The sequence below is a fragment of the Streptomyces sp. NPDC030296 genome, assembly GCF_055572815.1.
On record NZ_JBVICQ010000012.1, the window covers coordinates 228,566 to 286,236 of the forward strand.

The 57,671-nt window shown below is 71.8% G+C and carries 48 protein-coding genes and 1 pseudogene (2 of these 49 running past the window's edge); 11 read left to right on the top strand and 38 right to left on the bottom strand.

Translation table 11 applies throughout. From position 1 onward, the window contains the following. The 8 genes from cimA to ACZ4Z3_RS31465 all read right to left on the bottom strand — a co-directional run. Nucleotides 1-65: the 5' end (the start) of a citramalate synthase gene (gene cimA, locus ACZ4Z3_RS31430; protein WP_055515425.1), read on the bottom strand. It extends 1,540 nt beyond the left edge of the window; 65 of the gene's 1,605 nt are visible here — the first part of the coding sequence; its start codon is at nt 63-65; its stop codon lies off the left edge, out of view. 326 nt (nt 66-391) lie between these two features. Then, a complete protein-coding gene (locus ACZ4Z3_RS31435; RefSeq protein ID WP_468504250.1) occupies nt 392-928 on the bottom strand; it encodes a TetR/AcrR family transcriptional regulator in 537 nt (178 codons plus the stop codon). Nucleotides 929-978: 50 nt separating this feature from the next. Continuing rightward, on the bottom strand, nt 979-1,497 hold the full coding sequence (locus tag ACZ4Z3_RS31440) for a hypothetical protein (RefSeq protein WP_468504189.1): 519 nt from the start codon (nt 1,495-1,497) through the stop codon (nt 979-981). Nucleotides 1,498-1,507: 10 nt separating this feature from the next. After that, entirely contained in the window at nt 1,508-2,554 is a 1,047-nt protein-coding gene (locus ACZ4Z3_RS31445; protein ID WP_468504190.1) for an agmatine deiminase family protein, read from the bottom strand. A 9-nt stretch (nt 2,555-2,563) separates the two neighbouring features. Further along, nucleotides 2,564-4,282, bottom strand: coding sequence for an urease subunit alpha (locus tag ACZ4Z3_RS31450; protein ID WP_468504191.1), 1,719 nt, complete (start codon nt 4,280-4,282; stop codon nt 2,564-2,566). After that, nucleotides 4,279-4,959 (bottom strand): urease subunit gamma, encoded by a 681-nt coding sequence (ureA, locus tag ACZ4Z3_RS31455; protein ID WP_468504192.1) that lies wholly within the window; start codon nt 4,957-4,959, stop codon nt 4,279-4,281. The genes ACZ4Z3_RS31450 and ureA overlap by 4 nt, the downstream gene beginning before the upstream one ends. Nucleotides 4,960-5,179: 220 nt before the next feature. Next, nucleotides 5,180-6,268, bottom strand: coding sequence for a branched-chain amino acid aminotransferase (locus tag ACZ4Z3_RS31460; RefSeq protein WP_468504193.1), 1,089 nt, complete (start codon nt 6,266-6,268; stop codon nt 5,180-5,182). Nucleotides 6,269-6,583: 315 nt separating this feature from the next. Then, nucleotides 6,584-7,627 carry a 3-isopropylmalate dehydrogenase gene (locus ACZ4Z3_RS31465; protein WP_468504194.1) on the bottom strand — a complete coding sequence of 348 codons (1,044 nt, stop codon included), beginning with the start codon at nt 7,625-7,627 and terminating at the stop codon, nt 6,584-6,586. Nucleotides 7,628-7,771: 144 nt separating this feature from the next. Between ACZ4Z3_RS31465 and ACZ4Z3_RS31470 the strand changes: the two genes are divergently transcribed. After that, a complete protein-coding gene (locus ACZ4Z3_RS31470) occupies nt 7,772-9,373 on the top strand; it encodes a purple acid phosphatase family protein (RefSeq protein WP_468504195.1) in 1,602 nt (533 codons plus the stop codon). Between the two features lie 61 nt (nt 9,374-9,434). Here ACZ4Z3_RS31470 and ACZ4Z3_RS31475 read toward each other — a convergent pair whose 3' ends face one another. The 4 genes from ACZ4Z3_RS31475 to ACZ4Z3_RS31490 form a co-directional block, all read right to left on the bottom strand. Next, complete coding sequence (locus ACZ4Z3_RS31475; RefSeq protein ID WP_005479955.1) at nt 9,435-9,566, bottom strand: hypothetical protein; 132 nt, start codon at nt 9,564-9,566, stop codon at nt 9,435-9,437. A gap of 326 nt (nt 9,567-9,892) precedes the next feature. Continuing rightward, nucleotides 9,893-10,435 carry a GNAT family N-acetyltransferase gene (locus tag ACZ4Z3_RS31480; RefSeq protein WP_468504196.1) on the bottom strand — a complete coding sequence of 181 codons (543 nt, stop codon included), beginning with the start codon at nt 10,433-10,435 and terminating at the stop codon, nt 9,893-9,895. Nucleotides 10,436-10,547: 112 nt separating this feature from the next. After that, on the bottom strand, nt 10,548-12,179 hold the full coding sequence (gene pruA / locus ACZ4Z3_RS31485) for an L-glutamate gamma-semialdehyde dehydrogenase (RefSeq protein WP_468504197.1): 1,632 nt from the start codon (nt 12,177-12,179) through the stop codon (nt 10,548-10,550). 39 nt (nt 12,180-12,218) lie between these two features. Continuing rightward, a complete protein-coding gene (locus ACZ4Z3_RS31490) occupies nt 12,219-13,145 on the bottom strand; it encodes a proline dehydrogenase family protein (RefSeq protein WP_468504198.1) in 927 nt (308 codons plus the stop codon). Nucleotides 13,146-13,273: 128 nt separating this feature from the next. On the opposite strand from ACZ4Z3_RS31490, the gene ACZ4Z3_RS31495 reads away from it, so the two are divergent. Further along, entirely contained in the window at nt 13,274-14,476 is a 1,203-nt protein-coding gene (locus ACZ4Z3_RS31495; protein ID WP_468504199.1) for a PucR family transcriptional regulator, read from the top strand. Nucleotides 14,477-14,487: 11 nt separating this feature from the next. Here the strand turns inward: ACZ4Z3_RS31495 and ACZ4Z3_RS31500 are convergent, their stop codons facing one another. Beyond that, complete coding sequence (locus ACZ4Z3_RS31500) at nt 14,488-15,783, bottom strand: winged helix-turn-helix domain-containing protein (protein WP_468504200.1); 1,296 nt, start codon at nt 15,781-15,783, stop codon at nt 14,488-14,490. 178 nt (nt 15,784-15,961) lie between these two features. Here ACZ4Z3_RS31500 and ACZ4Z3_RS31505 point away from each other — a divergent pair, with 178 nt between their 5' ends. The 5 genes from ACZ4Z3_RS31505 (at nt 15,962) to ACZ4Z3_RS31525 (ending at nt 21,442) form a co-directional block, all read left to right on the top strand. After that, nucleotides 15,962-16,111: a hypothetical protein gene (locus ACZ4Z3_RS31505; RefSeq protein WP_468504201.1), complete on the top strand. Its 150-nt coding sequence runs from the start codon at nt 15,962-15,964 to the stop codon at nt 16,109-16,111. 100 nt (nt 16,112-16,211) lie between these two features. Then, the gene (locus ACZ4Z3_RS31510; protein ID WP_468504202.1) at nt 16,212-17,702 is read left to right on the top strand and encodes an ABC transporter substrate-binding protein; all 1,491 of its coding nucleotides are present in this window, start codon (nt 16,212-16,214) and stop codon (nt 17,700-17,702) included. Next, nucleotides 17,699-19,561 (top strand): ABC transporter permease subunit, encoded by a 1,863-nt coding sequence (locus ACZ4Z3_RS31515; protein ID WP_468504203.1) that lies wholly within the window; start codon nt 17,699-17,701, stop codon nt 19,559-19,561. Before ACZ4Z3_RS31510 ends, ACZ4Z3_RS31515 begins: the two co-directional genes overlap by 4 nt. Nucleotides 19,562-19,727: 166 nt before the next feature. After that, the gene (locus ACZ4Z3_RS31520; protein ID WP_468504204.1) at nt 19,728-20,762 is read left to right on the top strand and encodes an ABC transporter ATP-binding protein; all 1,035 of its coding nucleotides are present in this window, start codon (nt 19,728-19,730) and stop codon (nt 20,760-20,762) included. Further along, nucleotides 20,759-21,442, top strand: coding sequence for an ATP-binding cassette domain-containing protein (locus tag ACZ4Z3_RS31525; protein WP_468504205.1), 684 nt, complete (start codon nt 20,759-20,761; stop codon nt 21,440-21,442). Before ACZ4Z3_RS31520 ends, ACZ4Z3_RS31525 begins: the two co-directional genes overlap by 4 nt. On the opposite strand, the pseudogene ACZ4Z3_RS31530 reads toward ACZ4Z3_RS31525, so the two are convergent. Then, a pseudogene (locus ACZ4Z3_RS31530) lies at nt 21,443-21,829 on the bottom strand (TetR/AcrR family transcriptional regulator); the annotation flags it as partial. It lies immediately after the preceding gene. Between ACZ4Z3_RS31530 and ACZ4Z3_RS31535 the strand changes: the two are divergent. Continuing rightward, nucleotides 21,714-21,977, top strand: a complete 264-nt coding sequence (locus tag ACZ4Z3_RS31535) for a hypothetical protein (protein WP_468504206.1) — start codon at nt 21,714-21,716, stop codon at nt 21,975-21,977. The pseudogene ACZ4Z3_RS31530 and the gene ACZ4Z3_RS31535 overlap by 116 nt on opposite strands. 76 nt (nt 21,978-22,053) lie before the next feature. Here ACZ4Z3_RS31535 and serA read toward each other — a convergent pair whose 3' ends face one another. The 6 genes from serA to ACZ4Z3_RS31565 form a co-directional block, all read right to left on the bottom strand. After that, complete coding sequence (gene serA, locus ACZ4Z3_RS31540; protein WP_468504207.1) at nt 22,054-23,643, bottom strand: phosphoglycerate dehydrogenase; 1,590 nt, start codon at nt 23,641-23,643, stop codon at nt 22,054-22,056. A gap of 228 nt (nt 23,644-23,871) precedes the next feature. Further along, entirely contained in the window at nt 23,872-24,873 is a 1,002-nt protein-coding gene (gene ilvC, locus ACZ4Z3_RS31545; RefSeq protein ID WP_055512707.1) for a ketol-acid reductoisomerase, read from the bottom strand. Nucleotides 24,874-25,042: 169 nt separating this feature from the next. Then, the gene (gene ilvN, locus ACZ4Z3_RS31550) at nt 25,043-25,570 is read right to left on the bottom strand and encodes an acetolactate synthase small subunit (RefSeq protein ID WP_055713333.1); all 528 of its coding nucleotides are present in this window, start codon (nt 25,568-25,570) and stop codon (nt 25,043-25,045) included. A 25-nt stretch (nt 25,571-25,595) separates the two neighbouring features. After that, nucleotides 25,596-27,443 carry an acetolactate synthase large subunit gene (locus tag ACZ4Z3_RS31555; RefSeq protein ID WP_468504208.1) on the bottom strand — a complete coding sequence of 616 codons (1,848 nt, stop codon included), beginning with the start codon at nt 27,441-27,443 and terminating at the stop codon, nt 25,596-25,598. 246 nt (nt 27,444-27,689) lie between these two features. After that, nucleotides 27,690-30,722, bottom strand: coding sequence for a putative bifunctional diguanylate cyclase/phosphodiesterase (locus tag ACZ4Z3_RS31560; RefSeq protein ID WP_468504209.1), 3,033 nt, complete (start codon nt 30,720-30,722; stop codon nt 27,690-27,692). A 392-nt stretch (nt 30,723-31,114) separates the two neighbouring features. Next, complete coding sequence (locus tag ACZ4Z3_RS31565; protein WP_468504210.1) at nt 31,115-32,116, bottom strand: 2-hydroxyacid dehydrogenase; 1,002 nt, start codon at nt 32,114-32,116, stop codon at nt 31,115-31,117. 75 nt (nt 32,117-32,191) lie between these two features. On the opposite strand from ACZ4Z3_RS31565, the gene ACZ4Z3_RS31570 reads away from it, so the two are divergent. Continuing rightward, nucleotides 32,192-33,190, top strand: coding sequence for an aldo/keto reductase (locus ACZ4Z3_RS31570; protein WP_468504211.1), 999 nt, complete (start codon nt 32,192-32,194; stop codon nt 33,188-33,190). 328 nt (nt 33,191-33,518) lie between these two features. Then, on the top strand, nt 33,519-34,685 hold the full coding sequence (locus tag ACZ4Z3_RS31575; RefSeq protein WP_468504212.1) for a PQQ-dependent sugar dehydrogenase: 1,167 nt from the start codon (nt 33,519-33,521) through the stop codon (nt 34,683-34,685). 53 nt (nt 34,686-34,738) lie between these two features. Here ACZ4Z3_RS31575 and ACZ4Z3_RS31580 read toward each other — a convergent pair whose 3' ends face one another. The 16 genes from ACZ4Z3_RS31580 to mnmA form a co-directional block, all read right to left on the bottom strand. Beyond that, entirely contained in the window at nt 34,739-37,837 is a 3,099-nt protein-coding gene (locus tag ACZ4Z3_RS31580; protein ID WP_468504251.1) for a helix-turn-helix transcriptional regulator, read from the bottom strand. Between the two features lie 77 nt (nt 37,838-37,914). After that, nucleotides 37,915-38,133 (bottom strand): hypothetical protein, encoded by a 219-nt coding sequence (locus tag ACZ4Z3_RS31585; protein WP_468504213.1) that lies wholly within the window; start codon nt 38,131-38,133, stop codon nt 37,915-37,917. Between the two features lie 218 nt (nt 38,134-38,351). Beyond that, on the bottom strand, nt 38,352-38,945 hold the full coding sequence (locus ACZ4Z3_RS31590) for a hypothetical protein (RefSeq protein ID WP_468504214.1): 594 nt from the start codon (nt 38,943-38,945) through the stop codon (nt 38,352-38,354). A gap of 35 nt (nt 38,946-38,980) precedes the next feature. Then, nucleotides 38,981-39,556, bottom strand: coding sequence for a GNAT family N-acetyltransferase (locus ACZ4Z3_RS31595; RefSeq protein ID WP_468504215.1), 576 nt, complete (start codon nt 39,554-39,556; stop codon nt 38,981-38,983). Next, on the bottom strand, nt 39,534-41,834 hold the full coding sequence (locus ACZ4Z3_RS31600) for an MMPL family transporter (RefSeq protein ID WP_468504216.1): 2,301 nt from the start codon (nt 41,832-41,834) through the stop codon (nt 39,534-39,536). The genes ACZ4Z3_RS31595 and ACZ4Z3_RS31600 overlap by 23 nt, the downstream gene beginning before the upstream one ends. A gap of 261 nt (nt 41,835-42,095) precedes the next feature. Then, nucleotides 42,096-43,610, bottom strand: a complete 1,515-nt coding sequence (gene gatB / locus ACZ4Z3_RS31605) for an Asp-tRNA(Asn)/Glu-tRNA(Gln) amidotransferase subunit GatB (RefSeq protein WP_466808753.1) — start codon at nt 43,608-43,610, stop codon at nt 42,096-42,098. A gap of 15 nt (nt 43,611-43,625) precedes the next feature. Beyond that, a complete protein-coding gene (locus tag ACZ4Z3_RS31610; protein WP_159773295.1) occupies nt 43,626-43,865 on the bottom strand; it encodes a hypothetical protein in 240 nt (79 codons plus the stop codon). Beyond that, a complete protein-coding gene (gatA, locus tag ACZ4Z3_RS31615; RefSeq protein ID WP_468504217.1) occupies nt 43,862-45,358 on the bottom strand; it encodes an Asp-tRNA(Asn)/Glu-tRNA(Gln) amidotransferase subunit GatA in 1,497 nt (498 codons plus the stop codon). The genes ACZ4Z3_RS31610 and gatA overlap by 4 nt, the downstream gene beginning before the upstream one ends. Nucleotides 45,359-45,365: 7 nt before the next feature. Continuing rightward, complete coding sequence (gatC, locus tag ACZ4Z3_RS31620) at nt 45,366-45,662, bottom strand: Asp-tRNA(Asn)/Glu-tRNA(Gln) amidotransferase subunit GatC (protein ID WP_018531282.1); 297 nt, start codon at nt 45,660-45,662, stop codon at nt 45,366-45,368. Between the two features lie 331 nt (nt 45,663-45,993). Next, nucleotides 45,994-48,345, bottom strand: a complete 2,352-nt coding sequence (locus ACZ4Z3_RS31625; RefSeq protein WP_468504218.1) for a putative bifunctional diguanylate cyclase/phosphodiesterase — start codon at nt 48,343-48,345, stop codon at nt 45,994-45,996. A 228-nt stretch (nt 48,346-48,573) separates the two neighbouring features. Continuing rightward, entirely contained in the window at nt 48,574-50,802 is a 2,229-nt protein-coding gene (gene ligA / locus ACZ4Z3_RS31630; protein ID WP_468504219.1) for an NAD-dependent DNA ligase LigA, read from the bottom strand. 15 nt (nt 50,803-50,817) lie between these two features. Then, complete coding sequence (locus tag ACZ4Z3_RS31635; protein WP_468504220.1) at nt 50,818-51,834, bottom strand: methionine synthase; 1,017 nt, start codon at nt 51,832-51,834, stop codon at nt 50,818-50,820. 284 nt (nt 51,835-52,118) lie between these two features. Beyond that, nucleotides 52,119-52,808, bottom strand: coding sequence for an SDR family oxidoreductase (locus ACZ4Z3_RS31640; RefSeq protein ID WP_468504221.1), 690 nt, complete (start codon nt 52,806-52,808; stop codon nt 52,119-52,121). Between the two features lie 47 nt (nt 52,809-52,855). Next, nucleotides 52,856-53,395 (bottom strand): LOG family protein, encoded by a 540-nt coding sequence (locus ACZ4Z3_RS31645; protein WP_468504222.1) that lies wholly within the window; start codon nt 53,393-53,395, stop codon nt 52,856-52,858. Between the two features lie 9 nt (nt 53,396-53,404). Beyond that, nucleotides 53,405-54,262, bottom strand: a complete 858-nt coding sequence (locus ACZ4Z3_RS31650; protein ID WP_468504223.1) for a class I SAM-dependent methyltransferase — start codon at nt 54,260-54,262, stop codon at nt 53,405-53,407. 141 nt (nt 54,263-54,403) lie between these two features. After that, nucleotides 54,404-55,534: a tRNA 2-thiouridine(34) synthase MnmA gene (gene mnmA / locus ACZ4Z3_RS31655; protein WP_468504224.1), complete on the bottom strand. Its 1,131-nt coding sequence runs from the start codon at nt 55,532-55,534 to the stop codon at nt 54,404-54,406. A 60-nt stretch (nt 55,535-55,594) separates the two neighbouring features. On the opposite strand from mnmA, the gene ACZ4Z3_RS31660 reads away from it, so the two are divergent. Continuing rightward, nucleotides 55,595-56,302 (top strand): N-acetylmuramoyl-L-alanine amidase, encoded by a 708-nt coding sequence (locus tag ACZ4Z3_RS31660; protein ID WP_468504225.1) that lies wholly within the window; start codon nt 55,595-55,597, stop codon nt 56,300-56,302. Between the two features lie 19 nt (nt 56,303-56,321). Here the strand turns inward: ACZ4Z3_RS31660 and ACZ4Z3_RS31665 are convergent, their stop codons facing one another. Beyond that, nucleotides 56,322-57,485: a cysteine desulfurase family protein gene (locus ACZ4Z3_RS31665; RefSeq protein ID WP_468504226.1), complete on the bottom strand. Its 1,164-nt coding sequence runs from the start codon at nt 57,483-57,485 to the stop codon at nt 56,322-56,324. A gap of 149 nt (nt 57,486-57,634) precedes the next feature. Continuing rightward, on the bottom strand, nt 57,635-57,671 hold the 3' end of the coding sequence (locus tag ACZ4Z3_RS31670) for a DUF4190 domain-containing protein (RefSeq protein ID WP_468504227.1). Its footprint extends 242 nt past the window's final position; only the last 37 of its 279 coding nucleotides appear in the window; its start codon lies beyond the right edge, outside the window — the gene reads right to left on this strand; the stop codon is at nt 57,635-57,637.

A 57,671-nucleotide genomic window follows, 5' to 3' on the forward strand; every position in this document is an offset into this window, starting at 1 on the left:
GCGCCGTCGCGCAGGGTGGTGTCGAAGACGTGGAACGAGTCGTCGAGTTCGCTGGTTTCCGTCATGGTGTTCGGCTCCTGATGTCGGATCTCGGTCTGTACCGGAATGACCGGCTCCACCGTCCTCCCATCATCCCGCGCGCTGCGTTCCCGGCTGGGGGTGGGCCAGAAAAGCGAAAAACCTCTCGCGGGTGCGAGAGGTCTGCGCGCGGGTCGAGGACGACGGTGTCCGCCCGTACGTGGTCGTACGTGGCGGTCACTGCGGACCGGCGCGCCTGCTGCCAATAATCATGGCGAACGAGAGCACGGGGGCAGTGTGGCACAGACCGTCCCGGTGCTCACCGTCCGTCTCAGGATGCGAACAGCGCGCTGTGTACGGGCGCCTGCCGGGGTCACCCGAGGGACTCGTCCAGGAACTCCCGTACGTGGGACAGGATCCGGTCGCGGTCGGCGCCGCGCAGCCCGATGGCCACGTTGATGGAGAAGCCGTCGAGCAGGGCGCGCAGCCGGGTGGCGAACCGGTCGGGATCGACGGTCCGGAACTCGCCGCGCGACATGCCCTCGGCGAGCAGCGCCACCAGGTCGCGGTGCCAGGCGCCCTCGATGGCCGCCTGGCGGTCGCGGGCCTCGTCGTCGGCGTTCTGCGAGCGGTTCCACACCTCCAGCCAGAGCGTCCAGTGGGGGTCACGGTGGCCGTCCGGGACGTACAGGTCGACGTACGCGTCCAGGCGTTCGCGGACCGGGGCGGTCCGGGTGAGGAGCCGGGCGCGCTCGGCGCCGAGCCGGCCCTCGCTCCACTCCAGGGTCCGCAGCAGCAGCTCGTCCTTGGAGTGGAAGTAGTAGAGGAGATGGCCGCTGCTCATGCCGACCTCACGGCCGAGCGCCGCCATGGTGAGCTTCTCCAGCCCCCGCTCGGCGATCATGGCCATGGCGGCGCCGAGGACCTCCTCGCGGGGCGGGGCGGTGTTGCGGCGGCGGGTCACGGGGCGGCCACGCGGACGGCGTCGGGCAGGAAGTGGGTCTCGTAGGGGCCGGTGCAGCCGGCGAACAGCGTCGCGACCACCGCGCCGCGTCCTCCGCACAGCTCGTTGGGCCCCGCGCGTCCCACCTCGCAGCATCCGGACTCCTGCACGGCCGGGTCGGGGGACATGTGCCGCCGGGTGTCCTCGGGGTGCACCACCAGGGTGGCGCGAGGCCCGGCGGACATCAGACAGCCCGGCCCGTCGGGGTCCAGGGTCACCGCGTTGCCGGGATGGGCGACGTCCATCCACTCGGGGTCGGGGTGCGGAACGTACGGTGCGCCGCACGGCAGCGGATCCACCGCGCATGTCCCGCGCGGCATCGTCGACGGGACGTCCCTCGAGCCGTCGGCCTTCTTCTGCCCGGTGTACAGCGGTCGTTCGGGCACTTCGGGCACGTGGCGCAGCGGCTCCGCGAGGGGCCGGTCGCAGGTGGCGCAGCGCAGGACACGCACGGGTGCGCTCGGTGGAGTGGTCATCCTTACGTTTCTACCGGACGTCGGCCCGGGGCTGCTGCTGGGTGACGCAGTGGATGCCGCCCCCACCGGCGAAGATCGTGCGGGCGTCGACCAGGGTGACCGTGCGGTCGGGGAACAACCGGCGGAAGATCGCGGCGGCTTCCTCGTCGCGGGGATCGTCGAAGGCGCACAGGACGACTCCGCCGTTGCACAGGTAGTGGTTGATGTAGGAGTGGTCGGCCCAGCGTCCGTCGGCCTCCAGCTCGGTCGGCGCGGGGACCTCGACGACCTCCAGGGGCCGTCCGTGCGCGTCGGTCCGGGCCCGCAGCAGTCCGATGATCTCTTCGGTGATCTCGTGGTCGGGGTGAGCGGGGTCGGGCTGGGAGTGGGCGACGACCACGCCGGGGCGGGCGAACGCGGCGACGATGTCGACGTGGCCCAGGGTGCCGAAGCCGCCGGGCGGGTAGTCGCCGGTGAGGCCGCGCGGCAGCCAGATCGCCTTGCGGGTGCCGAGCTGGGCGTGGATCTCCGCCTCGACCTCGTCGCGGGTCCAGCCGGGATTGCGTTCGGGCCCGAGCTGCACGGTCTCGGTGAGCAGGACGGTGCCCTCGCCGTCGACGTGGATCGCGCCGCCCTCGTTGACGAGCGCCGAGGCGTACGTCCGCGCCCCGGCGAGGTCCGCCACGGACGCGGCGATCCTCGCGTCGTGCTCCCAGCGGGCCCAGGGCTGCGCGCCCCAGCCGTTGAACCGCCAGTCCACGGCGGCCAGTCGGCCCCGGCCGTCGGTGAGGAAGGTGGGGCCGATGTCGCGCATCCAGGCGTCGTCCAGGTCGCGTTCGACGGTGTCGATGCCGGGGCCGAGGAGGGCGGCGGCCTCGCCGGCCTGTCCCGGTCCGCACACCACGGTCACCGGTTCGAAGCGGCGCACGGCTCGGGCGACGGACGCCCAGGCGGCGCGGGCGGCGGCGACGTCGGCGGGGCCGTCGAAGGTGGGGTTCGGACCGGGCCACGCCATCCAGGTGCGCTCGTGCGGGGCCCATTCGGCGGGCATGCGGAAGCCGTCGGCGGCAGCGGACATCGGGGCCTCTCAGAGGAAGTACAGCCGGTTGAGGGAGACGGAGTCGGCCGGTTCGGAGCGGAGCGGCTCCCCGTCGAGGGTGACCAGGCCGGTGCGCGGGTCCACGTCGACCGAGCCGGTACGGGAGTTGCGGATCAGGTCGGCGGGGCCGATGCCCCGGGTGCCGCGCACGGCGACCCTGCGGCGGCGGGTCGGCAGCAGGTCGGCGCCCGCGTCGAGCGCGGCGCGCGCCACGAACGCGACGGAGAGGTCGGCGGCCGTCGCCCCGTGCGCCCCGAACTGCGGGCCCAGCACGAGGGGTTCGCAGGCGTCGGTGGCCGCGTTGGGGTCGCCGACGACGCCGTAGGCCGGGAAGCCGGACTTCAGCACCAGCTGGGGTTTGGCGCCGAAGTACTCGGGGCGCCAGAGCACGATGTCGGCGAGCTTGCCGACCTCCAGGGAGCCGATCTCGTGGGCGAGGCCGTGCGCGATGGCCGGGTTGACGGTGAGCTTGGCGATGTAGCGCAGGACGCGCTCGTTGTCGTGGTCGTCGGGGGCGCCAGACTCGGCCTTCATCTTCCCGGCCATGGCGAAGGTCCGGCGCACGGTCTCCCCCGCGCGTCCCATGCCCTGCGCGTCGGACGAGGTGATGCCGATGGCGCCCAGGTCGTGCAGCACGTCCTCGGCGCCCATCGTCCCGGCGCGGATGCGCTCGCGGGCCAGGGCGGCGTCGCCGGGCAGGTCCGTCTTGAGGCCGTGGGCGGAGACGATCATCCCGAAGTGCTCGGCGACGGCGTCCCGGCCGAAGGGCAGGGTCGGGTTGGTGGAGGAGCCGATGACGTTCGGCACCCCGGCCATCTTCAGCACGTTGGGCACATGGCCGCCGCCGCAGCCCTCGATGTGGAAGGCGTGGATCGTACGGCCCTCCAGCACGCGCAGGGTGTCCTCGACCGACAGGCACTCGTTCAACCCGTCGCTGTGCAGGGCCACCTGGACGTCGTGCTCCTCGGCGACGCGCAACGCCGTGTCCAGTGCCCGGGTGTGGGCGCCCATGTCCTCGTGCACCTTGAAGCCGGAGGCGCCGCCCTCGGCGAGGGCCTCGACCAGCGGGGCCTCGTGCGACGACGAACCCCGGCCGAGGAGGCCGATGTTGACCGGCCAGGCGTCGAACGCGGCGAACGCGTGCCGCAGCGCCCAGGGCGAGTTGACCCCGACGCCCCACACCGGCCCGAACTCCTGCCCGATGATCGTGGTCACCCCGGAGGCCAGCGACGCCTCCATGATCCGCGGCGACAGCAGATGGACATGTGTGTCCACGGCCCCCGCGGTGGCGATGAGGCCCTCGCCGGACACGATGGACGTGCCCGTGCCGACCACGACGTCGACCCCGTCGAGGGTGTCCGGGTTCCCGGCGCGCCCGACCGCGTGGATGCGCCCTTCCCGGATGCCGATCGACACCTTCCGGACGCCCAGCACCGCGTCGATCACCACGACGTTGCTGATGACCACGTCGCAGGTCTCGCGGACGGCCGCCGCCTTGAGGTGCAGCCCGTCCCGCGCGGTCTTTCCGAAGCCGGCGAGGAACTCGTCGCCGTACCGCTGGGCGTCGGACTCGACCCGGATCACGAGGCCCGAGTCGCCGAGCCGGAGCCGGTCCCCCGCGCGGGGGCCGTGGGTGGCGGCGTACGCGTACGGGTCGATCGAGGTGGCCGCCGGGCGGTTCGCCGGGCCGCTGGTGGAGGGGTTCATCGCGCGGCTCCCAGATATCCGCAGGCGGCGGCCCTGCGCAGGGCCTCTTCCTTGGCTCCGGGGGCGTCGAGGGGCCCGTCGACGAGCCCCGCGAAGCCGATCGCGATCCGCTCGCCGCCGATGGGCAGCAGCCCCACCTCGACGCTCTCCCCCGGTCCGAACCGCACCGAGGACCCGGCGGGCACGGCCAGCCGCATCCCGTACGCCTCGGCCCGCGCGAAGTCCAGACGCGGGTTGGCCTCGAAGAAGTGGAAGTGGGAGGTGACGGAGACGGGCACGGTGGCCGTGTTGGTCACCGTCAGCCGCACGACCGCCTCGGCGTCCCGGTGCGCGGGCCCCGGCAGCAGCGCGCCCGGCGCCCGCTCGCCGAGACCGCCGCCGATCGGGTCCTCGACCACCGCGAGCCGGGAGCCGTCGTCGAAGACGGCCTCGACCTGCACCTCGGTCACGACGTCCGCGACACCGGGCAGGACGTCGTCCGGCCCGAGCACCGACCGCGCCCGTGCGATCGCCTCGTCGAGTCTCGCCCCGTCCCGCGCGGCCTCGCAGACGGTGTCCGCGACGAGGGCGGTCGCCTCGGGCACGTTCAGCCGCAGGCCGCGCGCCCGGCGGGCCCGCGCCAGCTCCGCGGCGCCGAACAGCAGCAGGCGGTCGCGCTCGGTGGGGGTGAGTCGCATGGGCGGCACCTCCTGGGCCCGGGAGAATTAGAGCGTCACTCTAAACCCAGAACACAGGAGGGGGGAAGGTCGGAGCTCGGAGTTTCGGCGGCTGTTTGAGTGTCATTCAAAAGCACGGACAGGAATGAGCGCGGACAGGAATGAGCACGGGCCGGAACGCGGAAGGGGCCGCCACGGACGAGTGGTCCGCGGCGGCCCCTGGGCCGGGCCCGTGTGGCTGTCAGGCCAGGACGTGCATCCAGCCGTGCTTGTCCTCGACCGTGCCGCGCTGGATGTCCAGCAGGGCCTCACGGAGCTTGAGGGTGACGGGGCCGGGCTCGCCGCCGGACTGCTGCCAGGCGGCGCCGGTGCGCTTGACCGTGCCGACGGGCGTGATGACCGCGGCGGTGCCGCAGGCGAAGACCTCGGTGAGGGCGCCGCTCTCGGCGTCGGCCTGCCACTGGTCGATGGAGACGCGGCCCTCCGCGGCGGTGAAGCCGAGGTCGGCGGCGACGGTCAGCAGGGAGTCGCGGGTGACGCCCTCCAGGATCGAGCCGGTGAGGGACGGGGTGACGATACGGTCGCCGTAGACGAAGTACAGGTTCATGCCGCCGAGTTCCTCGACCCACTTGCGCTCGACCGCGTCGAGGTAGCAGACCTGCGCGCAGCCCTCGGCGGCGGCCTCGGCCTGGGCCAGCAGGGACGCGGCGTAGTTGCCGCCGGTCTTGGCGTCGCCCATGCCGCCGGGGACGGCGCGGACGTGGTCCTCGGAGACCCAGATGGAGACGGGCTTGACGCCACCGGGGAAGTACGCGCCGGCCGGGGAGGCGATGACCAGGAACAGGTACTCGTTGGCCGGCTTCACGCCCAGCCCGACCTCGGTGGCGATCATGAAGGGGCGCAGGTAGAGGGACTCCTCACCGCCGTGCGCGGGCACCCACGCCTGGTCCTGCTGGACCAGCACGTCGCACGCCTCGATGAAGGTCTCCACCGGCAGCTCCGGCATCGCGAGGCGCCGGGCGGACTTCTGGAAGCGCAGGGCGTTCATCTCCGGGCGGAACGTGGCCACGGAGCCGTCGGGCCGGCGGTACGCCTTGAGGCCCTCGAAGATCTCCTGCGCGTAGTGCAGGGTCATGTTCGCGGGGTCGAGGGAGAGCGGGCCGTACGGCACGAGCTGCCCGTCGTGCCAGCCACGGCCCTCGGTCCACTTGATCGTCACCATGTGGTCGGTGAAGTGGCGGCCGAAGCCGGGGTTGGCCAGGATCGCCTCGCGCTCGGCATCGGAGAGCGGATGGGCGGACGGCTTCAGCTCGATCGTGGGCGTCGTCATGAGTGATGTCCTTCACCGGTTGTGTGTGACGGGCCGCGCTCACGTCCGCACTGCCAGTGGCCAGTGTTAGGACGTCCGAGCATTCCCTCAATCCGCGGCACCTCGTTCGATTATCGCCTGGCGGGGAGCGTCGACGAAACGGATGACCGTGGACGAAAACGGTGCGATGCGACCCAGGGGATGATGGTGACACCCGGCGGGAGCATGCGGAAGCCGCCGGGTGCGATGCGACCCGGCGGCTTTCGAAGGGCTCCCCCTCGGTGGACCGGGGCCGCGGGGCTCCGGGTCCGGGGGAGGTTTCGAGTGCTCGGCGGGTCAGCCGGCTACTCGTACGGCGAGGGCGTCGCCGATCTCGTTCGTTGAACGGGCGGGCTTGCCGACGCGCTCCGCGAGGTCGGCGGAGACGGCCTCCTCGATCCGCGCGGCCTCGGCCTCGTAGCCGAGGTGGCGCAGGAGCAGGGCGACGGACAGGACCGTGGCGGACGGGTCGGCCTTGCCCTGGCCGGCGATGTCCGGGGCCGAACCGTGGACCGGCTCGAACATGGACGGGAACTCGCCGGACGGGTTGATGTTCCCGGAGGCGGCGACGCCGATGCCGCCGGAGACGGCCGCGGCGAGGTCGGTGATGATGTCGCCGAAGAGGTTGTCGGTGACGATCACATCGAAGCGGCCGGGGTCGGTGACCAGGTAGATGGTCGCGGCGTCGACGTGGATGTAGTCGGTGGTGACCTCGGGGAACTCCTCGGCCACCTTGTTGAAGATGTTGGTCCACAGGTGGCCCGCGAAGGTCAGCACGTTGTTCTTGTGGACCAGCGTGAGCTTCTTGCGGGGGCGGGCCTGGGCGCGGGCGAAGGCGTCGCGGACGACGCGCTCGACACCGAAGGCCGTGTTCACGGAGACCTCGGTCGCGACCTCCTGCGGGGTGCCCTTGCGGATGGTGCCGCCGTTGCCGGTGTAGGGGCCCTCGGTGCCTTCGCGGACCACGACGAAGTCGATCTCCGGCTGGCCGGCGAGCGGGGTGGCGACACCCGGCAGCAGCTTCGACGGACGCAGGTTGACGTGGTGGTCGAAGGCGAAGCGGAGCTTGAGCAGGAAGCCGCGCTCCAGGACGCCGGAGGGGACGCTCGGATCGCCGATCGCGCCCAGCAGGATCGCGTCGTGCTGCTTCAGCGCGTCGAGGTCGGCGTCGGTGAGGGTCTCACCGGTGGCGTGGTAGCGCTTGGCGCCGAAGTCGTACTCCTTGGTCTCCAGCTTCACATCCTGCGGAAGGACGGCGGAGAGGACCTTGAGACCCTGGGCCACGACTTCCTGACCGATGCCGTCACCGGGGATCACTGCGAGATTGAGGCTGCGAGACATGTGCGGCACCGTACTCCTTGTCCCACGGGATGACACGCGCTGTCCGCGATATGGACGAGCCGGGGGGACGTCGGCACCGATCCGTTGACCGGCGTTCACCCGTGTGTTTGCCGGGAGTTGGCATCTGCTGGGAAGTTGCCCAGCATGACTGCGCCATCCAGGGGGACGCCCCCCGGACTCCCCGTCCCCGACGTCGGCATCCCCGAGCGGCTGGCCCGCCGTCTCAGCATGCCGGAACAGTACGAGTACCTGCGCACCAAGCTGACGCGGCGGCGCACGCTGGTGACCGCCGGGGCGGTGGCCGGTGGGCTGTTGACCGGCTGCTCCGGGTCCGGCACGGCGACCGGGCGGCGGTCCCCCTCGCCCTCCGTCACGGCCACGGAACGGGTGCCCGCCTCGGCCGTCGTGCCCTTCGGCCGCCATCTCGCCTTCGGCGCCGACCCGAAGACGCAGATGCGGATCTCCTGGCAGCTGCCGGCGGCCGTCAAGAAGCCCTTCGTGCGGGTGGGACTGCGGCCCGAGGACCTGAGCCGGCGCGTCGACGCCGAGATCCGCGACCTGTACACCCCGGAACTCCAGGGCGTGCGCCCGGCATTCGAGCAGTACTACGTGCACGCGGCCCTGGACGGCCTCAAGCCCGGCACCACGTACTACTACGGCGTCGGCCACGAGGGCTTCGACCCGGCCGCGCCGGCCCACCGGAAGACGATCACCGCTTTCCGTACGGCGCCCGCGCGTCCGGAACGGTTCGTGTTCACCGCCTTCGGCGACCAGGGCGTCAGCAAGGACGCGCTCGCCAACGACCATGTGCTGCTGCGGGAGAGCCCCGCCTTCCATCTCCACGCGGGCGACATCTGCTACGCCGACACCACCGGCCACGGCGAGAGGTCCGACTCCTACGACCCCGGCTTCTGGGACCTGTTCCTCAAGCAGAACGAGCTGGTGGCGAAGTCGGTGCCGTGGATGGTGACGACCGGCAACCACGACATGGAGGCCTGGTACTCACCGGACGGCTACGGCGGCCAGGTGGCGCGCTGGTCGCTCCCGGACAGCGGCTTCGACCCGCGCGGGGCGCCGGGCGTGTACTCGTTCGTCTACGGCAACGTCGGCGTGGTCGCGCTCGACGCGAACGACGTGTCGTACGAGATCCCGGCCAACCTGGGCCACACGGACGGCAGGCAGACCAAGTGGCTCGACCAGCGGCTCCGCGAGCTGCGCGCCGACCGGGCGGTCGATTTCGTCGTCGTCTACTTCCACCACTGCGCGTACTCCACCTCGCGCCACGCCTCCGACGGGGGCGTGCGCGCCGAGTGGGTGCCGCTGTTCGCCAAGCACCAGGTGGACCTGGTGATCAACGGGCACAACCACGCGTACGAACGGACCGACGCCATCAAGAACGGCGAGGTCGGCAGGCCGGTGCCGATCGGCGGCTCGACCGACCCGACCCGGGACGGCATCGTGTACGTCACGGCGGGCGGGGGCGGCAAGGAGCTGTACGCGTTCCCCCCGGGCGTGAAGGACAGCTACGAGGGCAAGGTCCGCGACCTCGACTCGATCGAGTCCTTCCGGTGGACGAAGTCCAAGGACCGCAGGACGGAGGTCGTCCAGTGGTCCCGAGTCCGCTACACCGGCTTCTCGTTCCTGTCGGTGGAGGCGGAGACGGGGCCGAGGCCCCGGCTCAAGGTGTCGGCGCTCGCCCAGGACGGCAAGCGCATCGACCACTTCGAGGTGCGGCGCGGCGCGTGAGCCGATGCCCCACGGCCGCGCCGCACCCCGAACGGGTGCGGCTCCCGGCTGATGGGGCGGCTCAGTGCCCGGTGGAGCCGCCGTTGTCCCTGCGGTCGAGGGCGCGCTGGAGGGCCGCGGCGGCGTTCTTGCGGTCGGACTCGGTGGTCCGGGAAACGTGGCGGACTCGGCGGCGGACAGTCGTCTCGGCCATGGGGAATCGACTCCTTCGAGGCATTCCGGAGTACGGAAACGGAGGGCTGTGAGACTCCCCCACTGCCTAAAGGCCGTGCTAAAGGGCGTGGAGGTGCCCCCGGATGGGCCGGGGAGCGGGGCCGCAGGGGTTGCCTGCCTAGGGCCTCCGGCTCACGACCGCCATTCGCTGGGTCGAGCGAGACGTTCGGCTCCTACAAAGCTAAGCGAGGCCGGGGCATCTGTCTCCACAATTAATCGGACTTCCTACTATCTGAGACGGTGGATTGGGTCACACCCCTGTGACCTGGTGTTCTTCCCGTGCCCCGATTCCCCGGACGGCTCGGATCAGAGCACGTCGCCGTCCCGCCAGTCGAAGACCAGCTCGGCCCCGGGATCGTCCACGGCGGCGGGCGCGGGCCATACGTACACGGAGCCCTCCTCGTCGGGCAGTCGGACCACCCCGTCGGGGCCGAGCGCGTTGATCCGTCCGGCCCACACCCGCCAGCCGCGGCCGGTGTACAGGTGGGCGCCCTCGTCGCTCGCGGAGAGCGCGCCGAGGTCGTAGGCGCGGGCGACGACGCCTTCCAGGGCGGCCATGATCAGGGCGCCGATCCCGGTCCGCCGCACGTCCCGGCGTACGGCGACCCCCTCGACGTAGCCGACGCGCAGCCACCGCGCCCCGTGGCGGACCCGCCGCATGACGACCGCCCCGTGTCCGGCGAGCCCCCGCTCGTCGTGGACGAGCGCGTGCACGCCGCCGAGGGTGTGGTCCCAGTCCTCCGCCGAGAAGTCGGCGTCGAAGGCGTCGTACAACAGCCCGCGCACGGCACCGAGTTCGGCGGGGGTGAGGTCGGCGGTGTGCGCTGTGCGGAGCCGGGGTGCGGTCATCTCCCCATTGTCGCGGCGGCCGGGCGGGCGAGGGCCGCCGCCGGTCGCGGGGATGTGAGGACACGACAACGGGCCGGATCGACGAGGATCCGGCCCGCTGCGCTACCGCGGGTCAGCCCATGTGTGGGTACGTGTAGTCCGTCGGCGGGACCAGCGTCTCCTTGATCGCGCGGGTCAGGGTCCAGCGCATCAGGTTCTGCGGGGCGCCCGCCTTGTCGTTGGTGCCGGAGGCGCGACCGCCGCCGAACGGCTGCTGGCCGACGACCGCGCCGGTGGACTTGTCGTTGATGTAGAAGTTGCCGGCGGCGTAGCGGAGCTTGTCCATCGTGTACGCGGCGGCCGCGCGGTCACCGGCGATGACCGAGCCCGTGAGGGCGTAGTCGGACACCGACTCCATCTGGGTCAGCATCTCCTCGTACTTGTCGTCCTCGTAGACGTACACCGCGAGGAACGGGCCGAAGTACTCGGTGGTGAACACGTCGTGCTCCGGGTCGGCGCACTCGACGACGGTCGGGCGGACGAACCAGCCGACGGAGTCGTCGTAGGAGCCGCCCGCGACGATCGTGCACGCCGGGTCGGCCTTCGCGCTGTCGATGGCGGCCTTGACCTTGGCGAAGGCGCGCTCGTCGATGACGGCGCCGATGAAGTTCGACAGGTCGGTGACGTCACCCATGGTGAGGTAGTCGACCTCGGCGGCGAACTCCTCCTTGAAGCCGTCGTTCCAGATGGACGCCGGGATGTAGGCACGGGAGGTCGCGGAGCACTTCTGGCCCTGGTACTCGAAGGCGCCCCGGGTGAGGGCCGTCTTCAGCACCGCGCGGTCGGCGCTCGGGTGGGCGACGACGAAGTCCTTGCCGCCGGTCTCGCCTACCAGACGCGGGTAGGAGCGGTACTTCTCGATGTTGGCGCCGACCGTCTTCCACAGGTACTGGAAGGTCTTCGTGGAGCCGGTGAAGTGGATGCCGGCGAGGTCCCGGTGCTCCAGGGCGACCTTCGAGACCTCGATGCCGTCCCCGGTGACGAGGTTGATGACGCCCTTCGGCAGCCCGGCCTCCTCCAGCAGCCGCATGAGCAGCACGGCGGCGTGCGTCTGGGTCGGGCTCGGCTTCCACACGACCACGTTGCCCATGAGGGCGGGCGCGGTGGGCAGGTTGCCGGCGATCGCCGTGAAGTTGAACGGGGTGATCGCATAGACGAAGCCCTCCAGCGGGCGGTGGTCGAGGCGGTTCCAGACGCCCGGGGAGTTCGCCGGGGGCTGCTCGGCGAGCAGGTCGCGGGCGTACTTGACGTTGAAGCGCCAGAAGTCGACCAGCTCGCAGGGGGTGTCGATCTCGGCCTGCTGGGCGGTCTTGGACTGGCCGAGCATGGTGGACGCGGCCATGGTCTCGCGCCAGGGGCCGGCGAGCAGGTCGGCGGCGCGCAGGATGATCGCGGCGCGGTCGTCGAAGGACATCGCGCGCCAGGCGGGCGCGGCGGCGAGGGCCGCGTCGATCGCGTCCTGGGCGTCCTGCTGGGTGGCGTTGGCGTACGTACCCAGGCGGGCCTTGTGGTTGTGCGGCTGCACGACGTCGAAGCGGTCGCCGCCGCCCATCCGCCGCTCGCCGTTGATGGTGCAGGGCAGGTCGATCGGGTTCTCGGCCAGCTCCTTCAGCCTGGCCTCCAGCCGGGCCCGCTCCGGTGAGCCGGGGGCGTAGCCGTGCACCGGCTCGTTGACGGGGGTGGGGACCTGGGTCACAGCGTCCATGGGTTCCGTAACTCCTTACTGAGCGGGCGGTTTTCGGGCTCAGCCCTTGCTGATCATCGAGCGGACGAAGAAGCGCAGGTTGGCAGGCTTCTCGGCCAGGCGACGCATGAAGTAGCCGTACCAGTCGGTGCCGTAGGCGGTGTAGACCCGCATGCGGTGGCCCTCGGCGGCGAGCCGGTGGTGCTCGTCGGTGCGGATGCCGTACAGCATCTGGAACTCGTACTCGTCGAGCTTGCGCCCGGCGCGGTGGGCGAGTTCCTGGGCGATGGAGATGAGGCGGGGGTCGTGGGACCCGATCATCGGGTACCCCTCGCCGTCCATGAGGATCTTCAGGGTGCGGACGTACGCCTTGTCGATCTCGGTCTTCTGCTGGTGGGCGACGGAGGCGGGCTCCTTGTAGGCGCCCTTCACCAGGCGCACCCGGCTGCCGTTCGCGGCGAGGCGGCGGGCGTCGGCCTCGGTACGGAAGAGGTAGGCCTGGATGACGCAGCCGGTCTGCGGGAAGTCGCGGCGCAGCTCCTCGTGGATGGCGAACATCGAGTCGAGGGTGGTGTGGTCCTCCGCGTCGAGGGTGACGGTGGTGCCGATCGCGGCGGCGGCCTCGACGACGGGACGGACGTTCGCGAGGGCCAGCTCGTGGCCGCCCTCCAGCGCCTGGCCGAAGAGGGACAGCTTGACCGACATCTCGGCGCGTTCGCCCAGCTCCAGCGCGCCGAGCCGGTCGATCAGCTCCAGGTAGGCGTCACGGGCGGCGGTGGCCTGCTCGGGGCGGGTGATGTCCTCGCCGACGACGTCCAGCGTCACTTCGAGGCCCGCGGCGGTGAGGTCCTCGACGACGGGGACGATGTCGTCGACGCCCTCCCCGGGGATGAAGCGGTCGACGACCTGCTTGGTCACGGGCGCGGCCGAGATCAGGCGTCGCATCCGGTCGCTGCGCGACGCGGCGAGAATCACGGGACCCAGCACGGGGCACCTCCACAAACCAGCAGACAGGACCACCGTGAAACCTAAGGATCCCCCCGTTCGCCGACCATCGACAGCTGTCACGCATCCGTGCCGCAGATCTCAGACAGATGTATGAAGGGAGCGGCGGGATGGGGGAGAATGCCCTCGTGACGCCGGACGCCGCATCGTTCCACCACGTGGGTGACTACCAGGAGCTCGTCGACGAGATCTCGGCGCTGCTCGGCGCCCCGGCGACGCTGGAGAACCGTGACTTCGAGCTGATCGCGTTCGGCGCGTACGACAGCGAGGGCGACCTCGACCCCTCGGCTCTGGACCCGGTCCGGACCCGCTCGATCCTGACCCGCCGCTCGACGGCGGCCGTGCGGGAGTGGTTCGAGGGCTTCGGCATCACCCGGGCGACCGCCCCCGTCCGCATCCCCCCGACCCCCGAGGCGGGCGTCCTGCGGGGTCGCGTCTGCCTCCCCGTACGCCACCGGGGCGTCGTCCTCGGCTACGTCTGGCTGCTGGACGGCGACCCGGGCCCCACCGACGCCCAGCTGTCCGCCGCCATGGCGGTCGCGTCCCGCATCGGCGCGCTCCTCGCGGACGAGGCGCAGGCGGGCGCCGACCTCACCCGTGAGCTGCGGGCGGTGCTCACGGCCGGGCCAGGCTGGGAGCGGGACATGGCGGTGGCGGAACTGCGCGCCGCCCTCGGCCCGCGCGGCGACGGCGTCCACACGGTGGTGTGCGTGGCCCCGTGGCCGTCGGCGGACCCGGACGACGCCCCGTCCTTCCGTACGGTGCCGGGGGCGACGGCGCTGTGCACGGTGCCATGGGGGGCGGCCGGGCAGAGCCTCGCCCTGCTGGTGCGGCTGCGCTCGGCGGACGTCCCGGCGCCCGCGCTCACGGCGGCCGGCCGGCTGCTGGAGCGGGCGGGCGCGCGGGCGGCGGCCGGAGTGGCGGGCGCCCGCATGGGCCTCGGCGAGCTGGGCACCGCGTGGCGCGAGGCATCGGCGGCGGCCCGCGCGGCGCTGGCGGAGCCCCGCCTGGGCCCGGTCGCCGAGTGGCGCTCGATCGGGCCGTACCGCCTCCTGACGTCCCTGCCTCCGGAGACCCCCCAGGACCCTGCCGTCCGGGGACTGCTGTCCCCCGCCCACCACGAACTGGCCCGCACCGCCGAGACGTTCCTCGACTGCGCGGGCCAGGCGGGCCGCACGGCGGCGGAGCTGGGCATCCACCGCCAGACCCTCTACTACCGCCTCTCCCGCGTCGAACAACTGACGGGCCTGGACCTGGACGACGGCGAGGACCGCCTCCTGCTGCACATGGCCCTGAAGGGGGCGCGGCTCTGAGGGACGTGCGGTCAGCCGTGCCCCTCCCGTTCAGCCAGCCGCTGCCAGACGGACTCGAACCAGCCTCGGGCGTTCCTCACGAACACCGATCCCTGTGAGTGGGGGTCGTCGTCCTCGACGTGGTAGGTGAGCGCGGCGCCCAGGCCCATCACGTCCAGAGCGCCGACTGTCTCGCCGTTCAGGTCGATGGGACGCTCGACGACCTCGTAGAACCCGTGCAGGGCCGCCACCCCGTTGATCAGGTAGAGCTTGAAGGACGGCACCAGGGGGATCTGGTGGATGGTGAGCCGGACGGAGGGGACGAGCATCGACGTGTACACGTTGTTCAGCGCGTTGTGCAGCGTGATGAGGTGACGGCGCGCGATGTCCGCGGCGCGCTCCTTGAGGGCGTCGTCCTGCGTGGCATCTCCTGAGCGCCAGTACGGGAATGCGAGCGACATGTCGGGCACCATCACCCTCAGCGTGATGCTCCGGGGGCTGATCCGCAGGGCGTGGATCCGCTCCGCCTGGAGCTGGATGTGGGCGGTCAGCGACTCCGACGTCAGCGTGAAGACGTCGAGGCTCACGTCGTCCTGCTCGAAGGCCTGAGCGATGTACGGGGCGAGTGAGACAGGGTGGTGGGAACGCCCCGGGTTCGTCGCCCGTTCAATCTCGCCGTTCTTGATCACACGTGATCCGCTGCCCTGCCGCGACATGATCCAGCCGTCGTCCTGCAGACTTCGGAGCGCCCGCTGGACCGTGAGGCGCGAGACTCCCAGCTCGCTCGCCAACTCGCGCTGCGGCGGGAGCGTGGAGCCGACCGGATAACTGCCGTCGGAGATACGGCGCCGCAGCTCGGCCAGGGCGTCTCCGCGCTGTCCTTTGCCACCGCTCCGGTCGCCCTGTTGGGCGGATACGGTCCCATTGGCCTGCTCGTCCATGCTGTTGACACTGCTCGGCGGCCTGGTCGTCGCCGACGCCGCCGCAGGTGTGTCGGGAGCCCGCGGAACGCGGCCGTCGCCCTCGCCGGCGCCGTACGCCCGGTCGTACAGCTCCTTGAAATGCTCGACGGTGTCGTCGGGACGGCGGCGCCCGCCGGCCATCCTCGCCAACTCCTCGACGAGCAGCTCGACAACCCCCCAGCGCGGGAGAAACGGCTTCGTCAGGGCCTGGTGGATCTTCGTGTAACTCACGACGTCGCGCCCGCCCACCGCCTTCTGGAGGTCCCGGGAGGACGGCCATCCCGCGCGGCCGTGGAGCCCGTGGAGCGCCCGGTTCAACTCACGCAGAGGGCCGTCCGGCAGGTCGGGCGCCTTCCATCGCGGCATCGGGCAACTCCCCCGCACTGTCAGAGATTGTCAGACGTCGTTCACGGCTCATGATGCGCCCGTCGGCCCGTTCTGCCATCGGCTGTGGAAGGTTGTGAGTGTTCATCAGGATTCGTTCACGCCCCCTCGACGCCGTCGAAGCTGATCAGCAGGACCAGTCGACCGCCAGGAGGACGGAATGGACCACCAGATCAGCACCCGCATGCTCGTCCTGCTCGGCGCGGGCGCCCTCACCACGTACATCGCGTTCCACCACCCCGGCCTGGGGGTGGCCATCGGCGTGGGGGTGATCGTGATGGCTCTCCTCCACGAGTTGCTCGCGAAGTAGCTGTGACAGTGGCGAGAAACCGCACTTCTGAAAATGATTGTCATCATGCTACGGTCGTGGCGCGTTCAATCATTGACCACGCCCTTACTCGGAGTGTCCCGTGCGCGTCCCCGTCCGTTTTGTCCCCCTGATCGCGGTCACCGCGGCCTCCGCCCTGCTCACGGGCTGCTTCTCGTCGACGGGGGCCGACGGGGCAGCCGGTGGCGAGGGCAGGCGGATCCGGGTCGCGCACATGCTGCCGCCCCGCTCGGGCCTGTCGCCGCTGTCCGACGACGCGTTCAAGCTGTCGCGCTGGTCGACCGCCGAGACGCTGGTGAAGCTGAACCCTGAGGGCGACGCGCGGCCCGCGCTCGCCACCGAGTGGAAGCAGTCGGGCAAGAGCTGGACGTTCACGATCCGGGAGGGCGTGACCTTCCACGACGGCACGAAGCTCACCGGTGACGCCGTCGTCAACTCCCTCACCCGCGCGGCCACCGCCTCCCCCAAGCCCCGCATCCTCGACGGCGTGGAGCTGACCGCGAAGGCCGAGGGCGACACCGTCACCGTCACCACCGCCGTGGAGGACCCCCTCGTCCCGCAGCGCCTCAGCTCGCCCCAGCTGTCGATCCTCGCCGCGAAGGCGTACAAGGGGAAGACGGTGAACCCGGTCGGCGCGGGCACCGGCCCCTTCGAACTGACCAAGGTCAACGGCACGTCCTCCGCCGCCCTCGACCGCTACGACGACTACTGGGGCGACAAGGCCAAGGCACCCGGCATCGACGTGACGTTCGTACCGGACGGCACCGCCCGCGCCGCCGCCCTGCGCACCGGCGAGGCCGACATCGTCGAGGCGATCCCCGTCTCGCAGGCCGCCGTGCTCGACCAGGACCTGATCACCGAGGTCCCGATGCCGCGCACCAACACCCTTTACCTGAACACCGAGAAGGGCGTCTTCAAGGACGCCTCGCTGCGCGCCGCCGCCCGCGAGGCCGTCGACGCCGAGTCCATCGTGAACGGCGTGTACGAGGGGCGCGCCGACGTGGCCGCGGGGCTGCTGGGGCCCGCGCTTCCCTGGGCCGCCGAACTGCGGTCGACGGTGAAGCGCGCCAAGGCCGGTGACCCGTCCGGGAAGTCGATCACCATCGGCACCTTCACCGACCGCGCCGAACTGCCCGAGGTCGCCGCCACGCTCCAGCAGCAGCTCCAGAAGGCCGGGTTCAAGGTGAAGCTCGACGTCCGCGAGTACGCCAACATCGAATCAGACGCGCTGGCGGGCGAGTTCGACGCGTTCATCCTCTCCCGGGCGACCGTCCTCGACTCCGGCGACCCGGCCGCGTACCTCTACAGCGACTTCGCCTCCGACGGCTCCTTCAACATCGCCCAGCTGACGGACGACAAGGTCGACGCCGCTCTGAAGAAGGCGTCCGAGACCGCCGCCGGTGACGCCCGCCGCAAGGCCGTCATCGAGGCCGAGGCCGCAGTCCTCGGCACCGACGCCGCCGTGCCGATGCTCCACGAGCGCGTCATCCAGGGCGACGCGGCCGGTGTCGTGGGCGCGGCGCACGACCCGCGTGAACGCGAGCTGGTCACCACCGCCACCTACGTCAAGTGAGGGAGAACGTACGGAAGTCGGTCGGCCCAGCGGGGCCGACCCGCTTCGTGTGCCTGCTCGCCGTCCTGGCCGCCGTGGGTCTGCTGCCCTGGCTCTCCGGCAGGGACCCGGCGCTGACCGTGCTGCGCGCCCGGTCCGCCGAACAGGAGGCGACCCCCGAGGCGCTGGCCGCGATCCGCGAGGACCTGGGCCTGGACGCCGGCCCCCTGTCCCTGCTGGGCCGGTGGGCGTCCGGGCTGCTGCGCGGCGACCTCGGCACGTCCTGGGTGTCCGGCACCGAAGTGCTCCCCTCCGTGGTCTCCGGCCTCCAGGTCTCCCTCGGCCTCATGGGCGCCGCCTTCGCCGTCGCCGTGCTGCTGGCCGGCGCGCTGGTCGCCCCGGTGCTCCTGCGGGGCCGGGGGACGGCCGGCGCGTTCGCGGCGATGCTCGCCGCCGTCCCCGAGTTCCTGCTGGCCACGGTGGCGCTGCTGGTGTGCGGGGTGTGGCTGGGCCTGCTGCCGACCTCCGGCTGGGCGGGCCCCGAGTACCTGGTCCTGCCCGCCATCGCCCTCGGTGTCCCGGCGGGCGGTCTGCTGGGCCGGCTGGTCGCGGACGCGCTGCCCGCCGTGCTCGACGAACGCTGGGTGGAGCTGTGGCGGGGCGCGGGCGTCAGCCGGGCGCGGGTCTCGGCGGCGGCGCTGCGGCGCGTCCTGCCGCCCCTGGTCCCCCAGTTCGGCATGGTCGCCGTCGGTCTGACCGGCGGCGCGGTCGCCGTGGAGACGGTGTTCGCGGTGCCCGGCATCGGCCGTACGGCCCTCGGCGCGGCCAAGTCCCAGGATCTCCCCCTCCTCCAGGGCTCGATCCTCGCGCTCCTCGCGCTGGGCCTGGTCGCGGGCGCCCTCGCCGCCCTCGCCCGGCGCCGGCTCCTCGGCCCCGCCCTGCGCGACGCGGGCCTCACCCTCCCCGCCGCCCGCCCGGTCCGCACCCACCCGGCGGTGCCGCTGACCCTCGCGGTGCTCCTCCTGGTCGCGGTCGGCTGGGGGCTGCTGCGGAACCCGTACGCCGTGGACACCACCGCCCGGCTGCTGCCGCCTTCCTGGGCCCACCCGCTCGGCACGGACGGGCTCGGCCGTGACGTCCTGGCCCGCCTCGGCCACGGCGCCGCCTCCACCGTCGGCACGGCGGCGGCCGTCTGCGCCCTGAGCCTGCTCGCCGCGCTGGCGCTCGGTTTCCTGCCCCGCGTGGCCGAGGGAGCGTCCGACATCGCCAACGCGCTGCCCCCGGTGATCGCCGGCATCCTGGTCGCCGCCGCGGCGGGCCCCGGCACACGGGGCGCGGCCCTCGCCGTGGCCCTGATCTCCTGGCCTCCGCTGGCCGCGCACGCGGCGGCCCTGGTCCAGGAGGTGCGGGCGTCGACGTTCCTCGCCGCCCAGCGCGCGATCGGCGCGAGTCCGTGGTGGATCCTCACCCGGCACGTCCTGCCCTCGGTGGCCGCCCCGGTCACCCGGCACGCGATCCTCCGCCTCCCCGGCATCGCCCTCGCCCTCGCCTCGCTCGGCTTCCTCGGCCTGGGCGCCCAGCCGCCCACCCCCGAGTGGGGCCTGCTGCTCGACGAGTCCCGCGCCTACGTGGAACGCGCCCCCTGGGCGGCCCTGGCCCCGGCGGTCGCCCTGGCCCTGCTGGCGGGCCTCGCGGTGTCGGGCGCGGCGTACACCCAGGGGCGGGCGCGACGGCGCGGGAGCCGGAGGGTCGACCGGCGCCGGACGAACGAGCAGGACCGGTCCCGGACGAACGAGCAGGACCGGCCCCGGCACCCGGAGGCCCCCACGGACGGCCGGGACGGGAACGAGGAGACCCTGACGGGAGCCCGACATGCCTGACGCACCCCTCGCGGGCCCCACACCCGGCCCGCGCCCCGACCCCCGGACGGCTCTTTCGCCCTCAGCACCAGATGCACCAGATGCACCATCCGCACAGCCCGCACAGTGCGCACAGCCCGCTCCGAGGGTTCCCCTTGCGTCGGCCGCGCCCGACGCCCTGCTCTCGGTGCGTGACCTGAGGGTCGCCTTCGGCGCCCTGGAGGTCGTCCGGGGGCTGTCCTTCGACGTCCGCCCCCGCGAGGTGCTCGCCCTGGTCGGCGAGTCCGGCGCGGGCAAGTCCCTCACCGCGCGGGCCCTGCTGGGCATGCTGCCGCGGGGCACGACGACGAGCGGGAGCGTGCGGCTGCGGGACGAGCCGGGCTCGTACGCCGAACTCGTGGGCGCCACCCGCCCGGCGCTCGCCGCCCTGCGTGGCCGCCGGATCGCCCTCGTCCCCCAGGACGCCCTGTCCGCCCTGTCCCCCGTGCACCCCGTCGGCGACCAACTCGCCGCGGCCGTACGGTCGGTGGCGGGCGTCTCCCGCTCCCAGGCCCGGGCCCGTGCGGTCGCCGCCCTCGACCGGGTGGGCATCCCCGACGCCAAGCGCAAGGCGCGGGCGTACCCCCACGAGTACTCCGGCGGGATGCGGCAGCGGGCCGTGATCGCCATGGCCACGATCAACGAACCGGACGTGGTCGTCGCCGACGAGCCCACCACCGCGCTCGACGCGGAGCTCCAGGACCAGGTGCTGCGGGTCCTCGGCGAGCAGCGCGAGGCGGTCGGCGCCGCGCTCGTGCTGGTCACGCACGACCTGGGCGTGGTCCGCGACCACACCGACCGCGTCCTGGTCATGTACGCCGGCCGCCAGGTCGAACAGGGCCCGACGCTCCGGGTGCTGGACCGCCCGCTCGCCCCGTACACGGCGGGGCTGCTGGCGTCGCTGCCACCGGCGGGCGGCGAGGACGGTCCCGTGGGCGGCGCTCCGCGGCGCGGCGGCTCCGGTCGGCGCCGTAGGCTGCCCGCCATCCCCGGCTCCCCGCCCGCGCCCGACGCGCTGCCGTCCGGCTGCGCCTTCGCGCCCCGCTGCCCGCTCGTCGAGGACCGCTGCCACCGCGAGGAACCCGGTCCGTGGACGGTCGGCGACGGCCATGAGGTCTCCTGTCACCGCTGGGACGAAGTGCCGTACCCGGCGACCGAGTTGTTCCTGGAGCGGCCCGCGTGAACCAGCCCACCGCCCTGCTCGACGTGCGCGATCTGGTCGTCCGCTACGGCACGGTCACCGCCGTCGACCATGTCTCCTTCACCGTGGACGCGGGCGAGACCCTCGCCCTGAACGGCCCCTCCGGCTGCGGCAAGTCCTCCACGGTGGCCGCCGTGCTCCAACTGCGCCGCCCCGACGGCGGCCGGGTCCGTTTCGAGGGCCGGGAGCTGACGACGCTCACCGAGCGCGAACTGCGCCCGCTGCGGCCCCGGATGCAACCGGTCTTCCAGGACCCGTACGGCTCGCTCAGCCCCCGCCACCGCATCCGGGACGCGGTGGCGGAGCCGCTGCGCCTCCAGGGCCGCTGGGACGCGACGGGCCCCGCACGGGTCGCCGCGCTCCTCGACCGCGTCGGTCTCGACCCGGCCTACGGCGACCGCTTCCCGCACGAGCTGTCCGGCGGCCAGTGCCAGCGCGCCGGCATCGCCCGCGCCCTGGCCTCCGAGCCCCGTCTGCTCGTCCTCGACGAACCGGTCTCCGCCCTCGACCCGTCCGTCCGGGCCGGCGTCCTCAACCTCCTCGCCGACCTCCAGGCCGACCTGGGGCTCGCCTATCTGTTCATCTGTCACGACCGCGCAGTTGTACGGCACTTCGCGGACCGGGCGGTCGAGATGCGCGGGGGCCGGCTCGTGCCGGCGTAGTCACTCCCCCCGCGTCGCCGCGATGATCCGCAGGAGCCCCTCGGCGAGCTCGTCGGCCTCGGGGGCGCTCGGCGGGTCGAAGGTCCACTGGGCGATCAGTCCCGTCATCAGCGTCACCAGCAGCTTTCCGAGGGTGTCGACGTCCTTCTCCGTGACGTCCTCCTCCCGGCCGCCCATGAGCATCGGGATCAGACCGCGCCCCGCCTCGCGCTGCGCCAGCGCGAGATGGTCGCGGACCTCGGGCAGTTGGTCGCCCATGACGATGATCTCCATGCTGAGCCGCCACATCGAGCCCGGCTGCCGCATGGTGTCGATGACGTTGGCCCACACCTCCCGGAACCGCTCGACCGAACCGGGCTCGGTGCCGCTCAGCGCGCGCTCCCCCTCGTCGCACTACGGCTCGAAGGACGCGTTGCTCGCGCAGGCGTACGTGTCGCTACGGGCGAGGGACCCCGAGCCGGCCGGGGAAGGCCCCGCGTCCGTCGGGGACGGCAGCGCGATCGGGCAGGACCCAGCCGAGCCCGCCCGGACATGAGAAAGGCCGGGGCCCGACCACCCGAAGGTGGCCGGGCCCCGGCCGCACACCGCGAGAAACTCAGACGGGGTTCGGCTCAGGCGAGGTTCACCGAGCGCGCCGACGTCGCGCCGATCTCCTCGGCCACCTCGGCCAGCACACCTTGCGACACCGTGTCGTCGACGGTGAGGACCGCGAGGGCCTCGCCACCGGCGGCGGACCGGGCGACCTGCATACCGGCGATGTTGATGCCGTGCTCGCCGAAGATCCGGCCGACCGTGCCGACGACACCCGGACGGTCCACGTACCGCAGGACGACCATGTGGTCCGCGAGCGCGAGGTCCACGTCGTACTCGCCGACGGCCACGATCTTCTGGTGGTGCTTCGGCCCGGCCAGGGTGCCGGACACCGAGACCTCCTCGCCGCTGCCGAGCGTGCCCCGCACGGTGACGACATTGCGGTGGTCCGGCGACTCCGAGCTGGTCGTCAGCCGTACCTCGACGCCCCGCTCCTGCGCGAACAGCGGCGCGTTCACATACGACACGGTCTCGTCGACGACGTCCTCGAAGACACCCTTCAGCGCGGACAGCTCAAGGACCTTCACGTCGTGCTGGGTGATCTCGCCGTACACCTCGACGTCGAGACGGACCGCGACCTCACCGGCCAGCGCGGTGAAGATACGGCCGAGACGCTCGGCGAGCGGCAGACCCGGCTTGACGTCCTCGGCGATGACACCGCCCTGCACGTTCACCGCGTCCGGGACCAGCTCACCGGCGAGGGCGAGACGCACGGAGCGGGCGACGGCGATACCGGCCTTCTCCTGCGCCTCGTCGGTGGAGGCGCCGAGGTGCGGGGTGCAGACGACCTCGTCCAGCTCGAACAGCGGGGAGTCGGTGCACGGCTCCTTGGCGTACACGTCGAGGCCGGCGCCGGCGACGCGGCCCTCCTTGAGCGCCGAGTACAGCGCGGCCTCGTCGACGATCCCGCCGCGCGCGGCGTTCACGATGCGCACCGACGGCTTGACCTTGTGCAGCGCCTCGGCGCCGATCAGGCCGACCGTCTCGGGGGTCTTCGGCAGGTGGACTGTGATGAAGTCGGAGACCTCCAGCAGCTCGTCCAGCGACAGGACCTTCACACCCATCTGCGCCGCGCGCGCGGGCTGCACGTACGGGTCGTAGGCGACGACCTTCATGCCGAAGGCGGACATGCGCTGCGCGACGAGCGCGCCGATACGGCCGAGGCCGACCACACCGAGGGTCTTCTCGGCGAGCTCCACGCCCGTGTACTTGCTGCGCTTCCACTCGCCGTTCTTCAGCGCCGTGTTCGCCTGCGGGATGTGGCGGGCGGTGGCGAGGAGGAGACCGCAGGCCAGCTCGGCGGCGGTCACGATGTTCGAGGTGGGGGCGTTGACGACCATCACGCCGGCCTTGGTGGCGGCGGAGACGTCCACGTTGTCCAGGCCGACACCGGCTCGCGCGACGACCTTCAGCTTCTTGGCGGCGGCGATCGCCTCGGCGTCGACCTTGGTGGCCGAGCGGATGAGGATGGCGTCGACGTCGGCGATGGCCGGGAGCAGTTCGGCTCGGTCCGCCCCGTTGGTGTGCCGGATCTCGAAGTCCGGGCCCAGCGCGTCGACGGTGGCGGGCGACAGCTCTTCAGCGATCAGTACGACTGGTTTCGAGCTCACGTGAGTCCTCACAAGTCCAATGCTGCGGACGGCCGTCCCGACGGCCGCAGGCGGTGGAGGGTGGTGGCCGCGTGGAAGACGCACGACGCTGTGGGCCTGACGCGTATGTAGTGCAGCAGTGTAGTGGCGCCGAAGGCGTCGTCCCACGCCACCGCGGAAAGGTCACCCGGACGTGAGAAGAGGCCGGCCGCGACTCCGGGTGAACCCGCCGCGGCCGGCCTCATCGGATCAGGCCTCTTCGTCGTTGACCCAGCTCATCAGCTTGCGCAGCTCCTTGCCGGTGGTCTCCAGCAGGTGCTCCGAGTCCTGGGTCTTGTACTCGTTGTACTTCTTCAGACCACCGTGGTACTCGTCCATCCAGGCCTGGGCGAAGGTGCCGTCCTGGATCTCGGCGAGGACCTTCTTCATCTCGGCCTTGGTGGCGTCGGTGATGATCCGCGGGCCGGTGACGTAGTCGCCCCACTCGGCGGTCTCGGAGATCGACCAGCGCATCTTCTCCAGGCCGCCCTCGTACATGAGGTCGACGATCAGCTTCAGCTCGTGCAGGCACTCGAAGTACGCGATCTCCGGCTGGTAGCCGGCCTCGGTCAGCGTCTCGAAGCCCGCCTTGACCAGCGCCGCGGTACCACCGCAGAGGACGGCCTGCTCACCGAACAGGTCGGTCTCGGTCTCCTCGGTGAAGGTGGTCTTGATGACGCCGGCGCGGGTTCCGCCGATGCCCTTGGCGTACGACAGGGCGAGCGCGAAGGCGTTGCCGGTGGCGTCCTGCTCGACGGCGGCGATGCAGGGAACGCCGCGGCCCTCCTCGTACTGGCGGCGGACCAGGTGGCCCGGGCCCTTGGGGGCGACCATGCAGACGTCCACGCCGGCCGGGGGCTTGATGAAGCCGTAGCGGATGTTCAGGCCGTGGCCGAAGAACAGGGCGTCGCCGTCGTTCAGGTTCGGGGCGATGTGCTCCTCGTAGACCTGGGCCTGGATCGGGTCCGGGACGAGGATCATGATGACGTCGGCTTCGGCGGCGGCCTCCGACGGGCTCACCACGCGCAGGCCCTGCTCCTCGGCCTTCGCCTTGGACTTCGAGCCCTCGTGCAGACCCACGCGGACGTCGGCACCCGAGTCGCGCAGCGACAGGGCGTGGGCGTGGCCCTGGCTGCCGTAACCGATGACCGCGACCTTGCGGCCCTGGATGATGGACAGGTCGGCGTCAGCGTCGTAGAACAGCTCGGCCACTTTGGGTTCTCTCCTTGAGTGCAGGTGTTGCTTCCCACCGTATGACGGCGGGGCGAAGGGAAGTCTCGGGGTCTCGGCATACGGGCGGACGGCGTGTCACCGGCCGCCCGTGCCGTCGGTCAGGCAATCGTCCACCAGGCGTACGGCGCCTGGCGAGGCGTTCAAACCGTCAGGCCGACCGGTCCAGGGCGCGCAGCGACCGGTCGGTGATCGAACGGGCGCCGCGGCCGATCGCGATGGTGCCGGACTGGACCAGCTCCTTGATGCCGAACGGCTCCAGCATCTTCAGCATCGCGGACAGCTTGTCGCTGGACCCGGTGGCCTCGATGGTGACGGCCTCCGGGGAGACGTCGACGGTCTTGGCGCGGAACAGCTGGACGATCTCGACGATCTGGGAGCGCGTCTCGTTGTCGGCGCGCACCTTCACCAGAACGAGTTCGCGCTGGACGGCGGAGGACGGCTCCAGCTCGACGATCTTCAGCACGTTGACGAGCTTGTTGAGCTGCTTGGTCACCTGCTCCAGCGGCAGCTCCTCGATCACGTTCACCACGATGGTGATGCGGGAGATCTCGGGGTGCTCGGTGACACCGACCGCGAGGGAGTCGATGTTGAAGCCGCGGCGGGAGAACAGGGCGGCGATCCGGGCCAGGATGCCGGGGGTGTTCTCCACCAGGACGGAGAGCGTGTGCTTGGACATGGTCTGCTTCCTTTACCTACGGCTCTCAGTCGTCTTCGTTGTCGCCGAAGTCGGGGCGGACGTCCCGGGCGGCCATGATCTCGTCGTTGGACGTGCCGGCGGCGACCATCGGCCACACCATCGCGTCCTCGTGGACGATGAAGTCGATGACGACCGGGCGGTCGTTGATCGAGTTCGCCTCCTCGATGACCTTGTCGAGGTCGTCCGGGGACTCGCAGCGGATGGCGTAGCAGCCCATGGCCTCCGACAGCTTCACGAAGTCGGGGACGCGGGTGCCGCGGGCGTTCGGGTTGACGTCGTCCGGGCCCGAGTGGAGCACGGTGTTCGAGTAGCGCTGGTTGTAGAACAGCGTCTGCCACTGGCGGACCATGCCGAGGGCGCCGTTGTTGATGACCGCGACCTTGATCGGGATGCCGTTCAGGGCGCAGGTGGTGAGCTCCTGGTTGGTCATCTGGAAGCAACCGTCGCCGTCGATCGCCCAGACGGTCTTGTCGGGGGCGCCGGCCTTGGCGCCCATGGCCGCCGGGACCGCGTAGCCCATCGTTCCGGCGCCGCCGGAGTTCAGCCAGGTGGCGGGCTTCTCGTACTGGATGAAGTGGGCGGCCCACATCTGGTGCTGGCCGACGCCCGCCGCGAAGATCGTGCCCTCGGGGGCGAGGCGGCCGATGCGCTCGATGACCTGCTGCGGGGAGAGCGAGCCGTCGGCGGGCTGGTCGTAGCCCAGCGGGTAGGTCTCGCGCCAGCGGCTCAGGTCCTTCCACCAGGCGCTGTAGTCGCCCTGGTTGCCCTCGCTGTGCTCCTTCTGGACGGCCTGGATCAGGTCGGCGATGACCTCGCGGGCGTCACCGACGATCGGCACGTCGGCGGCGCGGTTCTTGCCGATCTCGGCCGGGTCGATGTCCGCGTGGACGATCTTGGCGTACGGGGCGAAGCTGTCCAGCTTGCCGGTGACGCGGTCGTCGAAGCGGGCGCCGAGGGCGATGATCAGGTCGGCCTTCTGCAGTCCGGTGACGGCGGCCACGGAGCCGTGCATACCGGGCATGCCCAGGTGCTGCGGGTGACTGTCGGGGAACGCGCCGAGCGCCATCAGGGTGGTGGTGACGGGCGCGCCGGTCAGCTCGGCGAGCACCTTCAGCTCGGCGGTCGCGCCGGCCTTGATGACACCGCCGCCGACGTACAGGATCGGCCGCTTCGCGGCGGTGATCAGCTTGGCGGCCTCACGGATCTGCTTGGCGTGCGGCTTGGTCACCGGGCGGTAGCCGGGCAGGTCGGTGGCGGGCGGCCAGCTGAAGGTCGTACGGGCCTGGAGGGCGTCCTTGGCGATGTCGACCAGGACCGGGCCGGGGCGGCCGGTGGAGGCGATGTGGAAGGCCTGCGCGATGGTGCGCGGGATGTCCTCGGCCTTGGTGACGAGGAAGTTGTGCTTGGTGATCGGCATGGTGATGCCGACGATGTCCGCCTCCTGGAAGGCGTCGGTGCCGATCGCCTTGGAGGCGACCTGGCCGGTGATCGCGACCATCGGCACCGAGTCCATGTGGGCGTCGGCGATCGGGGTCACCAGGTTGGTGGCGCCGGGGCCCGAGGTGGCCATGCAGACGCCGACCCTGCCGGTGGCCTGCGCGTAGCCGGTCGCGGCGTGACCGGCGCCCTGCTCGTGGCGCACCAGCACGTGCCGCACACGGGTCGAGTCCATCAGCGGGTCGTACGCCGGGAGGATCGCGCCACCGGGAATGCCGAACACCGTGTCGGCCCCGACCTCCTCGAGAGAGCGGATGAGGGACTGCGCGCCCGTGACGTGTTCGACGGGGGCGGACTGTCCTCCGGATCGGGGCCGCGGCTGCGGATGGTGGGCCCCGGAGGCCTGCTCGGTCATCGGCATTCTCTTCTCGATGCTGAGGGTTTTTTGCGAAGTTCGTGCGGTGTGCGGCTTGCGCTGACTGGTGCCCGTGCAACAAAAAACCCCTCCTTGCCATAAGGCAAGCGAGGGGAGCGCGCCGGGTACGGTCGCTGGGGATTCCGGATCGTCCTCCGGTCGGTCCCAGCTTCAGCCGACGCGCTTTCCAAGTACGAGAATTCGGGTGCGCATGGCACTGACCCTCCCCCCGGCGCGCACCGTGTGTCAAGTGGGTGGGACAGGAGTCTCATTATGTGAGCGAAGGGCACTGCCGCCTCCGTAAACAGCGGGGACACCACTTGTGTACACCCCTGCCCCACCGCCCGCGAACGCGGGTTCGGCCGGTTCGGAGGGCACGGGATAGTGGCCCAAGGACAGTGCCCGGCGCAGCCGGTATTCGTCCAGCGGTCCGGAGAAAGCGGCACCCTGGCCGTGTGTACAGCCCATCCTGCGCAAGGCGATGACCTGCTCGGGCAGATCCACTCCCTCGGCCACGGTCTGGAGCCCCAGATCGCCCGCGATGCGCAGCAGTCCGCCGGTGATCGCATGGAGACGGGGTGACTCCACGACCCCTTCGACGAGACCGCGGTCCAGCTTCAGTACGTCGACGGGGAGGCGGCGCAGTGCCGCGATGGCGCCGTGGCCGCTGCCGAAGCCGTCCAGGGCGATCCGGACACCGAGGCGCCGCAGCTGCTTCAGCCGGCGTTCCAGGTCGTCCAGGGAGCCCTTCAGCTGGTCCGTGTCGGACAGCTCGATCACCAGGGAGCCGGAGGGCAGCCCATGCCGGGCCAGCAGTGTCTCGACGGAGCCGGGGGGCAGGGAGCGGTCCTGCAGCCGCCGGGCACCCAGACGGACGGAGACCGGCACGTTCAGGCCATTGTTGAGACGGTCGGCGGCCTGCTCGACGGCCTGCTCCAGCATCCATCGGCCCAGCTCGGCGGTCTTGTCACTGTCCTCGGAGACCCGTAGGAATTCGGCCGGGGTGAACAGCACCCCCTGGGACGAGCGCCAGCGGGCGGCGGTCGCCACCGACGTGATGCGGCCGGTGTCCAGTTCCACCACGGGCTGGTTCAGCAGCATGAACTCGCCGTCGTGCAGCGCGGCCCGCAGCCGGGTGGCCAGCTCGGCCTTGCGGACGACGTCCTGCTGCATCTGCGGCTGGTACAGCTCGACGCGGCCCTTGCCGGACGCCTTGGCGCGGTACATGGCGAGGTCGGCGTTGCGCAGCAGGTCGCCCGCGCCGAGGCCGGGCTCGGCGAAGGCGACGCCGATGGAGGCGGCCACCCGGACATCGTTGCCGTCGATGGAGTAGGGCTGGGACAGGGTGAGCCGCAGTCGGTCGGCCAGCTCGAAGATGTGCTGCTCCCTCGCGGCACGGTCACGGGAGCCGTCCCCGACGATGAGTGCCGCGAACTCGTCGCCGCCCAGGCGGGAGGCGGTGTCGCCGTGGCGGACCGCTTCCTGGAGCCTGCGGGCGGCCTGGACGAGGAGTTCGTCGCCGGCCTGGTGCCCGATCGTGTCGTTGACGGCCTTGAAGCCGTCGAGGTCGATGAAGAGGACCGCCGTGTTGCGCAGGGCGGGGCCCCGGTCGGTGGAGCGGCGGCCGGACAGTGCCTGCTGGACGCGCTTGGTGAACAGCGCGCGGTTGGGCAGGTCGGTCAGGGGGTCGTGCTCGGCGTTGTGCTGCAGCTGCGCCTGGAGGCGCACTCTCTCGGTCACGTCCCGGCTGTTGAAGATGAGGCCGCCGTGGTGGCGGTTGACCGTGGACTCCACGTTCAGCCAGCCGCCGTCGCCGGACTTGAAGCGGCACTCGATCCGGGTGGTGGGCTCCTCGGCCGGGCTCGCGGCGAGGAAGCGGCGCACCTCGTGCACCACGCAGCCGAGGTCCTCGGGGTGAATGATCGAGGCCAGCTCCTTGCCGACGAGCTCTTCCGCGGGGCGTCCGTACACCCCGGCGGCGGCCGGGCTGACGTAGCGGAGGATGCCGCTGGGCGCGGCGATCATGATCACGTCGCTGGAGCCCTGGACCAGGGAGCGGAAGTGGTTCTCCTTCTGGGCCAGTTCCTGGGTGAGCGTGATGTTGTCGAGCAGCATGATGCCCTGGCGGACCACGAGGGCGAGCACGACGGTGCAGGCGGTGATCAGCACCACGCGGTCGACGCTGCGGCCGTTGAGGACGTTGTAGAGGATGCCCAGGGTGCAGACCGCCGCGGCCAGGTACGGGGTGAGCGCGGCCAGGGATCCCGCGATGGGGCGGGTGGCCGGATACCGACTGTGGCCCGCGCCCTGGAGGAGGGCGTGGATCTGGGCGGCCCGGGGGCCGTCGTACCCCCGCTGGGCGTCGTGCCGCTGTCCCGGGATGTGTTCGTGCACCACGCGTGTGTGCGTCTGCTCCTCGGCCTGTCCGTGCCGCCGCCCGGCCCAGGGGGCGTAGGCGAGGAGCAGGGAGCCCGCGAACCAGCCGGCGTCGAGGAGCTGACCCGAGCGGTAGCTGTTGTGCAGCAGGGGTGAGGTGAACAGGGCGTCGCACACCACCGTGAGCGCGAGCGCGCCGATCGCGGTGTTCACCGCGGAGCGGTGCATCGGGGAGCGGCGGAAGTGGAGGGCGAGCACCATGCTGACCAGTGCGATGTCGAGCAGCGGGTAGGCCAGCGAGAGCGCCGTGTGCGCCGTGGTCGAACCGCCGAGCTGGGCGGTCTGGGCGAGCGCCAGGCTCCAGGAGAGGGTGACCAGGGAGCCGCCGATGAGCCAGGCGTCCAGCCCCAGGCAGACCCAGCCGGCCTTGGTCACGGGCCGCTTCGCCAGCACCAGCAACCCGACGATGGCGGGCGGCGCGAAGCAGAGGAAGAACAGGTCGGCGTAGCTCGGGTTCGGGACGGGCCGCTCCAGGACGACCTCGTACCACCCCCAGACGCCGTTGCCCAGTGCCGCCATGGCGGACGAGAGAGCGAACAGCAGCCAGGCCGGGCGGAGGCCGCCGCGGCGGCCGCGCGCGTAGCGGAAGCAGGAGAGGGCGGCGGCCGCAGCGGCGGCGGCCAACCCGAAGTCACCCATGACGAAGGCGACTTTTTCATCGCCCCAGCCGAACGCGGCGCCGACGGCGTAACCCGCGCACAGCAGGGCGAGCACGAGCTGAGCCCGCAGGGTCGCTCCACCGCGGTCGGAGGCCGGCTCTCCGGGCAGGAGGGAGCCGGACAGCGACTTGGTCGAGCGGAGCGTGGGGTTCAGCGTGGAGACGGTGGGCGGGCGGGGGCTCACCGGAGCTCCCCGGTGATCACCGCTCCCGGGTCCCGCCGTTCGCGGGGCGTGGGATGGGGATGTTTTCTGCGGCTGTCGTCCCCATGGCAACGGCCGTGACAGCCGTGGTCGTCGTGGCTCCCCTGCGGGTGCCTCGACGTCACAGCTCGCCAGGGCCGCCGTCGGCGGGTCCGTCGCGTCGGATCGTTCGTCCATAGGCCGTGCATCGCCCGTCGCCCCCCTCGCTGTCTCAAGTCCGTCCCCGGCGCCGAACGGTGTGCGGCGCAGCCCCTGTCGGGGACGATACACCAGTATCGTCACTCAGGGACATAGTTCCTCTACTCTCAGTGACCACCTGCGGCAATACGAGCACGTACCGCTTCCGAAGGAATGCGGAGGGTGCCCGAAGTGGATTACGCGTCTGCCGTCGCGCCTGTCGTAAGGACCACGTTGCGCAACGGCTCGTGGTTCACGAAGCGTGCCAACTGGTCCACCAACAGCCTTTTCGCACGCGGCAGGAAGGCCGAGCTGGGGCCGCCGACGTGCGGGCTGATGAGCACGCCGGGCGCCTGCCACAGGGGGTGACCGGGCGGCAGTGGCTCGGGGTCGGTGACATCGAGGGCCGCGGTGATGCGTCCGTTCTCCAGTTCCGCGAGAAGTGCCTTGGTGTCGACGACGGCTCCGCGGGCCACGTTCACCAGCAGGGCTCCGTCCTTCATCCGGGCCAGGAAATCGGCGTTGACCAGCCCCTTCGTCTGCTCGGTGAGCGGCGTGGACAGGATCACGACATCCGCCTCGGGCAGCAGGGCGGGCAGGTCGGTGAGCGGGTGCACCGGTCCGCGCGCCGTGGTGCGCTCGGAGCGCGCGACGCGCGCCACCCGCGCCACCTCGAAGGGGGTGAGCCGGTCCTCGATGGCGGCGCCGATCGCGCCGTAGCCGACGATCAGGACGTTCCTGTCGGCGAGCGCGGGCCGGAATCCGCCCTCCCAGAGCCCCTGTTGCTGGGCCCGCACGAAGTCGGGCACACCCCGCAGGGAGGCGAGGGTGAGGGTCAGCGCGAGCTCCGCCGTGCTGGCCTCGTGCACACCGCGCGCGTTGCACAGCTGGACACCGGGAGCGACCACGGACAGCCGTGACAGGACGTCGTCGACGCCCGCGGTCAGCGTCTGGACGACCTTCACGTTCCGCATGTGCTCCAGCGGTCCGACGCGCACCGACAGCCGCTTCATGTACGGCACGACGTACAGGACGCAGTCGGCCGGGTCGCCCGGGTACTCCTGGGTGCCGTCCTCTCCCCCGTCGTAGAACAGATAGTCGAGCCCCGGCGGCAGGCCCTCGATCTCGTCCGGGGGGATGGGGAGCCACACGTCGCCGGTCACGTCGGCGGCCCTGGCAGCGGTGAGGTCAGCAGTCATGCTCCGGAGGCTATGTCAGGCGCCCGGTACGGCAGAGGTTAGGTTGGGGGCCAGGAGAGGGAGGGTCACGACCAGGTGGAGCGCAGGACGATCGGCGCGGCGACGCTCGAGGTGGGGGCCGTCGGACTCGGATGCATGCCGATGAGCTGGGCGTACACCGGGTCGCGGCGGCGGGGCGACGAGTCGACGCGGACGGTGCACCGGGCGCTCGACCTCGGCACGACTCTGCTGGACACGGCCGACATGTACGGCCCGTTCACCAATGAGTTGCTGGTGGGGCGGGTGTTGAAGGAGCGCCGCGCGGAGGCGTTCGTCTCCACGAAGGTGGGCCTGCTCGTGGGCGAGCAGCACATCGTCGCCAACGGCCGCCCCGGCTATGTGAAGCGGGCCTGCGACGCCTCGCTGCGGCGGCTCCAGACCGACGTGATCGACCTCTACCAGTTGCACCGCGAGGACCCCGAGGTGCCCGTCGAGGAGACGTGGGGCGCGATGGCGGAGCTCGTCCAGGCCGGAAAGGTACGGTCGTTGGGGCTGTGCGCGGTGGGCGCGCGGGCCGGGCGCCGGCCGGGGACGAGTCTGTACGACGCGACGATCCGCCGGCTGCGGCGCGTCCAGCAGGTGTTCCCGGTGAGCGCGGTGCAGGCCGAGCTGTCGGTCTGGTCGCGGGAGGCCCTGGCCGACCTCCTCCCCTGGTGCGCGGCCCGCGGCATCGGCTTCCTCGCCGCGATGCCCCTGGGCAACGGCTTCCTCAGCGGCACGCTCACACCGGGGCAGGGCTTCGAACCCGACGACGTCCGCGCCCGCCACCCCCGCTTCACCGCCGAGATGATGGCCGCGAACCAGCCGATAGTCGCCGGCCTGCGCCGCATAGCGGCCCGCCACGGAGAGGGAACCACCCCGGCTCAGGTGGCCCTGGCCTGGCTCCTCACCCTGGGCCCCCAGGTGGTCCCGATACCCGGCACGAAACACGAACACTGGGCCACGGAGAACGCGACGTCCACAACCCTGACCCTGACCCCGAAGGACCTGGCGGAGATCGCCGCGCTCCCCCCGGCCCAGGGCTCCTGGGACTGAGAACCGAGGGGGCCACGTGGCGGGGGGCCGCAGGCCCCCGCGGGGGCGCGGGGAACCGCGCGAGAAACCACGACGGACCCGCACCCGCCAGAACCACACGCACCCCCGAGCCGGAAGGCGCCGACGCGGGGTCGAAGGGGCGGCAGCGCTGGATGGGGGTCCCCCTGCTCGAGCGAAGCCGAGAGCTTGGGAGAGGGACGGGTAGGGGCCGGGGGGGGCGAGAAAAACCGGCCCGGCAGCGGAAAAAGCGTCTTGATCGGCCGGAGGTGGAACCCGCAGCGCACTCGCGGTGTAAGAAAAGTAGAAGCTCCGCGTCGAAGGGATCGTGATGGTGCAACGTCGAGCGGTGACGGCCACCTTGGCCGTATCCGCACTCCTACTGACGGCCGGCTGTTCCTCCGACGACGGAACGCGGTCGACCACCCCCACCAGCTCCCACACCACCTCCGCCCCTTCCACCTCCCCCTCCAAGGCCGCCCCGAAAGAACCCGCGCCCCCCGCCAAGGGCTCGGTCGAAGTGGTCCGCACCGTCGCCGAGGACCTGGACACCCCCTGGGGTCTGGCTCCCCTCCCGGAGGGCGGCCTCCTCGTGTCCTCCCGCGACCAGGGCACGATCACCAGAATCGACACCGAGTCGGGCAAGAAGACGGAGCTCGGCGAGGTTCCCGGCGTGGCCGCGGCCGGCGAGGGCGGCCTCCTCGGCCTCGCCGTCTCCCCCGACTACGCCTCCGACCACATGCTCTACGCCTACTTCACCTCGGAGTCCGACAACCGCATCGTCCGCATGCTGTACGACCCGCAGAAACCCGAGGGCGAGCAGCTCGGCGCCCCCGACACGATCCTCCGCGGCATCCCCAAGGGCACCAACCACAACGGCGGCCGTATCGCCTTCGGCCCCGACCAGATGCTGTACGCCGGCACGGGCGAGCGCTACGAGGGCCCCCTGGCCCAGGACAAGAAGTCCCTCGGCGGCAAGATCCTCCGGATGACCCCGGAGGGCGAGCCCGCCCCGGGCAACCCTTTCGACAACTCCCTGGTGTATTCCTACGGCCACCGCAACGTCCAGGGCCTCGCCTGGGACAGCAAGCAGCGCCTGTGGGCGTCGGAATTCGGCCAGAACACCTGGGACGAGCTGAACCAGATCCGCCCGGGCGGGAACTACGGCTGGCCGGAGGCGGAGGGCAAGGAGGGCAAGCCCGGCTATGTCGACCCGGTGGCCGTGTGGAGCGTGGACGACGCCTCCCCGAGCGGCATCGCGATAGCGGAGGGCTCCGTGTGGATGGCGGGCCTGAAGGGTCAGCGTCTGTGGCGCATCCCCCTGCAGGGCACCAAGGTCTCGGCCGACCCGCAGCCCTTCCTGGAGGGCGAGTACGGCCGCCTGCGCACGGTCGTCTCCGCCGGCGGCGACAAACTCTGGCTGACCACCAGCGAGACGGACGGCCGGGGCTCCCCGGAGAAGGGCGACGACAAGATCCTGGAGCTCCAGGTGAAGTAGCCGGCCACTGCCCCGCTCCGATCACCCCCGCCCGGCACCCGCCCCACATCCGGTCACCTCGGCGTCGGCCCCGCCCCCACCCCTTCCGGGAACAGCCCCAGCCGATGGGCCAGGGCCGCTGCCTCGCCGCGGCCCGCGACGCTCAGCTTGGCGAGGATGTTGGAGACGTGGACGCTGGCCGTCTTCGGGGAGATGAAGAGTTCCTCGGCGATCTGGCGGTTGGTGCGGCCCGCGGCGACCAGGCGCAGGACGTCGTGCTCACGTCCGGTGAGGCCGAGGGCGGCGACGGGGTCGGCCGGTGCGAGCTCGGGCTCGACGGTATGGCCGAGGGGCAGGCGGGCACGCCGGGCGAGGAGGGCGACGCCCTCGGCGAGCGGGCGGGCGCCGAGATGGTCGGCGACGACGGCGGACAACCGCAGCAGTTCCGTCGCCCGGTGCCGGGCCTCGTCGTCGGCGCCGTCCGCCAGCAGGGCCTCGGCGAGCCGGTGCCGGACACGGGCGAGGTCGTAGGGGCGGTCGAGGGGCTCGAAGGCGGTGACGACCTCGGACCAGGTGTCCGGGATCATCAGGCCCTCGGCGCGCTGGAGTTCGGCGCGTACCCAGTGTTCATGGGCGCGCCAGACCGGTGCTCCGGTGGTGAGCTTCCTGACCGCCGCGAGGATCCTGTCGAGGACCTCGGGGCGGCCCTGGTCGGCGGTGGGCAGCCCCCGGGCGTCGGCCTCGGCGACGGCGGCGGTGAGCAGCAGCGGCCAGGCGTACCGCTGGGTGCCGGTGGGGAAGCCGGTGTCGAGGACGCGGGCGAGTTCGGCGCGGGCGTCGGGGAGGCGGCCCTCGGCGGCGGCGATGCCGATGGTGAGGAGGGAGAGCGGCAGATTGTTCTGCGGCATGGGGTTGTGGGTGCCGAAGTGGCCGTGCGCGGCGGAGTGTTGGCGCCGGGCCTCGGCGATGTCGCCGCGGGCGAGGGCGATGGCGGCGACGGAGAGGGCGGTGCCGCCGAGTCGCTTGGCGCTCGGGCCGATGTCCCGTGACCTGTTCGCGGCGTGGACTGCCTCGTCCCACTGGCCGAGGGAGAGGAGCGACTCGGCGAGGTTGCCCCAGACCCACGCCTCGGAGTCCGACAGGCCCATCCGCCGAGTGACGTCGAGTCCCTCGCGCAGGATGCGGACGGCGTCGCGGGAGCGGCCGACGCTCTCCAGGCTGGAGGGCAGGTTGACGTGGCTGCGGCCCACGACGGCGGCGGGGCCGCGTTCGAGGACCCGGCGGCGTACCGCTTCCATCTCGGCGATGCCCGCGTCGATGTCGCCCGCGTCGACCATCAGCCCGCCGAGGGTGAGGCGGGCGTTGAGTTCGATGTCCTCGGCGCCCACCATGCGGGCGTACTCGACGGCGCGCTGGGCGTCGGAGAGCGCGTCGGGGCCGGGGGCGTGGAGCATGGCCCAGCCGGCCACGCGGGAGAGCACTTCGGCGTGCATCTCCGACGGGGGCAGACCGCGCATGAGGTCCTGGGCGGTGGCGAGTTCCTTCCAGCCGTCGCCCCGGGACAGGCCCTCGGTCAGCAGGGAGCGCTGCACCCAGAACCAGGCGGTGCGGGCCGGGTCTCCCCCGTCCGCCAGCAGGTCCAGGGCCCGCCGGGTGATCCGCATGGCCCGTTCCCGCTCACCGCAGAGCCGGCCGGCGACGGCCGCCTCGGCCATGAGGTCGAGATAGCGCAGAGGGGTGGTGGCGGGGTCGCACCCGCAGGGCGGGTAGACCTCGGTGTAGTCGATGGGGCGCAGTACGGAGCGCACGGTGTCGGGGGCGGCGTCCCACAGTTCCATCGCCCGCTCCAGGAGCCGTAGTTGCTCGGAGTGGGCGTGGCGGGAGCGGGCCTCGACGGCGGCGTCGAGGACGGCGGGCAGGGCCTTGGCGGCGTCATGGGCGTGGTACCAGTAACTGGCCAGGCGGGTGGCGCGCCCGTCGGCGGTGACGAGTGTCGGCTCTGCCTCCAGGGCTTCGGCGAAGCGGCGGTTGAGGCGGGAGCGTTCACCGGGGAGCAGGTCGTCGCTGACGGCCTCGCGGACCAGGGAGTGGCGGAAGCGGTAGCCGTCGCCGCCGGGTGCGGCGAGCAGGATGTTGGCGCCGACGGCTGCGCGCAGGGCTTCGATGAGGTCGTCTTCGGGGAGTCCGGCGACGGCCGCGAGCAGGGCGTACTCCACGGTGGAGCCGCCCTCGGCGACGAGGCGGGCGACCCGCTGGGCGTCCTCGGGGAGTCGTTCGACGCGGACGAGGAGCAGGTCCCGCAGGGAGTCGGTGAGGGAGGCGCAGCCGCCGTCGTGCGCGGCCACGGCGAGTTCCTCGACGAAGAAGGCGTTGCCGTCGGAGCGTTCGAAGATCTCGTCGGCCTGGGCCGGGTCGGGTTCGGCGGCGAGGATGCCGGTGAGCTGGTGGCCGACCTCGGCGCGGTTGAAGCGGCGCAGTTCGATGCGGCGGACCGTGCGGAGGCGGTCGAGTTCGGCGAGGAGGGGGCGCAGCGGGTGGCGGCGGTGGATGTCGTCGGAGCGGTAGGTGGCGAGGACGACGAGGCGGCCGGTGCGCAGGGTGCGCAGCAGGTAGGCGAGGAGGTGGCGGGTGGAGGCGTCGGCCCAGTGCAGGTCCTCCAGGACGAGGACGACGGTACGGTCGGTGGCGAGGCGTTCCAGGAGGCGGGCGGTGAGTTCGAAGAGGCGGGCGGTGCCCTCCTCGTCGTGCCGGGTCGGGGGTGTCTCCCCCAGTTCGGGCAGCAGGCGGGCCAGTTCGGGTTCCTGGCCGGCGGCCGCGGCGATCAGTTCGGCGGGGAGCCGGCGGTGCAGGGCGCGCAGGGCGGTGGAGAAGGGCGCGTAGGGCAGTCCGTCGGCGCCGATCTCGACGCACCCGCCGAGCGCGACGACCGCGCCCCCGCGTGCGGCCTCGGCGGCGAACTCCTCGACCAGCCGGGTCTTGCCGACGCCGGCCTCGCCGCACAGCAGCAGTGCCTGCGGTTCGCCCGCTCCCCCGCCCCCGCTCCCGCTCCCGCTCCCAAAAGGGCGTGAGGCACGGCCGGCGGCGCGGGCGAGTGCGTCGCGCAGCACCTCCAACTCCTCGGCGCGGCCGACGAACACCGGACTGACGGACCTGGTCTCCACACCGCCGAGCATCGCACGCGTGTCCGGCGCTCCGGCACCGAATATCCGCACCTCGCGGGGTTCGGTGCCGGGCGTCCCGGGTCCGGGGCTCACGCGGTGCGCGGCAGCCGGAACCGGCGTGTGCGGTGGCGCGTGCCGTGGTCCTCGTTGTCGGTTTCCTCGGGTCCCGGTCGGGACGCGGACCTCCGCGTCGTCCGGGCGTCGCGTGCGGCCTCGCGGCCGGCGCGGCGGGCGTCGCGCGCCCTGCGGTAGGTCTCCGCGTCGCGGATCAGTTTCTCGCTGCGGATCCGCTGCTCGTACTCGAACATGGTCGTGCCCCTCATGAGAGTCGGTCGGCTTCGCTTGTCGCGATGCCTCAACCTTCGTCTCCGAGGCGGGCCCGCCACATCGGGAGAGTTCCGCATCTTCGCCGGGCCGGGGGCCTTAGATCGGCGCCCTGAACGGGTGAGGGGCCTCAGGTCCGTCGTAAGGATCCCCCACGACGGACCTGAGGCCCCTCGGATACCGCCCTCTCAGGACGGGTGCGTCAGGTGTTCGGCAGGCCCAGCAGGATGTCGGAGTACTTCAGGGCGGCGAGGACCAGTCCGATGAAGCCGACCGAGACACCGGCCCACGCGGCCGACTTGATCCACGGCGCCTGCACCTGGTCGGGGTCGCCGAACGCGGGCCGGACCAGGACGGCGACGCCGACGAGCATCGCGATCAGGGCGAAGATCCCGGACACGAGGGCGCCCGCGTTCCACGAGTCGCCGTAGTACTGCTGGAGCATCGTGGCGACGTCGGCGTTCTGCGCGGTCTCCAGCTGCCCGAACATCTGGTTGCGGGCCTGGGCCACGGTGCCGACCCAGCTGCCGGTCAGCGAGACGAGGCCGAGCACCACGGCGACGATGCCCGCGGCGCCCTGTCCGACGCCCGGTTGCGCCTTGGCGGCGGCCGGCGGGAGCTCCTCGTCCGCCGCACCGGAGTCACCGGTCTCGCCGGTGTGGTCGAGGTCGGCGTCCCGCTCCTCGGCCTCGGCCTCCGCCCCGGGCTCCTGCTTGCTCACGTCCACCGACTTCTCGTCGGTCTTCGTCTCGGTGCCCGTCCCGGCTCCGGCCTCGTCCACTGTCTTGGTTCCCATACCTCGCACCGTACGAATGTTGTCTGAGAGGTCTCTTAACGATCCCTGTGAACGCCACGCACGCGTGCCGTACGCCACTCGGGCGCCAGGACGGACCATATCTCCAGGTCGTGCCGGACTCCTCGGTGGGGATGACGCTCGCGCTGCACACCGTCCCGCGACATCCCCAGCCGCCGGGCCACGTTCAGGCTCGGTTCGTTCCCGGAGGCGGCGATCCACTCCACGCGGTGGATGCCGCGGACGTCGACCGCCCAGTCGATGAGGACGTGCATGGCACGGGTGACGAGTCCGCGCCCCGTGCCGGCGGGTTCGAGCCAGCAGCCGACCTCGCAGTTGGCGTTGTCGGCGTCGAAGTTCAGGAAGAGGACCCCGCCGACGAGCTTCCCGTCGAGCCAGATGCCGTGCAGGGAGCCGGTGTCGGCGGCGCGCATGTCGGCGTACCGCTGGAGGACGGCACGCGCGGAGGGGACGTCCGTGGCGGTCGACCCGAAGGACACGTACTGGTTGATGAACTCCCGCCCCCGTTCCAGGTGCGCGAGGAACTCCTCGGCGTGCCAGGGGTCCAGCGGGCGCAGTTCGGCCCCGTCGTCACCCAGGGATATCGCGTACATCCTGCGATCGCTCCTTCACCCGTACGTCCGTCGCGTCGGCGGCCCGCGGCCCCGGTACCTCTCCGGTGTCCCCCGCCAGTACGTCCGCCGCCTCGGCGTCCGTCGCGGCGGCCAGCCTCTCATGGGCGGCGCGGGACTCGGGCGGCTCGATGCTGATGCGGGGCATGCGGCGGTCGAGCCAGCGGGGCAGCCACCAGTTGGCGCCGCCGAGCAGGTGCATCAGGGCGGGGACGAGGAGCGTGCGGAGGACGAACGCGTCGAGGGCGACGGCGGCGGCGAGCGCGATGCCGAACATGGCGATCACCCGGTCGCCGCTGAGTACGAAGGCGAGGAAGACGGAGATCATGATGACCGCCGCGGAGTTGATCACTCGGCTGGTCTCGGCGAGGCCGACACGGACCGCGCGCCGGTTGTCGCCGGTCTCCAGCCACTCCTCGTACATCCGGCTGACCAGGAAGACCTGGTAGTCCATGGAGAGCCCGAAGAGGACCGAGACCATGATCACCGGGAGGAAGGGCTCGATGGGGCCCGCCCGGCCGAGGCCGAGCAGTTCGCTTCCCCAGCCCCACTGGAAGATCGCGACGACCACGCCGAACGCGGCGGCGACGGCGGCCACGTTCATCGCCGCGGCCTTGAGCGGTATCCCGATGGACCGGAAGGCGAGCAGGAGCAGCAGACAGCCGAGGCCGATGACGACGCCCACGAACAGCGGGAGCTTGCCGACGATGACGTCCGCGAAGTCGTCGTAACCGGCGGTCATGCCGCCGACGTGCAGATCGAGCGACGTACCGGTCTCGGCCCGCGGCAGCACATCGTCGCGCAGCCGTTCGACCAGGTCACTGGTCTTCGCCGACTGCGGGGCGGAGTCCGGGACGACCGAGAGGTACGCGGTGTCGCCGCCGGGGCTGTACGTCACCGGAGTGACGGCGGAGACGCCCTCCGTGGCGCGGAGCGTGGCGTCGAGGTTGTCGAGCGCGAGCCGGTCGGCGGCGCCGTCGATCTCGGTGACCAGGGTGAGCGGGCCGTTGACGCCGGGGCCGAAGCCGTCGGCGAGGAGGTCGTAGGCCGCGCGGGTGGTGGTCGCCGTCGGGTCGTTGCCCTGGTCGGAGGTGCCCAGGCGCAGGCCGAGGGTGGGCAGGGCGAGCAGGGTCATGACGACGAGGGCGATCGCGCCGAGCTTCTTGGGGTGCCGTTCGACGAACGCGGACCAGCGGGCGGCGAAGCCCGTGGGCAGCTCGGGCTCGGGCCCGTGCTCCGCCAGTCGGCGGCGTTCGCGGCGGCTGAGCGCCCGCATGCCGATGAAGGACAGCAACGCGGGCAGCAGCGTCACGGAGGCGGCGACGGTGAGGACCACGGTCAGGGAGGCGGCTATCGCGACGCCGTTGAGGAACCCGAGCCGCAGGATCAGCATGCCCAGCAGGGCTATGCACACGGTGGCACCCGCGAACACCACGGCCCGCCCGGTGGTGGCGACCGCGTTCCGCGCGGCCTCCTCGACGGGCAGCCCGCGTTTCAGGCCGCGTCGGTGCCGGGTCACGATGAACAGCGCGTAGTCGATGCCGACACCGAGGCCGATGAGGGTGCCCAGCATGGGCGCGAAGTCGGCGACGGTCATGACGTGGCCGAGCAGGGTGATGCCCGCGTAGGCGGTGCCGACACTGACCAGGGCGGTCGCGATCGGCAGGACGCTGGCGGCGAGCGAGCCGAAGGCGAGGAAGAGCACCACGGCGGCGACGAGCACGCCGACGATCTCGGCGAGGTGCCCCCCGGAGGTCTCGGTGAGGCCGATCGCCTCGCCGCCCAGCTCCACCTGGAGTCCGTGCGACTCGGCGGCCTTCGCGGTGTCGACGACGGCCTCGGCCTGAGCCTTGTCCACGTCACCGGCCGGCTTGTCGAAGGTCACGCTCGCGTACGCCGTGTGCCCGTCCTGGCTGATCCGGCCGGCGCCGGCCCCGCCGTACGGGTCGGTCACGGCGGCGACACCCGGCAGACCGGCGATCTCGTCCAGGGCCCGAGTCATCGTCTGTTCGACTGCGGCGGACCGTACGGTGCCGTGGTCGGTGTGCCAGACGACGGTGGCGTTGTCGCCGCTCAGGCCGGGGAAGCCCTCGCTCAGCAGCTCGGTGGCACGGCTGGACTCGGTTCCGGGGGTCTTGTAGTCGTTCGAGTACGCGGCGCCCGCAGCCACCGCTCCGGCGGCCGTGCCGGCGAAGGCGAGGAGCCACAGAAGGACGGCGACGAGACGGTGCCGGACACACCAGCGCGCTAGGGCTGCCACGGATCATGCTCCTGGGGGTCATGTGTGGATCTTTGACCGTGTTCAGCCGCTGATGGAACGGAACGACACGCAAAGAACGCATGAGCAATCCCTGGCAACTGTTGCACCCGAAATTGATCGTTTGGGACCTTTGAGGGTCTCCTCACATGAGATGCGAGGCACCTCACAGGACAGATGACGGCACTCTGTCGCCCTGCGTCACGGCCGCGCACACGGCGAAGGGCGGTGCGTCGCACCGACGCACCGCCCTTCGCTGTTCGCTCAGCCCTCGCTGACGCCCAGCTTCTCCAGGATCAGCTCCTTGACGCGCGCCGCGTCGGCCTGGCCGCGGGTGGCCTTCATGACGGCGCCGACCAGGGCACCGGCCGCGGCGACCTTGCCGCCGCGAATCTTGTCCGCGATGGCCGGGTTGCCGGCGATGGCCTCCTCGACCGCGGTGGTCAGGGCGCCCTCGTCGGAGACGACCTTCAGACCGCGCTTGTCGACGACCTCGTCCGGGGTGCCCTCGCCCGCGAGGACGCCCTCGATGACCTGCCGTGCCAGCTTGTCGTTCAGGTCACCCTTCGCCACCAGCTCGGTGACCCGGGCGACCTCCGCCGGCGTGATCGCCAGCTCGTCGAGCGCCTTGCCCGACTCGTTGGCGCTGCGGGCCAGCTCGCCCATCCACCACTTGCGGGCGGAGGCGGCGTCCGCCCCGGCCTCGATGGTGGCGACGATCGGCTCCAGCGCACCGGCGTTGAGGATCGCCTGCATGTCGGTGCCGCTGACGGCCCACTCCTCGCGGAGCCGGTTGCGACGGACCAGCGGCAGCTCGGGCAGCGCGGAGCGGATCTCCTCGACCCACTCGCGCGAGGGCGCCACCGGCACCAGGTCGGGCTCCGGGAAGTACCGGTAGTCCTCGGCCTCCTCCTTCACCCGGCCCGAGGTCGTGGACCCCGTGTCCTCGTGGAAGTGCCGGGTCTCCTGGATGATCGTCCCGCCACTGCTCAGGACGGCCGCGTGCCGCTGGATCTCGAAGCGGGCCGCGCGCTCCACGGACCGCAGCGAGTTCACGTTCTTCGTCTCCGAACGGGTGCCGAACTTCTCGGTGCCGTTCGGGCGCAGCGACAGGTTCACGTCGCAGCGCATCTGGCCCATCTCCATACGGGCCTCGGAGACGCCGAGTGCCTTGATGACCTCGCGCAGCTCACGGACGTACGCCTTGGCGACCTCCGGCGCGCGCTCCCCGGCACCGACGATCGGCTTGGTGACGATCTCGATGAGCGGGATGCCGGCGCGGTTGTAGTCGAGGAGCGAGTGGGAGGCGCCGTGGATACGGCCGGTGGCACCGCCGACGTGGGTCGACTTGCCGGTGTCCTCCTCCATGTGGGCGCGCTCGATCTCCACGCGGAAGACCTCGCCGTCCTCCAGCTGCACGTCGAGGTAGCCGTTGAAGGCGATCGGCTCGTCGTACTGGGAGGTCTGGAAGTTCTTCGGCATGTCCGGATAGAAGTAGTTCTTCCGGGCGAAGCGGCACCACTCGGCGATCTCGCAGTTCAGCGCGAGACCGATCTTGATGGCGGACTCCACGCCGGTCGCGTTGACGACGGGGAGCGCGCCGGGCAGGCCGAGGCAGACGGGGCAGGTCTGCGTGTTGGCGTCCTGACCGAGTTCGGTCGAGCAGCCGCAGAACATCTTCGTCTTGGTGCCGAGTTCGACATGGACCTCGAGGCCCATGACGGGGTCGTACGACGCGAGTGCGTCCTCGTACGACACCAGGTCGGTCGTGGTGGTCACGGTGAAACTTCCCTCTCAGCCCAGCAGGACGTCGTCGTCGCCCAGCCGCTTCAGCTCGCGGTAGAGGATGGCGAGGCCGGTGACGATGGCTACGGCGGACACGGTGGCGTCGATCAGGACCAGGGTGTCCTTCTCGGCACGGGCGGTCTTGAGCCGCTTGGCGACACCGATCGCGCCGAACGCCGTGGCGGCCATGGACAGATACGTGCCGGACTTGGACTTCTTGAAGCCCTTGGCCTTGGTCAGTGCACTCACAGCGACGGAGCCTCCTCGAGCAGCGGGTGCCCCCACCTTTCCACGAAGGCGGCCTCGACAGCGGCGCCGACCTTGTAGAGACGGTCGTCCTTCAGGGCCGGGGCGATGATCTGGAGTCCGACCGGCAGCCCGTCCTCCGGCGCGAGACCGCAGGGCAGGGACATCGCGGCGTTGCCCGCGAGGTTGGTCGGGATGGTGCACAGGTCGGCGAGGTACATCGCCATCGGGTCGTCGGCGCGCTCACCGATCGGGAAGGCGGTGGTCGGCGTCGTCGGGGAGACGATGACATCCACCTTCTCGAACGACTTCTCGAAGTCGCGGGTGATCAGCGTCCGCACCTTCTGGGCGCTGCCGTAGTACGCGTCGTAGTAGCCGGAGCTGAGCGCGTACGTGCCGAGCATGATGCGGCGCTTCACCTCGGGGCCGAAGCCCGCCTCACGGGTGAGGGAGGTGACCTCCTCGGCGGAGTGCGTACCGTCGTCGCCGGTCCGCAGGCCGTAGCGGAGCCCGTCGAAGCGGGCGAGGTTCGACGAGCACTCGCTCGGCGCGATCAGGTAGTACGCGGCCAGCGCCAGGTCGAACGACGGGCAGTCCAGCTCGACGATCTCGGCGCCCAGCTCCCGCAGGAGCTCGACGGCCTCGTCGAACCGCTGGACCACACCGGCCTGGTAGCCCTCGCCGCGGAACTGCTTGACGACGCCCACGCGCATCCCGGCGACCGAGCCGTTGCGGGCGGCCTCGACGACCGGCGGGACCGGCGCGTCGATCGACGTGGAGTCCATCGGGTCGTGACCGGCGATGACCTCGTGCAGGAGCGCCGCGTCCAGGACCGTACGGGCGCAGGGCCCGCCCTGGTCGAGGGAGGACGAGAAGGCGACCATGCCGTAACGGGAGACGGCCCCGTACGTCGGCTTCACACCGACGGTGCCGGTGACGGCGGCCGGCTGGCGGATGGAGCCGCCGGTGTCGGTGCCGATGGCGAGGGGCGCCTGGAAGGAGGCGAGGGAGGCGGAGGAACCGCCGCCGGAGCCGCCGGGGATCCGGGTGAGGTCCCAGGGGTTGCCGGTCGGGCCGTACGCGCTGTTCTCCGTGCTGGACCCCATGGCGAACTCGTCCATGTTGGTCTTGCCGAGGATGACGACGTCCGCGTCCTTCAGCCGCTTGGTGAGGGTCGCGTCGTAGGGCGGGATCCACCCTTCGAGGATCTTCGAGCCCACGGTGGTCGGAACGCCGACCGTGGTGAAGATGTCCTTCAGCGCGAGGGGCACACCGGCGAGGGGGCCGAGCTTCTCGCCCCGCTCCCGCTTCTCGTCGACGGCACGGGCCTGGGCGAGCGCGCCCTCGCGGTCGACGTGCAGGAAGGCGTGCACCTTCTCGTCGACGGCCTCGATCCGGGCCAGGTGGGCCTCGGTGACCTGTACGGCGGTGAGTTCGCCGGAGGCGATCTTCGCGGCGATCTCGGCCGCGGTGAGCTTGATGATGGCGTCGGTCATGACGTGATCAGTCCTCCCCCAGGATCTGCGGCACCTTGAAACGCTGCTGCTCCTGGGCCGGGGCGCCGGACAGCGCCTGCTCGGGGGTGAGCGACGGACGGACCTCGTCCGCGCGCATGACGTTCGTCAGCGGCAGCGGGTGCGAGGTCGGCGGGACGTCTTGGTCGGCGACCTCGCTGACGCGGGCGACCGCGCCGATGATGTCGTCCAGCTGGCCTGCGAAGTGGTCGAGCTCTTCGGGCTTCAGCTCCAGACGCGCCAGCCGGGCGAGGTGGGCGACCTCCTCGCGCGTGATGCCAGGCATGCAGCGATCCTCTGGGGTGAGTGCGATGTGGTTTGGCGCCAATCCTATGGGGCGGGCCGGTGTGACCGTGCACGGGTTTGCTGCGCGGGCTTGGCCGGGCGCCCAGGGGGTGGGGGGTACGGGTGCGTCGGCGGGTGCGGGTGAGTGGGGGCCGTTCGCGCAGTTCCCCGCGCCCCTGAAGGGAACGGGCCTGCGGCCCGCCCTTCATCCTGAAAAGCACGGGGCGCAGCCCCGGCCGCTTTTCAGGGGCGCGGGGAACTGCGCGAGAAACCCCCACCCACCCGCACCCGCCGACGAACCCCGCACCCCCGAGCTGTGAGGCGCCCCGCGGCTACTCGTCCGCCGTCGCCGCCGGCAGGGCCGCCGCGGGGCGCTGCCAGCCTCGGGAGCCACGGGCCCGGAGCCATGCCGTGGTCTCCTCCGGCGGCATCGCCGCGGCGACCAGCCAGCCCTGGACGGCGTCGCAGCCCAGGTCGCGCAACCTCTCCCACGTCTCGTCGTCCTCGACCCCTTCGGCGACCACGAGCAGCCCCAGGGAGTGCGCGAGGTCGACGGTGCAGCGCACGATCTCCGCGTCCTCCGTGTCGACGGCGAGCCGCGCCACGAACGAACGGTCGATCTTCAGCTCGCTCACGGGCAGCCGCCGCAGATGGACCAGCGAGGAGTACCCGGTCCCGAAGTCGTCGAGGGACATCTTCACGCCGTGCCCGGTCAGCCCGGCCAGGGTGTCCGCGGCCCGCTGCGGGTCCTCCAGGAGCACGTGTTCGGTTATCTCCAGCTGGAGTGCTCCCGCGGGAACTCCGTGACGGGCCAGCCGCGCGGCCACCGCGCCCGCGAAGCCGGGGGTGTGGACGTCGCGGGGCGACACGTTCACGGCGACCGGCACGTGCAGTCCCTGGGCGCGCCATCGGGCCACCTGCCCGAGCGCCGTCTCCAGGACGTACTCGGTGAGGTGCGGCATCAGCCCGGACGACTCGGCGATCGCTATGAACTCGTCCGGCGGCACCCTCCCCCGTTCGGGGTGCACCCACCGCACGAGCGCCTCCAGCCCGGCCACCTGTCCGTCGAAGCGGACCTTCGGCTGGTAGTGCAGTTCGACCTCCTGCGCGTCGAGCGCGCGCCGCAGGTCGCCGAGGAGGCCGAGCCGGTCCGGGGTGTTCGAGTCCCGCTTGGACTCGTAGACCTCGACGCCGGTGCGGTCCCGCTTCGCCTGGTACATCGCCACGTCCGCCCGCCGGAGCAGCCCCTCCGCGTCGAGCGCGTGGTCGGGGAAGACGGCGAGCCCGGCGCTGGCCTCCAGGACGAGGGTGAGCCCGTCGAGGTCGAGCGGGGAGCCGAGCGCGGCGACGAGGTTGCGGGCGACCCGTGAGGCGGAGGTCGTGGAGTCGGCGACGGGCAGCAGCACGGCGAACTCGTCGCCGCCGAGCCGTGCGGCCTCCGCTCCGCGCGGCAGCGCGACCCGCAGGCGGTCGGCTATCTGCAGCAGCAGCCGGTCGCCCGCGAGGTGCCCGAGGGTGTCGTTGACGGACCGGAAGCGGTCGAGGTCGATCAGCATCAGGGCGGAGCGCGCGCCGATGCGCTCGGCGTCGTCCAGGGCGGTCCAGGTCCGTTCCAGCAGCCACTGGCGGTTGGGCAGGCCGGTGAGCGGGTCGCGGAGCTGTTCCTCCGCCCGGGCACGGGCGATCCACAGGGTGGAGTCGAGCGCGATGAGCGGGATGGCGAACAGCGGCAGCAGCAAGGGCTGGGCCGCGGCGACGACGCAGATCAGGGGGGCGATGCCGAACAGCGCGACGGCGACGAGGCCCTGCCGGACCAGGGCGGTACGGGCGACCGTGGGGACGCCGCCGCGCGGCGCGGCCAGGTACCAGAGCAGGGCGCGGGTGACCGCGAGGTAGGCGACGGCGACGAGCGCCACCTGGGGTGCCGCGTACAGGTTCCAGGTCTCCGGGTCCCAGGGCTGCTCGACCGAGGGGACACGGCCGAAGACGCGCAGGACGAGGGCTCCTGCGCCGATGCCGAGGATGTCGACCGCGCCGTGCAGCACGCCCTGCCGCCAGCGGCCCCGGCGGGCGAAGCCGACGAGGACGACGACGGTGAGGCTGACCATGCCGGCCGGGAGCCAGCCGTAGAGGATCAGAACGGCGAGGGTGAGGGCGGCGCCGGAGCCGGTGCCGCCCCACCAGCGGGCGCGGCCCATGGCGACGAGGTGGCCGACGATGATGCCGGTGAGCACGGCGAGGGCCCAGCCGACCGCGCCGGACGGGAAGAGCGCGTGCTGTCCGGCGAACGCCCGGTAGAACCCGGCGCCCAGGATCGCTCCGGCAAAGCCCACGATCGCGGCGGGCAGGGCGGGCCAGGACGGATGGCGTTCGCTGTCGTGGCCCGGCAGGCCGTGCCCGCGGCTGTCACCGAGCGTGCCCGTGACGATTGGGGCGGTGCCGGTGCCGGTGCCGGCGATGAGCTGGGCGGGGGCGGGGACGAGAAGGCCGGGGGCGCCGACGACCGCGCGGCCCGGCGGCTGCTCCGATCGGGGGTCCGCCGTCGGTTCCTGGTCACCGACCCGCTCCCGGGTTCCCTCGAACGGGCGTCCCCCCATGAGCAGGGAGCGCCCCCATCGCCAGGCCCCGGACACACGGCGCAGACGCAGCCGTGAGTCCGGGGCGACGCTCTCGGTCGGTTCCATTCCCGTCCCTCTCACAGCCGGCGGTGCCCACGCCACGCGGCCCGTTGCTCCCGACAACCCTGGGGCGGCACCGCGTCCGAGAACCCGCCACGCGTCCGGGCACGGCAGGCGCACACCTCAACAGTAGGCCGCACAAGGCTTTCACGGGCAGCGGTCGACGACGGTTGCCCGAATGCGACCGGCCACCCATATGCATCTGGTATGCGCCGAACGGGTGGCCTTCAACCCCTACTCCTCGGTCGGAAGCGCCACTTCCGACGCCGCTTCCGGTCCCTGTTCGAGCAGAACCGCGAAACCGTCCTCGTTCAGGACCGGAACCTTGAGCTGCATCGCCTTGTCGTACTTGGACCCCGGGTTGTCACCGACCACGACGAACGAGGTCTTCTTCGAGACCGAGCCGGTCACTTTCGCTCCCCGGCTCTGCAGGGCCTCCTTCGCGCCGTCCCGCGTGTGGTGTTCGAGCGTGCCGGTCACGACGACGGTGAGCCCTTCGAGGGGGCGGGGCCCTTGGTCCTCGCCGGCGCCCTCGTCCTCCATCCGGACGCCGGCGGCCTTCCATTTGCGAATGATCTCGCGGTGCCAGTCCTCGGCGAACCACTGCTTGACCGCGGCGGCGACGATCGGGCCCACGCCGTCGGTGTTCTTCAGTTCCTCCTCGGTGGCCTGCTCGATGCGGTCGATCGAACGGAACGCGCGGGCGAGCGCCTCGGCGGCCACCGGTCCGACGTGCCGGATGGACAGCCCGGTCAGGATTCTCGCGAGCGGGCGCTCCTTGGCCGCCTGGATGTTCTCCAGCATCGCGACCGCGTTCTTCCGGGGCGCGCCCTCCTGGTTGGCGAAGACCGTGGCGACCTTCTCCTCGCCGGTCTTCGGGTCGCGTTTGGGCAGACCGCTGTCCTGGTCGAGGACGTACGCCTTGATGGGCAGCAGCTGCTCGACGGTGAGGTCGAACAGGTCGCCCTCGTCGATCAGCGGCGGGTCGGACGGCTCCAGCGGCTTGGTGAGCGCGGCGGCGGCGACATAGCCGAAGTGCTCGATGTCCAGGCACTTGCGTCCGGCGAGATAGAACAGCCGCTCACGCAACTGGGCCGGGCAGGAGCGGGAGTTGGGGCAGCGCAGGTCGACGTCGCCCTCCTTGGCGGGCGCCAGCGGCGTACCGCACTCGGGGCACTCGGCGGGCATCACGAACGCGCGCTCGCTGCCGTCGCGCAGGTCGACGACCGGGCCGAGGATCTCGGGGATGACGTCACCGGCCTTGCGCAGCACCACCGTGTCGCCGATGAGGACGCCCTTGGCCTTGACGACGTCCTGGTTGTGGAGGGTGGCGAACTCGACCTCGGAGCCCGCGACCGTCACTGGCTCGACCTGCGCGTACGGCGTCACCCGGCCCGTCCGACCCACACCCACACGGATGTTGACGAGCTTGGTGTTGACCTCCTCCGGCGCGTACTTGTACGCGATGGCCCAGCGGGGGGCGCGGGAGGTGGAGCCGAGGCGGCCCTGGAGGGGGATCTCGTCGAGCTTGACGACCGCCCCGTCGATCTCGTGCTCCACGGAGTGGCGGTTCTCGCCGAAGTGGGCGATGAACTCCCGTACGCCGTCGAGGTCGTCGACCACGCGGTTGTGGCGGGCGGTGGGCAGGCCCCAGGACTTCAGCAGGTCGTAGGCCTGGGAGAGGCGGCTGAGGCCGCCCTCGAAGCCCTCCAGTGCGCCGATGCCGTGCACCACCATGTGCAGGGGGCGGGTGGCGGTGACACGCGGGTCCTTCTGGCGCAGCGAACCGGCGGCCGCGTTGCGCGGGTTGGCGAAGGGCTTGTCACCGGCCGCCAGCAGCCGCTCGTTGAGCTCGGCGAACTTGTCCATCGGGAAGTAGACCTCGCCCCGGATCTCCACGAGGTCGGGGACCCGGTCGCCCTTCAGCCGGTCCGGGATCTCGGCGATCGTGCGGACGTTCGGTGTGATGTCCTCGCCGGTACGGCCGTCACCGCGGGTGGCGGCACGGGTGAGACGGCCGTGCTCATAGGTGAGGTTGACGGCGAGGCCGTCCACCTTGAGCTCGCACAGCAGGTGGTAGTCGGTGGTGCCGACGTCCTTGGCGACGCGCTCGGCCCAGGCCGCCAACTCCTCGTCGGTGAAGGCGTTGTCCAGGGAGAGCATGCGCTCGCGGTGCTGGACGGCGGTGAACTCCGTGGCGTACGCGCCCGCGACCTTCTGGGTCGGCGAGTCGGGGGTGCGCAACTCGGGGTGCTCCTCCTCCAGTGCCTCCAGGGAGCGCAGCAGCCGGTCGAACTCCGCGTCGCTGACGACGGGGGCGTCCTTCACGTAGTACCGGAAGCGGTGCTCCTCGATCTCTTCGGCGAGGCGCGCGTGCTTCTCCCGTGCCTCGGCCGGCACCGGTGCCTCGCTGGGTACGGATGCTGCGGTCGGGGCAGTCTGAGCGTCCTTGTCGCCGGCCACCGTGTTGTCCTCCCGTTACTCTGGGTTGTCCGCGAGGGATCTCGCCGCCTGGGCGCAGTGGGCGAGCGCCCGGCGCGCGTACGCCGGGGAGACCCCGGCGAGGCCGCACGACGGAGTGACCGTGACGGCGTCCGCGAGAAGCCCCGGATGCAGTCCCAGCCTGCGCCACAACGTCCTGACACCCATGACGCTACCGGCAGGGTCTGACAATGGGCCCTCCGTGGTCGGCACGACACCGGCCAGCAGCTTGGTGCCGCCCTCCACGGCTTCCCCGATCGCGTCATCGTCACGCTCGGTGAGCAGTGAGAAGTCGAAGGAGACCGCGTCGGCGCCGGCCCTGCGGAGGAGCGCGAACGGTACGTCGGGGGCGCAGGAGTGCACGACGACCGCCCCCGGTTCGGTGTGGACGCCGATGACGTCACGGAGGGTGGCCTCGACGAGCTGACGGTCGACGGCGCGGTGGGTGCGGTAGCCGCTGGCGGTCCTCACCTGGCCGCGCAGGACGGAGATCAGGGAGGGTTCGTCGAGCTGGAGGACGACGCGGGCGCCGGGTACGCGGCGCCGTATCTCCGCGAGGTGCAGACGCAGGCCCTCGGCGAGCGAGCCGGCGAGGTCCCGGCAGGCGCCGGGGTCGGAGAGGGCCGCCTCGCCGTTCTTCAGCTCCAGCGCGGCGGCGAGGGTCCACGGGCCGACGGCCTGCACCTTCAGCGGACCTTCGTAGCCCTGCGTGAACTCCTCCAGCGCGTCCAGGTCCTCACCGAGCCAGGAGACCGCCCGCCTGGTGTCCCGTCCGGGCCGGTCGCCGAGCCGCCAGCCGCTGGGCTCCACGCGCGCGTACAGCTCGACGAGCAGACCGGCGGTGCGGCCGATCATGTCGGCGCCGGGGCCGCGGGCGGGGAGTTCGGGCAGATACGGCATGCCCGTGTCCGGCCACTCGAAAGTGCCGGTGACGGTCTTGGCGGCCTCTCTGGCGTCGCCGCCGGGCATGGAGCCGATGCCGGTGGCGGGGCCGAAGTCGAAGTGTTCGTTCACACGTCGAAGCGTAGGTGTTCTTGGGCCGAGGGTTGTGACGTGCGGGTGGGTGGGGGCTGGTCGCGCGGTTCCCCGCGCCCCTGGAGGGACTGGCCTGCGGCCCGCCCTCCCCCGGAAGGGTTGGGCCTGCGGCCCGCCCTTCATCGGGTGGCGCCGTCGAAAAGCACGGGGCGCAGCCCCGGGCGCTTTTCAGGGGCGCGGGGAACTGCGCGAGAAACCACGACGCGCCCGCACCCGCCGAACAGACAGCGCCCCCGAGCTACTGGGCGCCCGGCGGCAACACCTCAGCGGCCGGGGCGGACCGTCAGGTCGTTGACCTCGGCGTCGCGTGGGAGGTCCAGCGCCATGAGGATCGTCGTCGCGACGGACTCCGGCGCGATCCACTGGGACGGGTCGTACTCCTTGCCCTCCTGCTGGTGGACCTTCGCCTGCATGGGGCTGGCCGTGCGGCCGGGGTAGACCGTGGTGACCCGGACCCCGTTGCCGTGCTCCTCGTGGCGCAGGGAGTCGGCGAGGGCCTTCAGGCCGTGCTTGGAGGCGGCATAGGCGGCCCAGTCGGCGTAGGCGTGCAGGCCCGAGCCGGAGTTGACGAACACCACCTGGCCCCGGGCGGCGCGCAGCTGGGGCAGGAAGTGGCGGGTCAGCTCGGCCGGGGCGATGAGATTGACGTTGAGCTGGTGGCGCCAGGACTTGGGGGTGAGGTCCCCGACCCGGCCGAGGTCGATCACCCCGGCGATGTGCAGCAGGGAGTCCACCCGGTCGGGCAGGGGCTGGTGGGAGAACGCCCATGAGAGCTTGTCCGGGTCCGCGAGGTCGCCGACCAGGGTCTTCGCCCCCGGGAACCGCGCCGCCAGTTCCTTCGCACGGCCCGCGTCGCGCGCGTGCAGCACGAGGTCGTCGCCGCGCTCGTGCAGACGGCGGGCCACGGCCTCGCCGATGCCGGAACCCGCTCCGGTGATCACATGAGTAGCCATACGGTCATGCTCGCATCACCCCGGGGCGGCCGGTGCCCGTGCCCCGCTCACTCCACTCCCTGACTCTCCTCCAGGTACGCCATCGCCCCCACAGGCTCCTCCGCGAAGAACACCAGGTCGGTGAGGGGGCGGGGCAGGAAGCCCTCGTCCTCCATACGGCGGAACTGCTCCTTCAGGCCGTCGTAGAAGCCCGCCGTGTTGAGGAGCACCACGGGCTTGTCGGTGTGACCGTGCTTCTTCAGTTCCAGGATCTCGGTGGCCTCGTCGAGCGTGCCGGTGCCGCCGACCATGATCACGACCGCGTCGGCCTTCTCCAGCAGGAGCCGCTTACGCTCGGCGAGGTCGTGGGCGATGACCATCTCGTCGGTGCCGGGCCGCGCCTTGGCCGCCAGGAACTCCACGGAGACGCCGAGGAGTCTGCCGCCCGCCTCCTGCACACCGTCGGCGACCACCTTCATCAGCCCGACGTCCGAGCCGCCCCACACGAGGGTGTGGCCGCCCTTGCCGATGAGCTTCGCGAACTCCCGCGCCGGGCGGGTGTAGCGGTCGTCGAGGTCGGCGGCGGAGAGGAAGACGCAGATGTTCATGGATCCACGTTAGGGCGTGCCACCGACATCGGGGCCCGGCCGGTCACCGGTCTCCGAGGGGCGGGTCAGGCGGATCTTGGACTGCCGGTGCGGGAGTTCCTCCCAGTCGTCCATGAAGCGGGCGGTCAGGCCGTACTGCGCGGCGAGTTCCACCAGGGTGTCGGTGCGGTAGTAGAAGTCCTCGTGAAGCACCTGGTGCTCCTTGCCCTCGGTGCGGCCGTAGGTGAAGTCGAAGAAGCCACCGGGGGCGAGGACGCGGCCGACGTGGGCGAAGCACTGCTCTATGACGTGCGCCGGCGAGTGCGAGAACACGCTGTGCGCGTGGACGACGTCGAAGTGGGCGTCGGGCAGGAATTCGAAGGTCAGGTCGGCGACGAGCGTCAGATGGGGCAGTTTCGCCTGGAGGCCCTGCCGGACGAGGGTGCGTTGGGCCTCCAGGAGGATGGCCGGTGAGATGTCGATCCCGTAGTAGTTCCCGGCGTCCAGGTGGTCGATGAACAGCCGCCCGGCCCGCAGGTTCCCGCAGCCGATCTCCAGCATCCGGTGCCGGGGCTCCAGACCGTGCCGCAGGAGGTAGTCGAACTGCATGCGGCCGACGCGTTCCCACTTCTCGACCGAGGGGTTGTGCCCGACGGCGGCCTCGGGGCTGCGGGCTGTGTCGGCGGCCATCACGGCCCGGTAGTAGGCGATGTGGTCACGGTGCTTCAGCCGCAGCCAGGTGTCGCGCGCCACCCGGCGGGCGTGCGCCGGCACGCGCTTGGGGTGGCGCAGGGCGTAGCGGACCCGGTGGGTGAGGCTGCGGCGGTTCCTCGACGGATCCGCCGTCGGCTTCCCGGACGGCCTTCCGGCCGGGTCTGTGGCTGTCACGGCGACCTCCTGGGCCTCCTGCGGCCCCTGGGCCGTGTCTGAGGGGAGCACTCACCAGCAGCCTGCGCCGTCCGCGGACGGATGGCTACCCGGAGGAGGCGTTCGTGACGGACGGGCACCCGGACCGGGGCCCGGCGTCCCTCAGACTGCGCCCGCCTTCGCGCGCGTGGTCGACGCGATCGTCGCCGAGCCCACCACACGCGTGCCGTCGTACAGGACGATCGCCTGGCCGGGGGCCACGCCGCGTACAGGCTCCCCGAACAGGACCCGAAGCTCGCCGTCGACCAGCTCGGCGGTCACCTCGGTCTCGCCGCCGTGGGCGCGCAGCTGGGCGGTGTAGGTGCCGGGGCCGGTGGGCGCGGCGCCGCACCAGCGGGGCTTGATCGCGGTGAGGCCGTCGACGTCGAGGGCGGCCGCGGGGCCGACGGTGACGGTGTTGTTCACCGGGGAGATGTCGAGGACGTAGCGCGGCTTGCCGTCGGGCGCCGGGGTGCCGATGCGGAGCCCCTTGCGCTGGCCGATGGTGTAGCCGTAGGCGCCCTCGTGGGTGCCGAGGACGGTGCCGGACTCGTCGACGATGTCGCCCTCCGCCTTGCCGAGGCGGCTCGCGAGGAAACCCTGGGTGTCGCCGTCGGCGATGAAGCAGATGTCGTGCGAGTCGGGCTTCCTGGCGACCGACAGGCCCCGGCGCTCGGCCTCCGCGCGGATCTCGTCCTTGGTCGTGACCGTGTCGCCCAGCGGGAACAGGGCGTGGGCGAGCTGCTTCTCGTCTAGCACGCCGAGGACGTACGACTGGTCCTTGGCCATGTCGGAGGCGCGGTGCAGCTCACGCGTGCCGTCGTCGTTGACGATCACCTTGGCGTAGTGGCCCGTGCAGACGGCGTCGAAGCCGAGGGCGAGCGCCTTGTCCAGCAGGGCCGCGAACTTGATCTTCTCGTTGCAGCGCAGGCAGGGATTGGGGGTGCGCCCGGCCTCGTACTCGGCGATGAAGTCCTCGACCACGTCCTCGCGGAAGCGGTCGGCGAGGTCCCACACGTAGAACGGGATCCCGATGACGTCGGCGGCGCGGCGGGCGTCGCGGGAGTCCTCGATGGTGCAGCAGCCCCGGGCGCCCGTGCGGAACGACTGCGGGTTCGCGGAGAGCGCCAGGTGGACGCCCGTCACGTCGTGCCCGGCTTCCGCGGCGCGGGCGGCGGCCACGGCGGAGTCGACCCCGCCGGACATGGCGGCGAGGACACGGAGGGGGCGGGGGCGCTGCGAGGTGTCAGTCATAACGCATCCAGGGTACGGGGCGCCGGGAACCGGAGCCCGCGAGTATCCGTTGGACGGCTCGTGGGCACCAGAACGGCGTCCGGGGACGGTGCTTCCCGGAGCAGGAGCAAGGACGGGGACCGGCGCGTGGGCCGCCGGGCCCTGCTGATCGGCACGGCCGTGGCCGCCGTGGGTACGGCCGTCGTGGCACGTGACGAGCTGACGCGCGCGTGGTGGCGGGTGCCGGGCGTCTCGAAGCCGCGCAAGGAGGGCGAGGTCGACTACGCGGGCGCGCGATGGGTGGCGGCCTCGGACGCGAACTGGCGGCTGGCGGACCGGCCGGACGACTTCGGCATAGACATGGTGGTCATCCATGTCACCCAGGGGAGCTTCGCCAGTGCCGTGAAGGTCTTCCAGGATCCGAAGCACGGGGCGGCGTCGCACTACATCGTCCGCAAGGACGGCCATGTCACCCAGATGATCCGCGAGCTGGACGTGGCGTACCACGCGGGCAACCGCGACTACAACGAGCGGAGCGTCGGCATCGAGCACGAGGGCTTCGTCGACCGTCCGCAGGACTTCACGGACGAGATGTACGAGGCGTCCGCCCGTCTCACGGCCCGGATCTGCGCGCGCTACGACATCCCGCTCGACCGCGAGCACATCATCGGCCATGTCGAGGTGCCGGGCACCGACCACACCGACCCCGGCGAGCACTGGGACTGGGACCGCTACATGAAGCTGGTGCGCGCCGCGGCGGCGAAGGGGTCGGGCGCGGCGTCGGCCTGAGCCGTTCGGGCATCGGGCCTCAGGTCAGGCCCGCGTTGCGGGCGCGTTCCACCGCGGGGCCGATCGCCTTGGCGACCGCCTCCACGTCGGCCTCCGTGGAGGTGTGGCCGAGGGAGAAGCGGAGGGTGCCGCGGGCGAGGTCGGGGTCGGCGCCGGTGGCGAGGAGGACATGGCTGGGCTGGGCGATACCGGCGGTGCAGGCCGAGCCGGTGGAGCACTCGATGCCCTGGGCGTCGAGGAGCAGCAGCAGGGAGTCGCCCTCGCAGCCGGGGAAGGTGAAGTGCGCGTTGGCGGGCAGCCGGTCCACCGGGTCACCGCCGAGGAGGGCGTCCGGTACGGCCTCACGGATCGCGTCGACCAGGGAGTCTCGCAGGGAGCCGATCTCCCGGGCGAACCACTGCTGTTGTTCGGCGGCGAGCCGGCCGGCGACGGCGAAGGAGGCGACGGCCGGGACGTCGAGGGTGCCGGAGCGGACATGGCGTTCCTGGCCGCCGCCGTGCAGCACCGGTACGGGGCTGTACTCGCGGCCGAGGAGGAGCGCGCCGATGCCGTACGGGCCGCCGATCTTGTGGCCGGAGACGGTCATCGCGGCGAGGCCGGAGTCCCCGAAGCCGACGGGGACCTGGCCGAAGGCCTGGACGGCGTCGGCGTGCAGCGGGACGCCGAACTCCGCGGCGACGTCGGCGAGTTCACGCACCGGCATGAGGGTGCCGATCTCGTTGTTGGCCCACATCACGGTGGCGAGCGCCACGTCGTCGGGGTCGCGGGCGATGGCCTCGCGCAGGGCGTCGGGGTGGACGCGGCCGTAGGTGTCGACGGGGAGGTACTCGACGGTGGCGCCCTCGTGTTCGCCGAGCCAGTGGACGGCGTCGAGGACGGCGTGGTGCTCGACGGGGCTCGCCAGGACCCGGGTGCGGGCCGGGTCGGCGGCGCGGCGGGACCAGTACAGCCCCTTCACGGCGAGGTTGTCGGCCTCGGTGCCGCCGGAGGTGAAGACGACCTCGCTGGGGCGGGCTCCGAGGGCCTCCGCGAGGGTCTCGCGGGCCTCCTCGACGGTGCGACGGGCTCTGCGGCCGGATGCGTGCAGCGAGGAGGCGTTGCCGGTGACGCTCAGCTGGGCGGTCAGCGCCTCCGCCGCCTCCGGGAGCATCGGGGTCGTCGCCGCGTGGTCGAGGTAAGCCATGGTGTGCCCGATTCTACGGGGGCGCCGCGCGCCGGCCTCGGCCGCTACGTCGGTGGGGTCGCCCCCCGGCCATGACGGCGTCCGCGGCGACGGTGCCGCGGCGGTCGGGGTGTGGGGTGCCCCTCCCGGTCCGGGCGGTCCTGTACGGCTCAGAAGCTCCAGGACACCGTGTTCGTCGTCTGGGTC

Coding starts and splice junctions, on each gene's coding strand:
- ACZ4Z3_RS31585 (WP_468504213.1), bottom strand. CDS start 38,133: ATGTTCGAGTACGAGCAGCGGATCCGCAGCGAGAAACTGATCCGCGAC.
- ACZ4Z3_RS31475 (WP_005479955.1), bottom strand. CDS start 9,566: ATGGCCGAGACGACTGTCCGCCGCCGAGTCCGCCACGTTTCCCGGACC.
- ACZ4Z3_RS31440 (WP_468504189.1), bottom strand. CDS start 1,497: ATGACCACTCCACCGAGCGCACCCGTGCGTGTCCTGCGCTGCGCCACC.
- ACZ4Z3_RS31640 (WP_468504221.1), bottom strand. CDS start 52,808: ATGGCTACTCATGTGATCACCGGAGCGGGTTCCGGCATCGGCGAGGCC.
- ACZ4Z3_RS31460 (WP_468504193.1), bottom strand. CDS start 6,268: ATGACGACGCCCACGATCGAGCTGAAGCCGTCCGCCCATCCGCTCTCC.
- mnmA (WP_468504224.1), bottom strand. CDS start 55,534: ATGACTGACACCTCGCAGCGCCCCCGCCCCCTCCGTGTCCTCGCCGCC.
- ACZ4Z3_RS31555 (WP_468504208.1), bottom strand. CDS start 27,443: ATGACCGAGCAGGCCTCCGGGGCCCACCATCCGCAGCCGCGGCCCCGA.
- ACZ4Z3_RS31505 (WP_468504201.1), top strand. CDS start 15,962: ATGGACCACCAGATCAGCACCCGCATGCTCGTCCTGCTCGGCGCGGGC.
- ilvN (WP_055713333.1), bottom strand. CDS start 25,570: ATGTCCAAGCACACGCTCTCCGTCCTGGTGGAGAACACCCCCGGCATC.
- ACZ4Z3_RS31665 (WP_468504226.1), bottom strand. CDS start 57,485: ATGGCTTACCTCGACCACGCGGCGACGACCCCGATGCTCCCGGAGGCG.
- ACZ4Z3_RS31590 (WP_468504214.1), bottom strand. CDS start 38,945: ATGGGAACCAAGACAGTGGACGAGGCCGGAGCCGGGACGGGCACCGAG.
- ACZ4Z3_RS31450 (WP_468504191.1), bottom strand. CDS start 4,282: ATGAACCCCTCCACCAGCGGCCCGGCGAACCGCCCGGCGGCCACCTCG.
- pruA (WP_468504197.1), bottom strand. CDS start 12,179: ATGGACGCTGTGACCCAGGTCCCCACCCCCGTCAACGAGCCGGTGCAC.
- ACZ4Z3_RS31500 (WP_468504200.1), bottom strand. CDS start 15,783: ATGCCGCGATGGAAGGCGCCCGACCTGCCGGACGGCCCTCTGCGTGAG.
- ACZ4Z3_RS31625 (WP_468504218.1), bottom strand. CDS start 48,345: ATGGAACCGACCGAGAGCGTCGCCCCGGACTCACGGCTGCGTCTGCGC.
- ACZ4Z3_RS31595 (WP_468504215.1), bottom strand. CDS start 39,556: ATGTACGCGATATCCCTGGGTGACGACGGGGCCGAACTGCGCCCGCTG.
- ACZ4Z3_RS31535 (WP_468504206.1), top strand. CDS start 21,714: ATGCTGAGCCGCCACATCGAGCCCGGCTGCCGCATGGTGTCGATGACG.
- ACZ4Z3_RS31465 (WP_468504194.1), bottom strand. CDS start 7,627: ATGTCTCGCAGCCTCAATCTCGCAGTGATCCCCGGTGACGGCATCGGT.
- ACZ4Z3_RS31565 (WP_468504210.1), bottom strand. CDS start 32,116: ATGACTGCTGACCTCACCGCTGCCAGGGCCGCCGACGTGACCGGCGAC.
- ACZ4Z3_RS31470 (WP_468504195.1), top strand. CDS start 7,772: ATGACTGCGCCATCCAGGGGGACGCCCCCCGGACTCCCCGTCCCCGAC.
- ACZ4Z3_RS31435 (WP_468504250.1), bottom strand. CDS start 928: ATGGCCATGATCGCCGAGCGGGGGCTGGAGAAGCTCACCATGGCGGCG.
- ACZ4Z3_RS31495 (WP_468504199.1), top strand. CDS start 13,274: ATGGGGGAGAATGCCCTCGTGACGCCGGACGCCGCATCGTTCCACCAC.
- ureA (WP_468504192.1), bottom strand. CDS start 4,959: ATGCGACTCACCCCCACCGAGCGCGACCGCCTGCTGCTGTTCGGCGCC.
- ACZ4Z3_RS31445 (WP_468504190.1), bottom strand. CDS start 2,554: ATGTCCGCTGCCGCCGACGGCTTCCGCATGCCCGCCGAATGGGCCCCG.
- gatC (WP_018531282.1), bottom strand. CDS start 45,662: ATGCCTGGCATCACGCGCGAGGAGGTCGCCCACCTCGCCCGGCTGGCG.
- ACZ4Z3_RS31580 (WP_468504251.1), bottom strand. CDS start 37,837: ATGCTCGGCGGTGTGGAGACCAGGTCCGTCAGTCCGGTGTTCGTCGGC.
- ACZ4Z3_RS31645 (WP_468504222.1), bottom strand. CDS start 53,395: ATGAACATCTGCGTCTTCCTCTCCGCCGCCGACCTCGACGACCGCTAC.
- ACZ4Z3_RS31575 (WP_468504212.1), top strand. CDS start 33,519: ATGGTGCAACGTCGAGCGGTGACGGCCACCTTGGCCGTATCCGCACTC.
- gatA (WP_468504217.1), bottom strand. CDS start 45,358: ATGACCGACGCCATCATCAAGCTCACCGCGGCCGAGATCGCCGCGAAG.
- ACZ4Z3_RS31480 (WP_468504196.1), bottom strand. CDS start 10,435: ATGACCGCACCCCGGCTCCGCACAGCGCACACCGCCGACCTCACCCCC.